The following is a 52,304-nucleotide window of genomic DNA, read 5'->3' as shown; positions in this document are numbered from 1 at the left end:
ACCGGAATCGCCACGTCAGCGGCTCACTCCCGCTCGGACAGGGTGATCTCGACGCCGCCGGCGAAGTCGGCGGCCACGTTGTAGATGAACGCGGCCACCGTCGCCAGCGCGGTCACCAGCACGATGTTGATCGCGCCGATGATCGAGGCGACCCCGAACACCCTGGCGGCGCTGATCAACGGCTCGGCGGCCGCGTCGTCGGGCTGGGTCAGCTCGCTGAAGGTGCCGTTGAGCTGCTCCCACACGCCCATGCCGTCGAGCACGCCGTAGAGCACCGCCACCGCGATCATCCAGACGAAGAACAGCGCCACGCTGAGCACCAGCGCGAGCTTCAGCACCGACCACGGGTCGACCCGCTTGACCTGCAGGCTGGCCCGGCGCGGTCCCCGGCTGGGGCGTCGCGCCGACGGGGTCGACGCGTTGCGCGCGCTGCTCCCGGACCCGGCGCCGGCCCCGGTGAACGACACCGTGGTCCGGGCCGACTGCGGCACCTTGGTGCGCACGGTCTCCTGGTCCGCGAACTGCTTCGGGATGGTCTGCGTGTCGTCGACGTCCGGCACCGGGGTGCCCGGGGTGGAATCGGTGCCTTCCGCCCCGGACGCCGACGCCGACGCGCGCTGCCACGGCGGCGGCGTTTCCGTGCCGTTCAGCTCCTCACCGCTGGCGGCCTCCGCGGCCGCCGAGCCGGATTCGGTGTCCGCCTCGGCGGTGCTGTCGACTGTCTGCGTGCTGACCGAAGCCTGGTCCGCGTCCTGCGGGCCCGAGGACTCCGGCTTCTCGGAAGATGTCACGAGCGATCCTTCGGTGATCGTCGGCGGTGTGCGGCGTGGTCTCCCACAGTGTTACTTCTGCTGCTCCGGCCCCGCAGCGTCCGGGTCGACGGCTTCGTCGGCGTTGCGCGCGATGGCCACCAACGCGGAACCCTCGTCGAGGTTCATCAGACGAACCCCCTTCGTCTGCCTGCCGGCCTTGCGCACCTCCTTGGCGGTGGTGCGGATGACCCCACCGCTCGAGGTGATCGCGTAGAGCTCGTCGTCGAGTTCGACGATGAGCGCCCCCACCAGCCTGCCACGCTTGTTGTCGTGCTGGAGAGTCAGCACACCCTTTCCGCCGCGACCCTGCACCGGGTAGTCGTCGATCTGGGTGCGCTTGGCGTAGCCCCGATCGGTGGCGACCAGCACGTACCGGTCCTCGCGCACGACGCCCATGGCCAGCAGCTCGTCACCGTCGTTGAACCGCATGCCCAGCACACCCGAGGTGGCGCGGCCCATCGGGCGCAGCGCGTCGTCGGTGGCGTGGAACCGGATCGACTGGCCTTCGGCGGACACCAGCAGCAGGTCGTCGTCGGAGGAGCACAGCACCGCGCCGACCAGCTCGTCGTCCTCCTTCAGGTTGACGCCGATGAGACCACCCGATCGGTTGGAATCGAAATCGGTCAGCCTGGACTTCTTGACGAGCCCCTTCTTGGTGGCCAGCACCAGGTACGGGGCCGCGGTGTAGTCCTTGATCTGCATGACCTGGGCGATCTGCTCGTCCGGCTGGAACGCCAGCAGGTTGGCCACGTGCTGGCCGCGGGCCGTGCGGTTGGCCTCCGGCAGCTCGTAGGCCTTCGCCCGGTAGACCCGGCCCTTGTTGGTGAAGAACAGGATCCAGTCGTGGGTCGAGCAGACGAAGAAGTGCGACACGATGTCGTCCTGCTTCAGCGCCGCGCCCTGCACTCCCTTGCCGCCGCGCTTCTGCGCCCGGTACAGGTCGGTGCGGGTCCGCTTCGCGTACCCGGTGCGGGTGATGGTGACGACCACGTCCTCTTCGGCGATGAGGTCTTCCATGGAGACCTCGCCCTCGAACGGGACGATCTTGGTGCGCCGGTCCTCGCCGTACTTGTCGACGATCTCCATCAGCTCGTCGCGGATGATCTGCCGCTGGCGCTCGGGCTTGGCGAGGATGTCCTTGAGGTCCTCGATCTCCCGCTCGATCTCGGCCAGCTGGTCGATGATCTTCTGGCGCTCCAGGGCGGCCAGGCGGCGCAGCTGCATCTCCAGGATCGCGTTGGCCTGGATCTCGTCGACGTCGAGCAGCTCGATCAGGCCGGTGCGCGCGTCGTCCACCGTGGGCGAGCGCCGGATCAGGGCGATGACCTCGTCCAGCATGTCCAGCGCCTTGACCAGACCGCGCAGGACGTGGGCGCGCTCCTCGGCCTTCTTCAGCCGGTACTTGGTGCGCCGGACGATGACCTCGACCTGGTGCTTGACGTAGTACCGGATCGTCTGGTCGAGCCGCAGCGTGCGCGGCACGCCGTCGACCAGGGCCAGCATGTTGACGCCGAAGGTCGTCTGCAGCTGGGTGTGCTTGTAGAGGTTGTTCAGCACCACCTTCGGGATCGCGTCGCGCTTGAGCGTGACGACGATCCGCATGCCGCGGCGGCTGTTGGACTCGTCGGCGATGTCCGAGATGCCGGTGATCTTGCCTTCCCGGTGCATCGAGGCGATGTTCTCGATGAGGTTGTCCGGGTTGACCTGGTAGGGCAGCTCGGTGACGACCAGCGTGGTGCGCCCCTTGCTGTCCTCCTCGATGGTGACGACGGCCCGCATCTTGATGGAGCCGCGGCCGGTGCGGTAGGCGTCCGCGATGGCGTTGGTGCCCAGGATCTGGGCGTGGGTCGGGAAGTCCGGCCCCTTGATCCGCGCCATCAGGGCCTCGAGCAGCTGCTCGTCGTCGGCCTCGGGGTTCTCCAGCGCCCAGACGACGCCGTCGGCGACCTCGCGCAGGTTGTGCGGCGGGATGTTGGTCGCCATTCCGACCGCGATCCCGCCACCGCCGTTGACCAGCAGGTTCGGGAACCGCGACGGCAGCACGTCGGGCTCCTGGGTGCGCCCGTCGTAGTTGTCGGAGAAGTCGACGGTGTCCTCTTCGATGTCGGCGAGCATGTGCATCGCCAACGGGGCCAGCCGCGACTCGGTGTACCGCATGGCCGCGGCCGGGTCGTTGCCGGGCGAACCGAAGTTGCCCTGCCCGTCGATCAGCGGGTGGCGCATCGACCACGGCTGGGCCAGGCGGACCAGGGTGTCGTAGATCGCCGAGTCGCCGTGCGGGTGGTAGTTGCCCATCACGTCGCCGACGACGCGGGAGCACTTCACGTACCCGCGGTCCGGGCGGAAGCCCGAATCGTACATCGCGTACAGCACGCGCCGGTGCACCGGCTTGAGCCCGTCGCGCACGTCCGGGAGGGCGCGCGCGACGATGACGCTCATCGCGTAGTTGATGTAGGAGTTCTGCATCTCCTGCTGGAGTTCGACCGGTTCGATCCGGCCGTGTTCCGGCGGCAGGATTTCCGTCATGCTCGTCCCTTGCTATTCGGAGAGTTCGGTGGTTGGCCTGCGCGTCGGCGTCACACGTCGAGGAAGCCGGCGTCCTTGGCGTTGCGGGTGATGAACGAGCGCCGGGCTTCGACGTCCTCGCCCATCAGCACGCTGAACAGCTCGTCCGCGGTCGCCGCGTCGTCCAGCGAGACCTGCAGCAGCAGCCGGGTCTCCGGGTTCATCGTGGTTTCCCACAGCTCGTCGGCGTTCATCTCGCCGAGACCCTTGTAGCGCTGGATGCCGTCGTCCTTCGGCAGCTTGCGGCCGGCGGCGGCACCCGCCTCGAGCAGCGCGTCGCGCTCGCGGTCGCTGTAGGCGTACTCCGGCTCCGACCGCGGCCACTTGATCTTGTAGAGCGGCGGCTGCGCCAGGAAGACGTGGCCGTTCTCGATCAGCGGGCGCATGAAGCGGAACAGCAGGGTGAGCAGCAGGGTCCGGATGTGCTGGCCGTCGACGTCGGCGTCGGCCATCAGCACGATCTTGTGGTACCGCAGCTTGGACAGGTCGAACTCGTCGTGGATGCCGGTGCCCAGCGCGGTGATGATCGCCTGGACCTCGTTGTTCTTGAGGACCTTGTCGATCCGCGACTTCTCCACGTTGATGATCTTGCCGCGAAGCGGCAGGATCGCCTGGAAGCGCGACTCGCGGCCTTCCTTGGCCGAGCCACCCGCGGAGTCGCCCTCCACGATGTAGAGCTCGCACTCCTCCGGGTTGTTGGACTGGCAGTCCTTCAGCTTGCCCGGCAGGCCGCCGATGTCCATCGCGCTCTTGCGGCGCACCAGCTCCTTGGCCTTGCGCGCGGCCATCCGCGCCTGCGCCGAGGAGACCGCCTTGTTGACGATGACCTTGGCCTCGGCCGGGTTGCGCTCGAACCAGTCGGTCAGCCACTCGAACGCGGTGGTCTGCACGAACGACTTGACCTCGGTGTTGCCCAGCTTGGTCTTGGTCTGGCCCTCGAACTGCGGCTCGCGGACCTTCACCGACACGATCGCGGCCAAGCCCTCGCGGACGTCGTCACCGGTGAGGTTGCCGTCCTTCTCCTTGATGAGCTTCTTGTCCCGCGCGTAGGCGTTGACCACGCGGGTCAGCGCGGAGCGGAAGCCCTCCTCGTGGGTGCCGCCCTCGTGCGTGTTGATGGTGTTCGCGAAGGTGTAGACCGACTGGTTGTAGCCGGAGTTCCACTGCATCGCGATCTCCAGCTCGTGCCCGTTCCCGGACGCGGTGAAGGCCACCACCTTCTTGTGGATCGGCTCCTTGGTGGCGTTGATGTGCCGGACGAAGTCCTCCAGACCGCCCGGGTAGTGGAAGGTCCGCTCCTTGGCGCGGGCGGTGGTGCCGCTGGCGTCCTCGCCTGCCGCGTCCTCCTCCTCGACCCGCTCGTCGCGCAGGATGATGGTCAGGCCCTTGTTCAGGAAGGCCATCTCCTGCAGGCGGCGCGAGATCGTCTCGGCGTTGTACCGGGTGGTCTCGAAGATGTTCGGGTCGGCCCAGAAGGTGATGCTGGTGCCGGACTTGTCGGTCTTCTCCCCGCGCTCGATCTCCGAGACGGGCTTGGAGTCCTCGTAGCGCTGCCGCCACACGGTGCCGCCGGTGTGGATCTCCGCTTCCAGCGCGGTGGACAACGCGTTGACCACCGAGACGCCGACGCCGTGCAGACCACCGGAGACCGCGTACGCGTCGCTGTCGAACTTGCCGCCCGCGTGCAGCACGGTCAGCACGACTTCCAGGGTCGGCTTCTTCTCCACCGGGTGGATGTCGACCGGGATTCCTCGGCCGTCGTCGACCACGCGCACGCCGCCGTCGGGGAGCAAGGTCACCTCGACGGTGGTCGCGTACCCGGCCATCGCCTCGTCGACCGAGTTGTCCACGACCTCCCACACCAGGTGGTGCAGACCGCGTTCACCGGTCGAACCGATGTACATGCCCGGACGCTTGCGGACGGCCTCAAGGCCCTCAAGAACGGTGATGGACGAAGCGTTGTATTCGCTCTTCTTCGGTGCCACGGGCCTCGATTTCTCCTTGAGCCGACTGTGCTGTCAGGGTGATCGGTCGATGCCGGTTCGAACGCGCCACGTCCCGCACCGCTGACCACTTCGGGGCGACTCTCGTCTGCTGGCGCCGCACCGGCCGGTCGGCCGGTTCCGCGCACCACACCGATGCGCTGTCTGGTGGACGCCTCGGCCACACCCGGTTCGATTCTACTGGTCTCCCCGGACAGAAGTGGGGCAAGGACACCCCTGACTTGCTCACAGAGCGAAGAACTCGAATCAATCCACCATCCGAGAGCCGCGAGCGGCGCCTGTGGGATCTCGGCGGCGATCGGCCGCCCGTCAGGCCGCTCCGGCGCCGGGGCCCGCTCCCCGCCCCCGGCGATCGCGCCGGAACCGGGCGTCGCCACCGCCCCAGCAGCCCGATCACCTGCACCTCCGGCGCTGACCGGATCAACCGTAGGTGTCGCGCGGGCCGCGGCCGGGGACGTGCCGCGGGCCGTGTCGCCAGCTGGGCGCGGCCGGCCCCTGCACCTTGATGCGACGGACCACGTCGCGGCCGACTCCGTCGCTGATCCGCTTGAGGATCTGCCGCTGCAGCAGCCGCAGCTGGGTGGCCCAGGCGGTGGACTGGGCTTGGACGGTGAGCTCGCCGTCCTTGAGCGCCACCGGTTTGGTGTGCTCGGCGACGTCGGCGCCGACCAGCGAGGACCACTTCGCGAACACCTGGCCCCCGGAGAGGTGCTCGGTCCAGCCGTGCTCGGAGGCGATGCGGGCCGCCAGCCGACCCAGCGGCTGCGGGTCCCGATCGTCCGGACCGGGCCCCGACCAGCCACGACGTCGACGTGGGCGGATCTTGCCGCCCTTCTTCTTGAGCGCCTTGCGGCGGGCCGCGGACTGCTCGCGGGCGGCCTGCAGCGCGGCGCGTGCCAGATCGGGGCCACTCAACCCGGGACCATCCCCGGCTCCGGCGGCCTCGCCCGGTGGCGTCGAGTTATCCACACCATCCACAGAGTTATCCCCAGGTGTGGGTAGATCCGTGGACCGAGTGGTGTCCTCGGTCACGCTGGGTGCACCGGCAGATCGCGCGCGGTCACTGGACACGTCGCACCTCGCCTTCGCGGACGTCGTATCGCACGCCGGCGAGCTCCGGCGGCACGTCCTCGGCGACCGCCGCGGTCACCAGCACCTGCTCGGCCCCGGCGACCAGCTCGGCCAGCCGGGACCGCCGGCGCCGGTCCAGCTCGGCGAAGACGTCGTCCAGGATCAGCACCGGTTCGGCGCCATCCTCGGTGAGCAGGTGGTAGGAAGCCAGCCGCAACGCCAGTACGAAGGACCACGATTCGCCGTGGCTGGCGTAGCCCTTGGCGGGCAGCTCGCCGAGCAGCAGCTCCAGGTCGTCGCGGTGCGGACCGACCAGCGACACGCCGCGCTCGATCTCCTGCGGCCGGACCCGCGCCAGCTCCTCGAGCAGCGCGGCCTCCAGCACCTCGACGTCGGCTTCCTTGCCCATCGGCTCGCCGTAGCCCTCCGGCAGCGAGGCGCCGAGGCTGCTGCGGTAGCGCAGGGAAGCGACCCGGCTCGACGGCATGGTGGCCTCGTCGGTCGCAGCGACGTTGGCGTAAGCGCTGGTCACGTGGGGTGCGATGGCAGCGACGAGGTCCAACCGACCGGCCAGCAGCTCCGCGCCGTAGCGCGCCAGGTGCCCGTCCCAGACCTCCAGCGTCCGCAGATCCGCTTTGGCCCCGCCGCGCTTCGCAGCCCCCGCGGACTTCAGCAGCGCGCTGCGCTGCTTGAGCACCCGCTCGTAGTCGGAGCGCACGCCCGCGAACCGCGGCGCGCGGGAGACCAGCAGCTCGTCGAGGAACCGGCGGCGTTCGCCCGGGTCGCCGCGGACGATCGACAGGTCTTCCGGCGCGAACAGCACGGTGCGCAGGATCCCCAGCACGTCGCGGGGCTTGGCGGCAGCGCCGCGGTTGATCCGGGCGCGGTTGGCCTTGCCCGGCGTGATCTCCAGTTCGACCAGCAGCTCGCGACCGCCGTTGACCACGGCAGCGCGCACCACCGCGCGCCCCGCACCCTCGCGGACCAGCGGCGCATCGCTGGCGACGCGGTGCGAACCGAGGGTGGCGACGTAGCCGACGGCCTCGACCAGGTTCGTCTTGCCCTGCCCGTTGGACCCGACGAGCGCGGTGATCCCCGGCTCCAGGGCCAGGTCGGCGTGCGGCCAGGACCGGAAGTCGGTCACCTGCAAATGACGGACGTACACGACGATCCAACTTAGTGGTCGGCCGATCCAGCCCGAGACCGATTCACGTTCTCCGGTTGGTTCGGTGGGGTGGAGCGAACGGCCTGTCCGCCACGCTCTACGAGGTGAACGGTCCGTTCGCAACGCAGCACCGGGCCGCGGGATGTGAGGTGAACAGTCCGTTCGCTCCGTCAAGAGGGGTGAACGGTCCGTTCGCCCGAACTCCGGTGTTGGGTCGATTTGTCGACAAAGCGACCCAACACCGGGTGTGCTCAGCTCTCCGAGTCGGACTTCTGGACGGCGTGGCCGCCGAACTGGTTGCGCAGCGCCGAGACCGCCTTCATGGCGGGCGAGTCCTCCTGGCGGGAGGCGAAGCGGGCGAACAGCGACGCGGTGATCACCGGGGTCGGGACCGCGTTGTTGATCGACTCCTCGACCGTCCAGCGCCCCTCGCCGGAGTCGTTGACGTACCCGCGCAGCTCGGTCAGCTCCGGGTCCTCGTCCAGCGCCCGGACCAGCAGGTCCAGCAGCCAGGAGCGGACCACGGTGCCGCGGCTCCACGCCTTGATCGTCTCGGGCACGTTGGTGACCACGTCCGAGGCGGACAGCAGCTCGAAGCCCTCGGCGTAGGCCTGCATCAGGCCGTACTCGATGCCGTTGTGCACCATCTTCGCGTAGTGCCCGGCACCCACCGGACCGGCGTGCGCGAAGCCCTCCTCGCGCGGACCCTCCGGGCGCAGCGCGTCGAAGATCGGCATGGCGCGCTCGATGTCCTCGGCGTCGCCACCGGCCATCAGGCCGTAGCCGTTCTTGGCGCCCCAAACACCGCCGGACACACCGACGTCGGCGTACTTGATCCCGTTCTCGGCGAGCAGCGCGGCGTTGGCCTGGTCGTCGGTGAACTTCGAGTTGCCGCCCTCGATCACCAGGTCACCGGCGGACAGCAGCCCGGCCAGCTCCTCGACGGTCTGGCGGGTCGGGTCGCCGTGCGGAACCATGATCCACACGATCCGCGGGCCGGTCAGCTTCTGCACCAGCTCCGCGACCGAGGCGACGTCGCTGACGTCGGGATTGCGGTCGTAACCGACGACGTCGTGACCAGCGGCGCGCAGCCGCTCACGCATGTTGAAACCCATTCGGCCGAGACCGACAAGTCCGAGTTGCACCGGATCTCCTCTGCGAGCTGTGTTTCCACTGGGTTGGTCGGCGCGCGAGGTGGGACCGCACCAGCTGAATCGATCTGACCGGAGCCTAACCGCCGACGGCGCAGGCCCCGGCCGGACCGGGCTTCGGATGTGATCCAGCCCCATCGGCGGGGCTGCGGGAGTGCTGAGCTCAGCCCGGGAGGCGGACTGGCATCAGCAGGTAGAGGTAGCCCTCCGCCACGTTGCCATCCTCGTCGACCGGCTTGATGAGCGCCGGGCGGTTGGAGGTCGTGAACTGCAGTTGGGCGCGCTCGGTCTTCATCGCACCGAGGCCGTCGAGCAGGTAGGCCGGGTTGAACGCGATGGTCAGCGGCTCACCGGCGAGCTCCACCGCGAGCTCTTCCTCGGCGCTGCCCTCGTCGTCGCCACCAGCGGTCAGCCGCAGCACGCGGTCGGAGAACTCCAGGCGCACCTGGGTGCCGCGCTCGGCGACCAGCGACACGCGCTTGATCGCCTCGATCAGCGGGCCGACGTGGATGTTGGCCGTCACCGCGCTCTCGGCGGGCAGCAGCTGGCGGTACTTCGGGAACTCCGCGTCCAGCAGTCGCGTGGTGTTGCGGCGCTTGGTGCCGGACAGGCCGAGCAGTCCGTCACCGGAGGCCAGCGAGATCTCGACCTTGCTCGCGCCGGCCCCGAGGGTCTTCGCCGAGTCGGCCAGCGTCTTGGCCGGGACCAGCACCGCGGTGTCCTCGATGGTGGTGCCCGGCTCCCAGGTGATCTCGCGCATCGCCAGCCGGAACCGGTCGGTGGCGACCATGGTCAGCTTGTCGGCGTTGATCTCCATCCGGATGCCGGTGAGCATCGGCAGCGTCTCGTCCTTGCCCGCCGCGACCGCGACCTGCCCGACCGCCTCGCCGAACAGGTCGGTGGGCACCGAGCCGGCGTGCTCCGGCATCGCGGGCAGCTCGGGGTAGTCCTCGACCGGCATGGTCGGCAGGCTGAACTTGGAGCTGCCGCAGGTGATGGTGACGCGCGAGCCGTCGACGGTGAGCTCCACCGGACGCGCCGGCAGCGCCTTGGTGATGTCGGCCAGCAGCCGCCCGGAGACCAGAGTCTTGCCGCTGGCGTCGATCGAGGCGTCGATGGTGACCTGTGCGGAGACCTCGTAGTCGAAGCCGGAGATGGTCAGCGCCTCTCCGGAGCTCGCATCGAGCAGCACGCCGCCCAGCACCGGAACCGGTGGCCGCGACGGAAGGCTGCGCGCGACCCAAGCGACGGCGTCGGCGAGACCGTCACGTTCCACGCGGATCTTCATGGGTGTCCTTTCGGTTTCAGCCATGCGCAGGCTGCCGAGAACTGTGTCCGAGCTCCAGAGCTCATTACGGGTCGTGGTGCTCCGGCCCCGCCGCACGGGGTGGAGCGGTCCCCGCACGGACGCCCCGGGAGGCACCGGACCGCCTGACCCTCAGCCAGGGCAACGGCGCGAAGTTCGCCGGGACTGCCTCCGCGGGAGTTCCACCGTAGAGCGTGCGCCGCGATCTCCGCATCCGGGTCCGAGCAGTTCGTCGGCCCGCCCAGGCCTGTCGAGCGGAGTTGTCCACTTATCCACCGGCCCTTACTTCTCTTTTCTTTTTTCTTTTAGAAGAACAAATGAGAGCAGTAGTAGTAAGGGCTGTGAGTTGTGGGGACAAGTGCTGTTTGGGCTGGTCGGGTGGCGTGGCCGGATGTGGATGAGCACGGGATGTAACCGGGGACTACGACGACCGGGTGGTGGACAACTTCGACCCTCCCCCAGTTAGTCCACAGCTGTCCCCAGTTGTCCACACCTCCATCCACAGTTGGACCCCCCGGTTGTACCCACCCCCTGTGGTTTTCGGCGGTTCCACCGGTCAGGTTGTGGGCAAACCTGTGAGAGGTCTGTGGTCAACCCCCGCCCGGGCTGTGGGCAGACGGCGACAACCTGTGCACAGCTTGTGGATGGTTTGGGGAAAACTCCAGGTCGCGCCTGGGGATTCAGGAGATGTGGACAGCTCGGCCCTCCGTGGACTTTTCTGTTGACCAGGTGAGGCCAAGCCCACCCCGCCTCCCAGAAAAGTCAGCGCCCGCAACGCCTTCCGCGTGCGCGGAGCGCGCTCGACCAAGCGCGGAACGTGCTCATTTCCGCCCGGGATGCCCTCCGATCCCCGTGCCGGAGTGCCGTCGGGGCCTCCGGAGCCGTCGGTGAGCGGTCGAAGTTTTCTGTCGGAGGGGGTGTTTCGGGGTCAGGTGCCCCAGCAGAAAGGTTCGCGCGCTCGTCGGCGGGCTCCCGCCGCCGCCCAGATTGGCCCGCGGACCGTCGCGGCGGCCGAGGAACGGCGCTCCGCTGCGCGTCCGATCGAAGCCTGGCCTACCCCGGGCACCCGCGCGTCGCGGCGGGATCTTTCTGCTGGAGGGGGTGTCTCGCGCGAGGGTGGCCAGGCAGAAAAGATGCGCGATGCGGGCCGAGGGTCAGCACACCGGAGGGCTGGAGATCGCCCGGCAGCGGCCGACGCGGAAATCGGCCCTGAGAAGCCGTCTGGCGCCATCAACTCCGCCTCGGCAGGGGTCGATGCGGCACGGGGAGAGCGGCGAAGAGGGCGTGCGCGGATCTGCGGAGCCGGATGATCCGGGCGGGTCCGCAGCGCGAACCAGCCGACGAGCAGCCAAGTCCTACCGGGACTGCTGCTTGATCCGGGCGGTCAGCTCCTGAACGTGCTCGTAGACGCGGCGCCGCTCGGCCATCTCCTTGCGGATCTTCTTGTCCGCGTACATCACCGTGGTGTGGTCGCGGCCGCCGAAGTACTGGCCGATCTTGGGCAGCGAGGAGTCGGTCAGCTCGCGGCACAGGTACATCGCGATCTGCCGCGCCTGGGCCAGCGCCTTCGTCTTGCCCGGACCGCACAGGTCGTCCATCGTCACGCCGAAGTAGTCGGCGGTGACCGCCATGATCGTCGGCGCGGTGATCTCCGGGGTCTGCGAGTCCGGGATGAGGTCGCGCAGCACGATCTCGGCGAGCTGCAGGTCGACCGGCTGCCGGTTCAGCGACGCGAACGCCGTGACCCGGATCAGCGCGCCTTCCAGCTCGCGGATGTTGCGCTCGATGCGGGACGCGATGAACTCCAGCACGTCGGCCGGCGCGTTCATCCGGTCCTGCGCGGCCTTCTTCCGCAGGATCGCGATGCGGGTCTCCAGCTCGGGCGGCTGGATGTCGGTGATCAGACCCCACTCGAAGCGGGTGCGCAGCCGGTCCTCCAGCGTGCGCAGCCCCTTCGGCGGCCGGTCGGAGGACACCACGATCTGCTTGTTCGAGTTGTGCAGCGTGTTGAAGGTGTGGAAGAACTCCTCCTGGGTTCCTTCCTTGCCCTCCAAGAACTGGATGTCGTCGACCAGCAGCACGTCGACGTCGCGGTACCGCCGCTGGAACGCCACCTGGCGGTCGTCGCGCAGCGAGTTGATGAAGTCGTTGGTGAATTCCTCGGTCGAGACGTAGCGAACCCGCATGCCGGGGAACAGGCGCTGGGTGTAGTGCCCGACCGCGTGCAGCAGGTGCGTCTTGCCGAGACCGGACTCGCCCCAGATGAACAGCGGGTTGTACGCGCGGGCCGGCGCTTCGGCGGCAGCCACCGCGGCGGCGTGCGCGAACCGGTTCGACGAGCCGATGACGAACGTGTCGAAGGTGTACTTCGCGTTCAGCCTGGTCTGCGAGGTCGGCGGCGCGTGCTTCGGCGCGGTGAACGGCTGGCCCGGCTGGGGCTCGGCCGTCGGTTGCCCGCCGCGGCCGAAGGTCGGCCAGTTCTCGCCGCCGGTCTCCTCCGACTCGGGTTCCTCGGGTTCCGGCTCGGGCTCTTCGGCCTCGACCTCGGACTCCAGCGGCTGCGGGATCTCGCCGCCGGGCCACTTGAACTCGGCGGTCGGGAAGTCGATCTCGGGTGCCTGCGCGGGCTCGGGAGCGGCGTGCCGACCCGGCGCGTCCCCGCTGGGGACGACCGGGATCGAGCCGGTGTGCGCGGTGTTGCCGAAGCTCTCCGGCGGCCGGAAGCTCTCGGCCGCGGTGAAGTTCTCCGGGGCGCGTCCCAAACCGGGCGTGGAGAAGTAAGGAGCCGCGGTCGCGGGCTGCTCGCCGGTGGAGCTGCGGTTGCCGGTCCACTGCTCGGTCGGAGCGGGCGCGGCGACCGGTCGGGTCGGCGCCGGGACCGCGGTGTCCACCTTCACCGCCAGCGACACGTCCCGGCCGAGGCGGCGGGACAGGGCGTCGGTGATGGGATCGCGCAGCGCGCGCTCGATGGCTTCCTTGGCGAAGTCGCTCGGCGCGGCGAGCAGCGCAGTCCCGTCCAGCAGTCCGATCGGGCGGGTCACGCGCATCCACGCGCGCTGCTGGGGAGACAGGGTGCCGGAGGACAGCTCCTGCACCACCTCGCTCCAAACTCGTACGAGATCGGCCTGGTGGTCGGACACCGCCTTGCTCCCCTCCCCTCGTTCACGCAGCCCCAGGTCGTTGTCCCGAGGGCTGTTCCCAGAGTGCTCGGGCGCGGCGATATCACGCCGACGGCGGGGCCGAACTCCGGGGATCACCTGCACGGGTTAGATCTCCACAGAGTTGTCCACAACTTGTGTATGAAGGTACGGCAGTCCGCCGCGGTGTTCCCCCCTGGGGCCGTCGTACCCCTGCGACCGAGGTCGGAACGCCTCCGAGGCCGGTCTCCCACCTGCCGGCCGCGCATCGCAGAGGGGCAACCTAACAAGCTCGTGCAGCGGTTCACAAGCAAGTCCCGGAGGTTCCACCAAGATCGGGGTGTGGCAGCCTGTTCCCGGACCGGCCGCGCCCGCACCGCCGCCTGGAGTCGCCTCGGGGAGGCGATTCGGCGGCTTAGACCCACCCCGGTAGTGCGGCCCCGGAAGTCACTGCGTACCCTCGTACAGTCCCCGCTTTCCTGAGCGGGCATGTCACTGCGCCGGGAAATCGGCGTCGTGCGCCGCTCGGTACCGCCGATCTTCGCACGAATTGGCGACCGAGGCTCGGGAACGAACCCAGGGACACCTTGACCGAACCGTGGTTCACCGTGGCCATCGGTGCCTGTAGTAACCGGGAGATCCGACCGTGAGCAAGGGCAAGCGCACCTTCCAGCCGAACAACCGCCGTCGTGCACGGAAGCACGGCTTCCGGCTGCGCATGCGCACTCGCGCCGGCCGGGCCATCGTGGCCTCGCGCCGTCGCCAGGGCCGCGCGCGTCTTTCTGCCTGATCGCGTCCGGCCGTGCTTCCCGCGGCAGCCCGGCTGACCAAGAGCCAGGAGTTCCGCCTGGTGGTCCGTCGTGGACGCCGATCCGGGCGGTCCCGGCTCGTGGTCCACGCATTGCGTCCGGACCAGTCGCTGGAGTCCGCTCGGCACCGCGGCGAGGCCTTACCGGAAGCCGAGGCGAATACGGCACCCACCCGGAATTCGACAGGATCGACCCGGGTGGGTTTTGTCGTGAGCAAGGCCGTGGGCACGGCGGTGATCCGACACCGGGTCTCGCGCCGGCTGCGGCACCTGATGCGTGACCGCCTGGCGGCGCTGCCCGCTGGCACACTGGTGGTGGTCCGAGCCCTACCAGCGGCGGCCGATGCGTCCAGCCGCGAACTCGGCGCGGACTTGGACGCGGCGATGCGCAAGCTCCGCGTCCTCGCCCCCGATGGTCCGGCGACAGGTTCCAGGTGATGGCTCAGGACCAGCAGCACGACGAACGGCTCCGCGCGCCCGCACGGCGCCCGAGCCCGTTCGCCTGGGTGCTGCTCGGTCCGGTGCACGTCTACCGCAAGGTGATCTCACCGCTGCTGCCGCCGATGTGCCGCTTCTACCCGAGCTGCAGCGCCTACGCGGTCGAGGCGTTGACCACGCACGGCCTGCTCCGCGGTGGTTGGCTCACCCTGCGCAGGCTTGTGCGCTGCGGTCCCTGGCACCCTGGAGGGATCGACCCGGTGCCGCCACCTCGTGAGCGCACCGCGCGAACCCCTGCCCGAGCACCCGAGAAACCTGCCGAGGAGTAGCCCGCGTGCTGGACTTCATCTACTACCCGGTGTCGGCCATCCTGTGGTTCTGGCACAAGGTTTTCGGTTTCGTGCTCGACCCGGCCAGCGGTTACGCCTGGGCGCTGTCGGTCATCTTCCTCGTCTTCACGCTGCGCGCGCTGCTGTTCAAGCCGTTCGTGCACCAGGTGCGGTCGATGAAGAAGATGCAGGAGTTCGCGCCGCAGATCCGCGAGCTGCAGGCCAAGCACGGCGATGACCGGCAGAAGCTCGCGGCGGAGATGCAGAAGCTCCAGGCCGAGCAGGGTTTCAACCCGCTCAGCGGCTGCCTGCCGGTCCTGGTCCAGGTGCCGGTGTTCATCGGTCTGTTCCACGTGCTCAACGGCTTCAAGCCGGGGGCGCCGTCGAACTTCATCTTCGACGCCAAGGACGTGGAGTCCTTCGTGGCCGCGGACTTCTTCGGCGCGAAGCTGTCCAACACGATCAGCCAGGCTCCGGACGTGCTCGCGGCCTTCGGCACCGACCGCGTCGAGATGATGCTGGTGGGCGTGCCGCTGATGATCGCGGCCGCGATCGCCACCCACTTCACCGCGCGCCACAACGTGCAGCGGCAGACCGCTGACGCGGCGGCCCAGCCGCAGGCGGCCATGATGAACCGGATGACGCTGTGGATCTTCCCGATGTTCGCCATCATCGGTGGTCCGTTCCTGCCGCTGGCGATCCTGATCTACTGGCTGGCCAACAACTTCTGGACGCTGGCCCAGCAGCGCGTGGTGTACAGCCGGATCGACCGCGAGGAGGCAGCGCAGGCAGGCGCGCCCGCGGTCGTCGAGTCCACGGTCGTGGACGGCAGTCCCTCGGTGGACGCCGACAGCCGCAACGAGGACACGACGAAGGACCAACCCGGTGAGATCCCCGGGGTGATCGAAGACCGTTCTCGCGACACGGACAAGCCGGGCGAGACCCGGTGAGTCTGGCGCGAACCCTGGAGAGGAGACACCCAGTGTCCGAAACCGTGCAGGAGTCGAGCCCGGCAACGTCCGAAACCGCCGGCGACGAAGCTCCGTCCAACACCGAAGCCCTGCTGGTGCAGGAGGGCGACATCGCGGGTGACTACCTGGAGCGGCTGCTCGACCTGCTGGACTACGACGGGGACATCGACCTCGACGTGGAGGCCGGCCGCGCGATCGTGAGCATCGACGGCGGCGAAGACCTGGAGAAGCTCGTCGGCGGCCGCGGCCAGGTGCTGGAGGCGCTGCAGGAGCTGACCCGCCTCGCGGTGCAGCAGGAGACCGGCGTGCGCAGCCGCCTCATGCTGGACGTCGCGGGCTGGCGCGCCGGTCGCCGCCAGGAGCTGACCGACCTCGGCCGCTCCACCGCCGAGGAAGTCCTGTCGAGCGGCAAGGAAGCTCGCATGCGTCCGATGACGCCGTTCGAGCGGAAGATCATCCACGACGCGGTCGCGGCGATCGACGGCGTCCACAGCGAGAGCGAGGGCGAGGAGCCCAACCGCAAGGTGGTCGTCTTCAAGAGCTGACCGCTCCCCTCCCGCGACCCAATGCCCCCGTCCCGCCGGACGGGGGCATTGTTGTTTTTCGGGGCCGGATGGTGTTCGGTTGCCTTCTCCGGTCGTGTTTCACGTGAAACGGCTCCGGAGACAAAACGTCACCGTGACATAAGTCGTCGGTGTGGATGGATGCGGAAATCTGGTTGGATTTGAAGCTCTCTCCCCTGCCTGCCGGAGCGGGGCTCGTAGCGGCATCACGCGGGCCGTCGCTGTCGGCGCCCCGGAGTCACCGATCGGCATCCCCGGACGCGCCAGAAGGGGTTGTTGGTGATTGCGGAGTGCTATCCGGCAGGCTTGGTCGGAGATTCCTTGGTTCCACGTGAAACATCGGGGTGAATGCTTTGACCGAGCCTGCGGCGGCGCGGGTCGTGTTCGGTGATCGGCTGGACTTGGCCGAGCGGTTCCACGAGATGCTCCAGGAGCACGGGATCCGCCGCGGACTCATCGGTCCGCGCGAATTGGACCGGCTTTGGGAAAGACATCTGTTGAACTCTGCGGTTGTTGCGGAGTTGCTCCCACCGGATTGCCGGGTGTTGGACGTAGGCTCTGGGGCAGGGTTGCCGGGCATCCCGCTGGCGATCGCCCGCCCGGATCTCAACCTGACCCTGTTGGAGCCGATGGCTCGACGGGTGGCGTGGTTGCAGGAAGTCATCACCGAGTTGGAGCTCAACGTCGAGGTGGTGCGCGGACGTGCCGAGGAGGGTCCGGTGCGCGAACGACTGGCCGATCAGGACGTCGTGACCGCGCGTGCCGTCGCTCCGATGGAACGGCTCGCGAAGTGGTGCCTCCCCCTGCTGCGGCAGGGCGGCCGGCTGCTCGCCATGAAGGGCGAGAGCGCGGCCGAGGAGCTGGAGCGGGATGCCGCGGCGATCGCCGCGGTCGGTGGCGGTCGCGGCGAAGTGGTGTCGTGCGGTGTCGGTGCGCTCGAGGTGCCGACGACCGTCGTCGTGGTGGAGCGGGTCGCGGCGACCCGAAAAGCGTCCGGTCGGCGTCGTGACGATGCACGTCGAACGAGAAAGGATCGTGGACGGTGAATCCGGAGTCTAACGGAGCGGGTCGTGTTTCACGTGAAACGAAGGGCCGTGCAGTGGGCGGCATGCGGTTCCCCGCCGCGACAACGGGTGGCGATCCCGCGATGAGCTTCGGGAAGGACGACATCGGCTGGACCCCGATCATGGAGGAAGCCCAGCGGGCGACCCGGGTGCTGCACCCGGAAACGCTGGACCTCCCCCGGCCCAGCCACCGGCGTGTCATCACCGTCGCCAACCAGAAGGGCGGCGTCGGCAAGACGACCAGCACGGTGAACCTCGCGGCCGGTCTCGCGCTGCACGGTCTCAAGGTGCTCGTGGTCGACCTAGACCCGCAGGGCAACGCCAGCACCGCGCTCGGCGTCGACCACCGCTCCGGCAGCCCGTCGGTCTACGAGGTGCTGCTGGGCGAGATCAGCCTGTCCGACGCGGCTGCGCAGAGCAACCAGTCGCCGAACCTCTGGTGCGTGCCGGCGACCATCGACCTGGCCGGTTCGGAGATCGAGCTGGTGACGATGGTGGCGCGGGAAGGCCGGCTGAAGGAGGCGCTGAACTCCGAGGCGGTCAACGAGCTCGGGTTCGACTACATCTTCATCGACTGCCCGCCGTCGCTGGGCCTGCTCACGGTGAACGCGATGGTGGCCGCGCACGAGGTGCTGATCCCGATCCAGTGCGAGTACTACGCGCTGGAGGGCCTCGGGCAGCTGCTCAACAACATCGAGCTGGTGCAGGCGCACCTGAACCCCGCGCTGTGGGTCTCGACGATCCTGCTGACCATGTACGACGGCCGCACCAAGCTGGCCGACCAGGTCGCGGCCGAGGTGCGCGACCACTTCGGGGAGCTGGCCCTGCGCACGGTGATCCCGCGCAGCGTGAAGATCTCCGAGGCGCCGGGCTTCGGCCAGACGGTGCTGACCTACGACCCGGGCTCGCGCGGCTCGATGAGCTACCTGGACGCGGCCCGGGAAATCGCGGAACGGGGCGTCGAGAGGACGACGGAATGAGCGAGCGTCGAGGTGGTCTGGGACGCGGCATCGCCGCGCTGATCCCCAGCGGTCCCCCAGCGGGACCGGCGGGGACGGACGGCGCCGCGCTGCGCGGCACCAGGGTGCGCGGTGGTTCGGCATTCACGCCGCCGGAGCCGCCCGCTCCCGAGGTTTCACGTGAAACCAGCGGTGGTGAGGTCGCCGGCGCGGTCTACCGCGAGATCGCCATCTCCTCGATCACGCCGAACCCGAAGCAGCCGCGGCAGGTTTTCGACGAGGAGGCGCTGCACGAGCTGCAGCACTCCATCCGCGAGTTCGGCCTGATGCAGCCGATCGTCGTGCGGGAGCTGGAGACCGACCAGTTCGAGCTCATCATGGGCGAGCGCCGGTGGCGCGCTTCGCAGCTGGCCGGGCTGGAGTTCATCCCGGCGATCGTCCGCAAGACGCAGGACGACGCGATGCTGCGGGACGCCCTGCTGGAGAACATCCACCGGGTGCAGCTCAACCCGCTCGAAGAGGCGGCGGCCTACCAGCAGCTGCTGGACGAGTTCGGCGTGACGCACGACGAGCTGGCGGACCGGATCGGCCGCAGCCGTCCGGTCATCACCAACACCATCCGGCTGCTGAAGCTGCCGCTCGAGGTGCAGCGGCGGGTGGCCGTCGGCGTGCTCTCGGCCGGGCACGCCCGCGCCTTGCTGAGCCTGGACGACGTCGGGCAGCAGGAGGAGCTGGCGAAGCGGATCGTCGCGGAAGGGCTCTCGGTCCGGGCGACCGAGGAGCAGGTGACGCTCCTCAAGCGGGAGGCTCCGAAGAAGAAGACCGAGGCGAAGAAGCCGATCCAGTCCCCCGGCTTCGACCGGCTCGCCAACCGGTTGGCCGACCACTTCGACACGCGGGTCAAGGTCGAGCGCGGACGCCGGAAGGGGCGGATCGTCGTGGAGTTCGGCTCCGTGGACGACCTCGAGCGGGTCGCGGAGTTGATCTTGGGTGAACAGGCCCGCGGACTCAAAGAGGAATGACACCGGGGTCTTTTGTCACGGTGACGATCACATTCCGTGACTGAAGAGCGCGACAAGAAGGGCCGGTCTCCTGCGGGAGACCGGCCCTTTGTTTCACGTGAAACAGCGACTCATCGAGCTCGCGCGATCGCCCGCTCGACGAGTCCGGCGAAGACCTCCCCCAACGACCGGCCGGCGGCCTCGACCGCCATCGGCAGCAGCGAGGTCTCGGTCAGGCCGGGCGACACGTTGACTTCCAGGAAGTGCGGCGTGCCGTCGCGGTCGATGATCGCGTCGGTCCGGGAGACGTCGCGGAGGCCGAGCAGCCGGTGCGCGGCGATCGCGAGCTCGCCCGCGGCCGCCGCCGCTTCCGGCGAGATCTCGGCGGGCGCGTGGTAGCTCGTGAGACCGGCGGTGTAGCGAGCGGTGTAGTCGTAGACGCCGTCGGCCGGCTCGATCTGAACTGCGGGCAGCGCCTCCGGTCCGTCCGGCCCGTCGATGACGGTGATCGCCACCTCGGTCCCCTCGACGAACCGCTCGACGAGCACGGTGTCGCCGTAGGACAGCGCGCCCACCATCGCCGACGGCAGCTCGGCGGCGTCGCGCACCACCTGCGCACCCAGCGCCGAACCGCCCTGGTCCGGCTTGAGCATCAGCGGCAGGCCCAGCTTGGCCACGAGAGCGTCCAGGACGGCCTGAGCGCCCAGCTCGCGGAAGGTGGAGTGCGGCAGCGACACCCAGTCCGGAGTGGCCAGACCAGCGCGGGCGAGCTCCGCCTTGGCGGTCGGCTTGTCCCACGCCCGGCGGCACGCGTGCGGGCCGGTGCCCACGTACGGGACGTCGAGCATCTCCAGCACAGCCTGCACCGCACCGTTCTCGCCTTCACCGCCGTGCAGCGCGACCACGACGGCGTCCGGCCGCTCCTGCTCGATGCGGGACAGCAGTCGGGCGTCGGCGTCCCACTCCGCCACGGTCAGGCCGACCGAGCGCAGCGCCGCCGACAGCCGGCGCCCGGAGCGCAACGACACCTCGCGCTCGTGCGAAAGCCCACCTGCGAGCACGGCGACCCAGCGATCAGACACTCAACACACCCCTGGAAAGTAGTAGTCCACTGTGCACGGCGGAAATCCCGTGCACAGTGGACTGTACGGAAAACGGGAAGTACTAGGCGGTATCGGGCGACGGCGCCTGCGGACCCGGCACGCTGCGCTGCGGCACCGAACCGAAGGTGCGGACCAGCTCCATCTCCTCGGTCAGCGTGTTGGCCAAGCGGCGCACGCCCTCCCGGATGCGCTCCGGCGTCGGGTAGCAGAACGACAGCCGCATCTGGCGGCTGCCGAACCCACCGCGGTAGAAGCCGGTACCGGACACGTAGGCGACCCGCTGGGTCACCGCCCGCGGCAGCATCGCCTTGGTGTCCACGCCTTCCGGCACGGTCAGCCAGACGAAGAAGCCGCCGTCCGGACGCGTCCACGTGCACCCCGGCGGCATGTACTGCTCCAGGGCGCTGAGCATCGCATCGCGGCGCTCCCGGTACTGCTCCTGGAAGATCTTGATCTGGCCCTGCCAGTCGTGCGTGCTCAGGTAGCGCGACACGATCATCTGGTTCAGCGTGGGCGGGCACAGCGTCGCGGACTCGGCGGTCAGCACCAGCTTCTCGCGGATCGCGTGCGGCGCGAGGACCCAGCCGACGCGCAGACCGGAGGCGAAGGTCTTGGAGAACGAGCCGAGGTAGACCACGTTGTCGGCGTCCATGCTGCGCAGCGCGGGCAGCGCCTTCCCGTCGAAGCCGAGCAGGCCGTACGGGTTGTCCTCCACCACGAGGATGCCGTGCTCGGCGCAGATCTCCAGGACCTCCGAGCGCCGCGGCACGGCCAGCGTGATGCCGCCCGGGTTGTGGAAGTTCGGGATCGTGTAGAGGAACTTGATCCGCTTGCCCTGCGCGGTCACGTCCGCGATCGCCTGGCGCAGCGCGGCCGGGTCGAGGCCGTCGTCGTCCATCGCCACGTGGACCACCTCGGCCTGGTAGGCCGCGAAGGAGCCCAGCGCGCCGACGTAGGACGGGCCCTCGGCGAGGATGACGTCACCCGGGTCGCAGAAGATCCGGGTGACCATGTCCAGGGCCATCTGGGAGCCCGCGGTGACCATCACGTCGTCCGGGTGCGCGGAGATGCCCTCCAGCGCCATCACGTCGCAGATCTGCTCGCGCAGCTCCGGCACGCCGTGGGCGGAGCCGTACTGCAGCGCCACCTGCCCGTCCTCGGCCACCAGCCGCGCCACCTCGGCGGCCAGCGAGTCCAGCGGGAGCGCCGCCAGGTTCGGCATGCCGCCGGCCAGCGAGACCACCTCGGGGCGGCTGGCGACGGCGAAGAGAGCTCGGATCTCGGAAGCGGTCATCCCTGCGGTCCGCTCGGCGTAGTGCGCCCGGTACGCGTCGAGGTTGCGTGCGGGCTTGTCCGGCGGGGTCGGCTGACTTCCGTGATCCGTCATATCGCGCTCCGATTTCGGTTGTGCGCACTGTTCGTCCTGGTCGGGCCAGAAACGATTCCGGCGATTCTATAGGGCGTATCGCTCCGACCCACCCCGGATGTAACCCAGACCTCTCACAAACTGACTCGTCGGTAACTCATCTCACCCCATCGAGTCGCTGTCCGTGCTCGGCGGAGCTTCCGGTGTCGGGGCGCGGGCGCTTATCCTGGCCACATTCCCGCCTGCGGTGCGGGTTCGTGCGGGTCTTTCCAGGAGGTCAGGTGTCGCGACGCGTCGTCGGCGTCACGCTGGACAACCTCGACCACCTGCCCAAGCGGTGTCGTCGGTGCGTCTTCTGGGAACTCGCGCCGCACATCCGGGAGCAGGCGGAGGAGTTCGGCGAGACCGAACTGGAGAAGGAGGCCTGGGTCTCCAGCGTGCTGCTGGAGTGGGGCTCCTGCGGACGGATCATCTACGTCGACGGCGTTCCGGCCGGTTATGCGATGTACGCCCCGCCGGCCGCGGTGCCGCGCGCTGCGGCGTTCCCCACCGCGCCGGTCAGCGCGGACGCCGTGCTGATGACCGCGCTGCGCGTGCTGCCGGAGTTCGAGCACAGCGGCCTCGGCCGGGTCCTGGTGCAGAACGTCGCGAAAGATCTGACCCGACGCGGGGTCAAGGCCGTCGAGGCCTTCGGCGACCTCCAGGGAGCCGCTGAGAGCTGCGTGATCCCCGCCGGGTTCCTGCAGCAGGTCGGGTTCAAGACGGTCCGCCAGCACCCCAAGTGGCCCCGGATGCGGCTGGAGCTGCGCACGGCGATCTCCTGGAAGGAAGACGTCGAAGCAGCCCTCGAGCGCCTCCTCAGCTCGGTCACCATCAAGACGGCGGAACCGGTGATCGGCGGAGCCTGACCCGTCGACAGATCACCAAGTCGACAAATCCCCACCCGAAACTTCCGTCATGCGGAAATCAGCTCTCATCGGGTGCAAATTCAATGGAAATCAGATGTCCAATTTCCATTGAATTTGCGTCGAACCAGGGGGTCAGGCGCCTTCGGCTCGGGCGAGCTCGTGGCGGAGGAGGTCGTCGAAGGTGAAGGTGCCCGTCGGCTGGTCGTCCTTGCCGAGCAGGTAGAGGCGCTTCACCGCGACCAGCAGGCCCTCCGCGATCACATCGCGGAACGCCGGGTCGAGCAGGCGGGAGCGGTCGCGGGCGTTGGTCAGGTAACCCAGCTCCATCCGCACCGCGGGCATCCGGGTCAGCCGCAGCACCTCCCAGGTCTTGGCCTGGGTGTGGCAGTCCTGCAGGCCCGTGCGGGCGACGATCTCGCGCTGCAGGAAGCCCGCCAGGGCCTCCCCCACGGTCGACGTCGTGCCGTTGCCGGTGCCGAAGTGGAAGCTCGCCACGCCCTCGGCCAGCGGCGAGGGGTTGGCGTCGATGTGCAGGGACAGGAACATGTCCGCCCCGGCCTCGTTGGCGAACAGGGCGCGATCGGCGTCCGGCGGGCAGGCGTTGGGCCCGCGGGTGATCAGCGCTTCCATGCCGGTGGCCACCATCCGGCCCTCCAGCCGGCGGGCCAGGTCCCAGGTCAGGTCGGCCTCGCACACGTCGCCGATGCAGGCGCCGCGGTCGGCACCGCCGTGGCCCGGGTCGATCACGATGCGCTTGCCGCGCAGCCGTGGCCCGGCGCGCCGGACCTTCTCCTGCTCGCGCAGGTACACCGGCCGCCCGCCGCGGACCTTCGGCGCCAGCTGCCGCAGCGCGCGCAGCGTGCCCGGGCCGCAGATGCCGTCCGGGTTCAGGCCGTACTCGCGCTGGAAGCTGCGCAGCGCCTGCTCGGTCTCGCGGCCGAAGATGCCGTCCGGGCGGCCCGCGTCGAAGCCCAGCTCCAGCAGCCGCTCCTGCAGCGCGAACACGTCGTCGCCGCTGATCGGCTTGGACACCAGGAAGGCCAGCGACCGGTCGCCGAGCCGCCAGCGGGCCTCGGTGAGCGCGCGGTAGGTCGCCGGGCCCACGATGCCGTCGGTGATCAGGCCGCGTTGTTGCTGGAAGACCCGGACCGCCTGTTCCACCGCGTCGTCGAACAGCGCCGGATCCGTCCGGCCGTTGGCCGCCAGCAGACCCAGCGCTGCAAGGGTGTTCCTGATCTCGGCAACGGCCGGACCGACGTCACCGCGGTGGAGCAGCTGCATGCACTCCTCGCTCGATTCAGGCGCCGGTCGGACCGGCGCGGAGGATGGTCGGGTGCAACCCGATTTCGGCCTTCGCGTGGCGGGCCGTTCCAGACGAACCCGTCGAGTAATTGTGCCTTGTGTGCCCGGACTCGGCGCTGCGGCCCAGCGCCACCGGGCGGACGTGCGACAACGGTCCGTGGGTGCGCGATCTCTCCTGGTGCGCAAAAACACGATCCCGCCGTCCTGAACGTCATATCGACAGGACGGCGGGACCGCGTTATTCGGTTGCGTCAGATGGAGTCCGAATTCACAGGACGTCGGACAGGTCGGACAGCAGCGCGGCCTTCGGCTTGGCGCCGACGATCTGCTTGACCGGCTGGCCGTTCTGGAACAGGATCAGCGTCGGAACGGACATCACCTGGAAGTCGCGCGCCACGCTCGGGTTCTTGTCGATGTCGAGCTTGGCGACGGTCAGCTTGTCGCTGTTCTCGGAGGCGATCTCCTCGAGGACCGGGGCGACCATCTTGCACGGGCCGCACCAGGTGGCCCAGAAGTCCACCAGGACGGGCTTGTCGCTGTCCAGGACGGTGCTCTTGAAGCTGTCGGCGTCCACGGTCACGGTGTTGTCGGCCATGTCATCTCCCTCGGGGGTCGGTCTGCTGGGTCAGTGGGCCGAGCCGTAGCCGCCGCCGACGAGCTCGGTGGCGACCTCAGCGGTCGGCGTGTCGTGTTCGGCGAGCCAGCGCTCGGCGTCGATCGCCGCGGCGCAGCCCGACCCGGCGGCGGTGATGGCCTGCCGGTAGGTGTGGTCCACCAGGTCGCCCGCGGCGAACACGCCGGGCACGCCGGTGTGCGTGGTGGGCTGCTGGACCTGCACGTAGCCCTCGTCGTCGACGGTGACCTGGTCGCGCACCAGCTGGCTGCGCGGGTCGTGGCCGATGGCGACGAACATGCCGGTCACGTCCAGGTCGGAGGTCTCACCGGTGACGGTGTCGCGCAGCTTGAGGCCGCTGACGCTGCCGTCGCCGACGACCTCGGTGACCGCCTTGTTGGTCAGCCACTTGATCTTGTCGTTGGCGCGGGCGCGCTCCAGCATGATCCGCGAGGCGCGGAACTCGTCGCGGCGGTGGATGATCGTCACCGACCGCGCGAAGCGGGTCAGGAACGTGGCCTCCTCCATCGCGGAGTCGCCACCGCCGATCACGGCGATGTCCTGGTCGCGGAAGAAGAACCCGTCGCAGGTCGCGCAGGCCGACACGCCGTGGCCGAGGAGCTTCTCCTCACCCGGGACGTTCAGGTAGCGAGCAGCGGCGCCCATGGCCAGGACGACGGCCTTCGCGCGGTACTCCACGCCGTTGGCCAGCACCGTCTTGATCTCGCCCTCGAGGTCGAGGCGCTCGACGTCCTCGGCGCGCAGCTCGGCGCCGAAGCGCTCGGCCTGGGAACGCATCTGCTCCATCAGGTCGGGACCCATGATCCCTTCCTTGAAGCCCGGGAAGTTCTCCACATCGGTGGTGGTCATCAGCGCACCACCGAACTGGGTTCCCTCGAAGACCAGTGGTTCGAGCTCCGCCCTCGCCGCGTACACCGCTGCGGTGTACCCGGCCGGGCCGGAGCCCACGATGATCACGTTGCGGACGTCGCCAGTCACCGCGCCCCTTCCGTCGTAGCGTTCCCGCCGCGCTCGGCGCGCGACCGTATCCGGCTCAACGCGATCCTATTCGGCTCTGTTCCCGATCACGGGACGCCGTGCCCCAGGGCACACGAGCACGGCGAAGAGGACCACGGTTCCAGCGGGAATCGTGGTCCTCGCGCACATGCCGATCTACGCGGTCAGCCGCCGAAGGTGCTGTCGGAGATCTTGGCCGGGTTGTCCGGACCGCAGTCCGGGGCGACCGCTAAAAGCCGGAACTTGCCCGTTTCGCCGCCTGGTAGGACCAGCAGCTGGGCGGGCTTGCCGTCGAGCGTGATCTCCCGCGCGCCGAGCGGTTTCCCGCTGCTCACGCCGTTCGCCTGCAAGCAGCCGAGCAGTTGCTGCGGGTTGTTCAGCGCGCCTTGGTACTGGCGGCTGGAGAACACCTCGGCGAACTGCTGGCCGTTGAGGTGGACCTGGTCGCCCTGCAGCGCCAGCGGCGGCTTCTCGCCGGGCGCGGAGGACGTCGGTGGTTGTGCTTGCGGCGTCCCGACCTCGGTGCTGCTCGGCATCGCCGCGAACACCACGGCAGCGGCTGCTGCAGCGACGCCGACGAGTCCGGCGCCGAGCGTGAAGCGCCGCCTGCGGCGCTGCTTGGCCGCCGCGAAGTCGATCACCTGAGCGCCCTGCTCGGCTGCCGGAGCAGCCGGCGCAGCAGCGTGCTGCTGCTGTTCGGCCCACGCCCGGACCTCGTTCTCGAGCGCGGCATCGATGCGGGCCGACACGTCGTCCGGGATCGTCAGCGGCGGCAGCTCGGCGAGGTCCTCGCTGGTGGCGTCCAACGCCGCCAGGATCTCCCTGGCCTCCGGGTCGTCCTGGACCTGGCTGCGGAGCTCATCGGCGGTCTGCTCGTCCAGCACCCCGGCGTGGAGATCGGCTAGCAAGTCCAGGGACCACGGTGGACCCTGCGGCGCCCCCGTGCGCCGGTCTTCGCCACTCATCGTCCCTCCCGTCGACGCATGGCCATCGCGTCATCTGGGACGTTCGCATCTGCACTTGGGTTCCGCAGGTGTCCCAGAAGTTTGGCGAGCTTGCCCCGCCCCCTAGCGCACCGGCTCTTCACGGTGCCTTCGGCAATGCCCAGGATCGACGCGGTCTCGGACACCGAGTAGCCCTCGACGTCCACCAGCACGATCGCCGACCGCTGGTCCTCGGGGAGCTCGGCGAGGGCGTCCTGGACGGCCATCTTGGTGTCCTGCTCGGCGATGGCGTCGCGGGGCACCGCCGGTTCGGCGGGACCGGTCTCCGGCAGCGGCACGGTCGGGCGGGCCTGCCTGCGCCTGATGCGGTCCAGGCAGGCGTTCACCACGATCCGGTGCAACCAGGTGGTCACCTGGGATTCGGCTCGGAACGACGAGGCGTTTCGGAAGGCCGAGATCATCGCGTCCTGAAGGGCGTCGGCGGCGTCTTCGTGGTCGCGCATGGTGCGCAGCGCAACAGCCCACAGCCGATCCCGATGCCGGCGGAAGAGCTCGGAGAACGCGTGCGGATCTCCGCTGGTATGCGCCGCGATGAGTTCGGCGTCCGATCTCACGGGGACAGACACGGTTCAGCACTTTACTGATCGTGAGTTCGAACGTGGGCCGCAACCCGTGTTCGAACTCACGGATCAACCCGCGCTGCCGTTGGCCTTCACCTCGTTGATCTGGGCGACGAACTGACCGCCGTTGGACGGCAGCTGGGTGATCAGCACCAGGATCTCCGACGACGGGGAGTCCGGCTGGAGCTTGATCGTCGTCTCCCCCGCCTTCAGGTTCCCGGAACCGATCACCTTGGTGTCGTTCAGGTTCTGCGTGCCGTTGACCTGCCGGACCTCGACCTTGGCGCCCGCGCTCGGCGAGTCGATGACCAGGTCCTGCAGCACCGACGGGTGGGCCAGCGTGAGCACCGCGCCGGTGCCGTCGCTGATGCCGCCCGGGCCGAGCTGCTGCCGGTAGTTCGACGTCGCCCAGTAGGTGCCCGGGTCGCCGTCGAACAGGTACGGGATGCGGCTCGGGGTGTCCGGGGTGCCGTTGGTGTTGTACGGGACCGCGTTGGTGATCTGCACCGGGGTCGCCGGCGGCGGTGGCGGCGGCTGCTCGCTGCCCGGGTGGTTGCCGGACTCGCCGATGACCTCGCCGGTGCCGCTGTTGCGGTTGGACTCGGTGAAGATGCCGATCAGCGAGGTCGCGATCCAGGCGACCACCAGCAGGGTGGCCACCGCGAGCACGCCGACGCTGATCATCAGCTTCCTGCGCTTCTCCGCGTCCGGCTTGGGGTCCTCGCGCCGCCAGACCTCGTTGTTCTCGCTGCTGCTCGAACCGTTCTGCCCGGCGGTGCTGGGAGTTTCGAAGGTGGCGTGCTGCTCCAGGACGCGCAGCACCGCGGCACCGGTGCGGACACCGCCGGTGGTGCCGGTGGAATCCGGATTGCCCAGAGCGCGCACCGCCACAGTGGACAGCTCGAGCGGCACGGTCGGGCGCAGCGTGCGCGGCGCGACCATCGTGCCGTCCGGTCCGGTCGGGGCGACCGGCAGTCCTTCCGGCGCGCCGTCGAGCGCCCACCGGCCGGTGAGCAGCAGGTACAGCGCGGCACCGAGGCCGCGCACGTCGTCGCTGGAGGTGGCCTGGGCCATCGGGCCGGGGAAGGCCATCCGGATCTCGCCGTCCGGCGTCACCCGGATCCGCTGCGGGTGGTCGGCGCCGAGCACCAGACCGGCGTGGTGCGCCGCTTCGACGGCGGCGGCCAGCGGCTGCAGCAGGCGGGCCGCGGTGCCGGGCGGCAGCGGGCCTTCGGCGACCAGGTCGAGCAGGTCGGTGCCGTGCGTCCACTCGGCGATCACGATGCCGAGGACGCCGTCCGGGTCGTTCGAGTTCTGCGTGACGACGTCGAGGACGCGGGCCACGCCCATGTGGTTGAACGTGCTGGCGTGCATCGCGCGTTCCAGGGTGCGCCGCGCGTTGGACGCCGCTTCGGCGTCCGAGCGGTCGCCGACCAGGATGGTCAGCGCGACGTCGCGACCCAGCACGCCGTCCTTGGCGCGCCACAGCTGCGCGTTGCAGCGGTTGTCGGTACCGACCTGGGAAAGGAGTCGGTACCGGCCGTGGTCCAGCACGCGACCCGGGGTCAGCTCCTGCTCGGCCGAACCCTCGTCGCCGGAATCGTCGCGGTCCGCAGCGATCTGCTCGGTGGGTTTGCTGGTCACCTTCCCTCTCCCGCTCCTCCCGGTCCGCAAGGGGGTGCGTACCACCCCTCTTCCCCGCACAGGAGGAGACTTCGACTCCGAGGGTACGTGACGCGAAAGTCAGCGACGACGCAGCAAACCGGTGAGCCGCCCGATGGCGGGCTGGAGTTCGGCCACTCGCAGCACCGACATCAGGCCGAAGATCGCCGCGAAACCGACCACTGTGCCCACCAGGAGCTGCAGCCAGCCGGTGCCGGCGCCGGCTTCCCCGGGGATCAGCGCGTCCACGCCGACCACGCTGCCCCAGCAGAGCAGTCCACCCGCGACGGAGGCGGTCAGCGTCTTCGCCAGCGTCTTGAGGAATCGGCGGCTGCCCAGCGGGCCGAGCCGGTTCCGCAGCCAGATCTCGCCGACCAGCCAACCGACGATGAAGGTGAACGAGTTCACGAAGGTAAGCCCGAACACCACCTGGTCGGGGGCCAGGAACACCGGCAGCGCGAAGGCCATCAGCACCTTGGCGGCGGTCATCACGACCATGATCAGCGTCGGCGTTCGCGCATCGCTCAGCGCGTTGAACGTGCGCATCTGCATCATCGTCAGCGCGTAGGGCAGGACGCCGAACGCGGAGACGGCCAGCGCGAGGCCGAGCGTGTTGGCCTGACCGGACATGTCGGACTTCACCGCGAACAGCGCCAGCGACAGCGGCACGCCGAGCGCGGTCATCACCGCGCTGACCGGCAGAAGGGTCACAGTGGACAGTCGGTTGCCCAGCGAGAGGTCGTCGATGACCCGCTGGTGGTCGCCGTCCGCGGCGGCGGCGCTCATCCGCGGCAGGATCGCGGTCATGATCGAGAAACCGATCACGCCGTAGGGCAGCTGCAACAACATCCACACGTAGCTGTACGTCGACCAGGCGCCCTGGGCGTTCGCGGTGGCCACCCGGCTGAGTGCGACCAGACCGATCTGGCTGATCGCGACGTAGCCGAGCATCCACAGCGCGAGGCCGCCGAACTCGGAGAGCCGTCGGTCCCAGCCCCAGCGCCAGCGCATCCGGAACCCGGTGCGGCGCAGCGCGGGCAGCTGCACCAGCGCCTGGCAGACCACGCCGAGGGTGACGCCGACGCCCAGCACGAGCACCTGCGGGTCGGTCATCGAGACCGGGTTCAGCGAGATCTCGCCCGGCATCAGCGCGAGCGCGCCGATGGTGGCGATGACCACCAGGTTGTTCACCACCGGCGCCCAGGCCGGCGGGCTGAAGATCTGCTTGGCCTGCAGGATCGCGCCGACCAGGGCGCTGATCCCGTAGAAGAAGATCTGCGGCAGCAGCAGGTAGGCGAACGCGGTGACCAGGTCCCGGTTCGACTCGTCGGAGTCGGAGACCAGCGCCACGGTCAGCAGCGGCGCGGCGATCATCGCCAGCAGCGTGCCGGCGGCCAGCACCACGGCCGCCAGCGTCATCAGCTGCTGCACGAACCGCTCGCCACCGTCGGAGTCGCCCTTGCGGGCGCGCACCAGGACCGGCACCACGACGCTGGTCAGCACGCCGCCGATGAGCAGCTCGAAGAGCATGTTCGGCAGCGTGTTGGCCACGTTGAACGAGTCGTTCTCGATGCCGAAGCCGATCACGCCGGCCAGCATCAGCTTCCACAGGAAGCCGGTGATCCGGCTGGTCAGGGTCGCGACGGCCATCGAACCGCTGGCCTTGAGCAGCGACGGCTTGCCCTTGCCCGGCGAGACCGGGCGGATCACCTGGGTCTGCTCGGTGGCCTGCTCCGCGGCCTGGTCCATGCCGGGTTCCGGCGGGACCGCCGCGATCGGCTGGGTCTCGGCGACGTGCCAGCCGCGGCGAGTGTTCTGCGGGGTCGCCATCGGCGGTGCGGGGCGCGGCTGGGCGGTGTCCGGTCGCCGGATCGGCACGGTGGGGTGCGCCCCGGGCTGCGGTGCGCGTTCGCCCGGCCGCCCGGCATCCCTGTTTCGGTTCACTGCCTCAAATCCTTCGCCCGCGCGGAGTGGCCCCGCCCGTCCTGTCGACTTCTCGGCACGCCACCCCGAAAGTGTGACGGGATGGCGCACCGACCAGGATCTCAGCTCGGGTTTCGATCACCGTCGGTGGTGGCGATCTGCGCGGTCTCGGGCGTGTCCGGGGGTGCTTCCTCCGATCGGGACTCCGCGCCGGACCGCTCCGCCGCCTGGCGCTGCTGCCTGGCCCGGAACCGCTTGAAGATCCGCCGGCCGGACATGAGCACCAGCAGCGCGGCGGCGGCACCGGTGATGATCAGGATCAGCGGTCCGTAGTTGCCCGAGCTGTACGGCAGCCGCTTCGTGCTGCCGAATTGGGTGCCGTCCTTGGTGGTCACCGTGACGTCGAGGGTGAACGTGCCGGCGCGCTGCGCCGTGGTCTGCAGCCAGAACACCCGCCGCCCGTTCGCCGGGATGGTGGCCACGTCGCCGAAGTCGTGCTGCACCTGGACGCCCGGCACCGGCGGGATGCGGAACACCACGCCGACCGTGACCGGCAGGTCGTTGACCACGGTCAGCGGGGTCGGGCTGTCCGGTGAGGCGCCGACCAGCCTGGTCTGGGACTCCTCGATGCGGACCTTGCCGAAGATCTCCCCGACGGTGCGCCCGGCCAGGTTCACCCAGTGCTCCGCGCCGTTCGCGTCGCCGCGCCACGCGCTGGACGCGCCGCGCAGCAGCCCGTTGGCCAGCGGCGTGGTGATCCGCCCCGGCTCGACGTCGATGGACGGATCGCGCTGGGAGGACCGGAACAGGTCGCCGACCTTGAAGTTCTGCGCGGCCAGCTGCTGCAGCACCGGCTGCGCCACCTCGGACGAACCGGACTCGACCGGGTAGTTGAGGTCGGCCTCGGGCAGCGTCGCCGGGTTCGGCTCGGGCAGCGCCTTGGGGTGGATCAGCCCGGCGTCGGCGAGGCCCTGCATGCCGTCGAGCAGGCTGCGGAGGTCGTCGCCGCGGACGTCCCAGCGGCGCGGCGGCACCATCACCGAGGTGGCGTCGCCGACGGAGCCCTGCGTCGCCCGGAAGGCGAGCGCGCCGAGCGCGTTCTGCGTCGATTCCCACGGCGCGTTCGGCGGCGAGAGGGCGGTGGTCTTCTTCCCGGTGTCGTGCAGCGGGTCGAGCGCGCTGGTCAGCAGCGGGTCGACCGGGACAGCGGTCATGTCGCGGCCGCGGATGCGCACCGGGTCCAGCGAGCCGGCCGGGGTGTTCAGCGCCTGCGGTTCCAGCAGCGCGGTGCGGGGCAGGTTGCCGCTCGGCGGATCGGCCAGCGCGCCCTCGACGGGCCAGAGCACGCTGCGCGGTTCGACGCCCAGCGTGTTCTTGTCCTTGAGCAGGTTGGCGCCGTCCATCGCCAGGTTGACCAGGTCCGGCAGGCCCGCGCGCCCCAGCGCCACCACGTCGGCGTCGGCGTAGGGCAGCGCGATCACGCAACGACCGGAGGTGGCCTCCTTCAGCTTGGTCAGCCACAGGTTCGCGGCGCCGGTGCCGATGCCGTCGGCGAGCGAGCCGTCCGGCTGGCGCACCTGGTAGGGCACCTGCATGGCGCGGACGGTGATCAGCAGGTCCGGGTCGATGGCGAAGCACAGCGAGCTGCCCAGCGGCGAACCCGACGGCGCGCTGTCGGTGACGGCCTGCACCAGGTCGTACAGCCGGCCGCCGGGGGCCAGCGAGGTGGACAGCGCGTCGTCGACCAGCACCGGGCGCATGCCGGGCAGCGCCTCCCGCTCGAGCCGCGGGTAGTCGACGACCGGCACCAGCATGCTGACGTCGGTGGGGTGCGGGGGCGGCGGCGCCGGCTTGCCCGGGGTGCTGAGCACCGGCAGCAGGAAGCGCGACTCGGCGATCCGCGCCCGGCCGCCCGATGCGGACACGCCGTTGACGTTGACCAGCAGCGGGTAGGTGCCGGGCTCGGTGAGCTGCAGCGAGTTCGGGCCGGTCAGCGGGATGCGCATCTCGACGTCGGCCTGCTGCCCCGGCGCCAGGCCGTCCGCGATCGGGCTGAAGGCCGGTTCGGTGACCGTCGGCGTGGCGCTGCGCATGGCGCGCTGCACGGCGGGCTCGGAGGTGGCGGCGTTGCCGCGCTGGACGCGGGCCTCGATGTCGTTGATCTGGCTGTCGCCGGTGTTGGTCAACCGGCCGGTGATGACGACCTCGCCGGGGCCGCCGTCCGAAACCACGGAGGGCGTGATCTTGGTCACGTCCAGTTGGACGGGGTTGTCGCCCTGAGCCGCGCCCTGCGGGGCCCAGACCGCCGGAAGCCCCGCTATCACCAGCACCGCGACCACCGCGGCCAGCAGATACCTCAACCCGGCTCCGTCCCGCTACCTCGCACCGGACGGGCCCTGAACCGATCGCTCGTCCCGTCCGCACCGTCGCCGCGCAAGCTCAGCGCGCGGCGCACCAGCCGACGCTCGTCGGCGTAGGCCAGCACCTCGTCCAGCTCACCAAGCGGCACCCACGCCACCTCGGTGACCTCCACGTCCTCGTCGGAAAGCTCACCGCCCACCGCATCCAGCAGGAAGTGGTGCACGGTCTTGTGTATGCGCCGGTTGCCCGCGACGAACCAGTAGTCGATGGTGCCGATCGGGGTCACGACGCGACCGATGATCCCGGTCTCCTCGGCGACCTCGCGCACCGCGGTCTGCTCCGGGGTCTCACCGGCCTCGATGTGCCCCTTCGGCAGCGACCACAGGAGTCGTCCCTTGCGGTCCAGCCTCCCGATGATCGCAGCGAGCCCCTCGGTGCCGTTCACCACCAGCCCACCGGCGGACGTCTCGTCGACGGTCCGCAGCCTGCGCCGTCGGCGCCGGTTCCGACGCCCCGGCTGAGCACCGCCGGAGCGGCCGGGCGACGGGGGCATGCAGCCGATGGTAGTGCGATCAGACTTCGGCAGTGGAGTAGGTCGCTCTGCCGATCCGCCCCCCAGCACCTGCTGCTCGTAGTCCGGCCCGGGGAGCGTTTTTGCCTGGCTGGGGGCCGTGAGTCTTTTGAGCTGCCATGGCGACTCAAAGGACTCACGGGTATTTACCAGGCAAAACGGGCCGCTGGGGGCTGTGGTGTCGGTGGCCGGGGCGTTGGGTGCGGAGGGGTGATTGGGTGGGGGGTGCGGCCGATATCCTGGTAAATCGTGTCCTCTCCTTCGCACCACGACTCCACCTCGTCCGCCGAGCTGCAGGCGCGGGAACGCCAAGCGCAGCGCAATGCCGTGGTCGAGCTGGTGCGGGTCGCGCCCGTCGCGGAGGAGCTGGCCGAGCGCTTCGCCGCCGCCGGACACCGGCTGTTCCTGGTCGGTGGCAGCGTGCGGGACGCGCTGCTCGGGCGGCTGGGCACCGATCTGGACTTCACCACCGAGGCGCGGCCGGAGCAGGTCCGCGAACTGCTGAGCGGCTGGGCCGAGACGATCTGGGACACCGGGATCGAGTTCGGCACCCTCGGCGCCTTCCGGCACGGGACGACGGTGGAGATCACCACCTTCCGCGCCGACACCTACGACCGGGTGGGCCGCAACCCCGACGTCGCCTTCGGCGACACCATCGAGGGCGACCTGGTGCGCCGCGACTTCACCGTCAACGCGATGGCCATCGAGCTGCCCGGCCGGTCGTTCGTCGACCTGCACGACGGGATGGCCGACCTGGCCGCGCGGCGGCTGGACACACCGGCCGCCCCGGAGGACTCCTTCGCCGACGACCCGCTGCGCATGCTGCGCGCCGCCCGGTTCGTCTCCCAGCTCGGGTTCACCGCCAGCGACCGGGTGGTCCAGGCGATGACCGACATGGCCACCGAGATCACCCGGATCACCCCGGAGCGGATCCAGGTCGAGCTGTCCAAGCTGCTGTGCGGCGAGCACCCGCGGCGCGGCGTCGAGCTGCTGGTGGACACCGGGCTGGCCGACCACGTGCTGCCCGAGGTGCCCGCGATGAAGCTGGAGATCGACGAGCACCACCAGCACAAGGACGTCTACCGGCACTCGCTGACCGTGCTGGACCAGGCGATCGACCTGGAGCGCGCGGAGGACCCGGACGGCGAGCCGGACCTGGTGCTGCGGTTGGCCGCGCTGCTGCACGACATCGGCAAGCCGGGCACCCGGCGCTTCGAGTCCGGCGGAGGCGTGAGCTTCCACCACCACGAGGTGGTCGGCGCGAAGATGACCCGCAAGCGGCTGCGCGCGCTGCGCTACCCCAAGGACGTGATCAACCAGGTCGCCGATCTGGTGTTCCTGCACCTGCGGTTCCACGGCTACAGCGACGGCCACTGGACCGACTCGGCGGTGCGCCGCTACGTCAACGACGCGGGCCCGCTGCTGTCCCGGCTGCACAAGCTGGTGCGCGCGGACTGCACGACCCGCAACAAGCGCAAGGCGGCGTCGCTGCAGCGCTCCTACGATGACCTGGAGGAGCGCATCGCCCGGATCGCGGCGGAGGAGGACCTGGCGAAGGTCCGGCCCGATCTGGACGGCAACGAGATCATGCGGCTGCTCGGCGTCGACCCCGGACCGGTGGTCGGCAAGGCCTGGAAGCACCTCAAGGAGCTGCGCCTCGACCGCGGACCGATGTCCCACGAGGAGGCCGTCGAGGAGCTCAAGATCTGGGCTCGTGAGCAGGGCATCGACGTTCCCTGAATCCTGGAATCGCAGGTCAGAGGGTTAGTAGTAATAGTGTGTGCTACTTCACGATGATATCCGCGATTTTTGAACAATCACCGTTATTGATCCCGCTGACCTCTGTCCGCGCCCGGGCAACCAGTGAGATCATGCGTTGGTGGGATCAGACGCGGACGTGGAACCGGGGACGCTGCTCGTCGCCGCTCCGCAGCTGGCGGACCGGAACTTCCGGCGAACCGTCGTGTACGTCATTCACCACCGCGCCGAGGGCACCCTGGGCGTCGTGCTGAACCGGCCGAGCGAGGTCACGGTGCACGAGGTGCTGCCGAAGTGGGGGCAGCACGCGACCGAGCCGCAGTCGCTGTTCGTCGGCGGACCCGTCGAGCAGCGCACCGCGATCTGCTTGGCGACCCTGCGCGCGGGCGAGGACACCGGGGCGATCACGGGCATGGTCGGCGTGCGCGGCCCGGTCGGTCTGGTCGACCTCGACGGCGATCCCGACGCCCTGGTGCCGAAGACGCGGGGCCTCCGGTTCTTCGCGGGCTACGCGGGCTGGGAGCCGGGGCAGCTGGCGGGCGAGATCGAGCGCGGCGACTGGATCGTGGTCCCGGCGCTGCCGGACGACGTGATCGCCGACCCCGGCGCCGAGCTGTGGGGCCGGGTGCTGCGCCGCCAGGGACCGCCGCTGGCCTTCCTCGCCACACATCCCGGAGACGTCCGCCTCAACTGACAACCCGCTGGTCAGCGCGTTGCGCGGGTGCCTTGTCCACCTGCTGTCCCCAAGTTATCCACAGTTGTCCACAGGGTTGTGCACAGCTTCCTGTGGACAACTCAGAGCCAGCGGTTGTGGCGGAGGGCCGCGTACAGGCCGGTGCAGGCCCCGATGATCACCAGGATCGCCAGCGGGTAGCCGAACGACCAGTGCAGTTCGGGCATGTTCTCGAAGTTCATCCCGTAGATCCCGCCCACGATGGTGGGCACCAGCGCGATGGCCGCCCAGGCCGAGATCTTGCGCATGTCCTCGTTCTGCCAGAGCCCGGCCCGGGAGAACTGGGCGTCCAGCACCGAGGTGAGCAGCTCGTCGCAGGAGCTCAGATCGCGGCCGACCCGCAGCAGGTGGTTGGCCACGTCGCGGAAGTGGTGCCGGAGCGGACCGGCCTCGCCGTTGTTCGGCTGGACCAGCCGGTGCGCCACCGGCAGCAGCGGCTCGACGGCGTCGCGGGCCTCCAGCACCTCCCGCTTCAGCGAGTACAGGTCCGGGGTCACGTCGTCCCGGCCGGGCGCGAAGACGCGCTGCTCCAGCTCGGTGAGATCGCCGCGGAGCTGGTCGGCGGCGGAGAGGTAGGCGTTGACGACCGTGTCGGTGACCAGGTAGGCCGCTGCGCGCGGGCCGCTGTCGAGCAGTTCCGGGAGGTCAGCGGCCCGGCGCCGCGCCTCGGCGGTCGGGTCCTCGGTGCCGTGCACGACGGTGATCAGCGCGTTCGGGGTCAGGAACAGGACCACGTCGCCGGTGCTGATCTGCGAGGTGGACTCGGTGTAGCTGAGGACCTTGAGGACCAGGTAGACGCAGTTCGGGTACTGCTCGATCCTGGCGCGCTGGTGGGGGTGCGCCGCGTTGTCCACGGCCAGCTGCGGGAGTTCCAGCACGCGGGCCGCGTCGTGCAGCAGGTCCAGCCGGGCCGGCGACAGCGCCAGCCACACGAAGCTGTCCTCCGGCACGCTCCGCAGGGAGTCGAGCACGTCGTCCTCGGCGATCTCCGAAGACCCGCCGGCGTGGAAGCGAGTACACCTCAGCATGCCGCCACGTTGCCACGTGCGGCCTCGGTCAGAAGGGGTATCGCGGTCGTGTCCCGATCAGTCGCGCGGGAGCGAGCTGCAGCAGCCGCCGGCGCAGCCACCGCAACCACCGGCGGGCGCCGGGGCGGGCACCGCCTCGGCCGCGCGGTTGCCGACCACGCCGCCCGCGGTCATCAGCGCGAACGCCCCGACCAGACCGAACACCGAGATCATCACCACGGAGAACGTCGAGGCCAGCACCGGCAGCGACGCACCGGCCAGCACGGCCGCCGCGCCACCGGCCAGCATCGCGGGCGCGGCCGCGCGGTTGGCGACGTCGAAGGCCTCGTCGCTGCTCATGGCGGCGGGGGTGCGGACACCGACGTAGCGGTTGCGGGGCAGCTGCCCGCGCAGCCCCCGGAAGCCGAGCAGCAGCAGAGCCGCCCCGCCGAGGACCAAGATCGCGCAGAGGATCACCTGAACAGCGAGCACCGCACCAGCGTAGGAGAACACCCGACTTGACCTGCATCACGGTGCACTTACGCCCGTTCGCAGTACACCCGTCCGGGGCTCCGGTGAATCCGCAGTTTCAATTGAAACTGCGCACGCCAGGCACGGGGAATCGCAGTTTCAATTGAAACTGTGGTCCTGGTGGGAGCGAGGGGTCACCTGATCGACACTTGGTGGACACCCTGATCGGGTGTGATTCGGGCATGGTGAGGACAACTGCGCTGAGCGGGGTGCTGGCCTCCGCGCTGCTGGTCGCGGCGGCGGCTCCGGCGGGAGCCGGGACCGACCGGGTCGAGCTGGTCGGCGAGACGACGTTGCCGCACGCGATGCAGTTCGAGGGGACCACGGTCGGCGGGTTGTCCGGGCTGGACTACGACCCCAGGACCGGGGAGTGGGTGCTGATCAGCGACGACCGCTCCGACAAGCAGCCGGCGCGGATCTACACCGGCCGCTTCGACGGGAGCGAGTTCCGGCTCACCGGCACGAAGCCGCTGCTGCGCCCGGACGGCACGACCTACCCGAAGGGCACCGTCGACCCGGAGGACGTGCGCTGGGACCCGTGGACCGGCGAGATCTGGTGGACCAGCGAGGGCGAGCGCGCCCAGCAGCTGATCGACCCGACGATCCGCCGCGCGAGCGCCGACGGCGCCTTCACCGGCGACCTGCCGATCCCGGACAACCTGCGGATGCGGCCGGAGACCGGGCCGAAGCAGAACGAGGTGCTGGAGGGCCTCACGCTGGCCGACGGCGGCACCCGGGTGGTCACCGCGATGGAAGGCCCGCTGGTCCAGGACGGCGAGTCGCCGACCACCGAGCACGGCGCCCTGTCCCGGATCAGCGTGCAGAGCCGCGGCGGTCACGTCCTCGGCCAGTACGCCTACCCGCTGGACCCGGTGTTCGCCGAGTCGCCGACCGGCGGTTTCAGCAACAACGGGGTCAGCGCGGTCCTGGCCGACCGAGGTGGCCAGTACCTGGTGATGGAGCGCTCCTTCGTCACCGGCGTCGGCAACTCGATCCGCATCTACCGCGTCGACCTGCGCGGCGCCACGGACGTCCGCGACGTCGACTCGCTGACCGGCGCGAACGTCCGCCCGCTCCGCAAGGAACTGCTGGTCGACCTGTCCGACCTGGACCTGAGCACGATCGACAACGTCGAGGGCATGACCTGGGGCCCGCGCCTGCCGGACGGCCGCCGCACCCTGACCCTCGTCAGCGACGACAACTTCTCCCCCGCCCAGACCACTCAGCTCATCACCCTCGCCGTCCGCTGAGCTGCGGTGAAAAACGCGTTTGGCGCTCTCGGTTACCCTTGGTGCATGTGCGCGAGGCTGCTCCTTGCGAGGCCGCGTTGACCGTCCGCTAGGCGACGTCAACGCGGCGACCCCTCATGCCCGGTAGGGCCTGGGGGGTTTTCCGTTTTTCGCAGGCGGCACACTAGGAGCGCACGACTCGCGCGTTCGAGGGCAAGGCAGGGAAGGACACAAACCGATGAGTGGCCAGGCAGAGACCTCGACCGAAGAGGTTCCGCAGCACCGCTACACCGCGGAGACGGCGGTCGAGATCGAGCAGCGGTGGCAGAACCGGTGGGAGGAGCGCGGCACCTTCCACGCGCCCAACCCGGCCGGGTCGCTCAAGGGTGACGTGCCCGAGGACAAGCTGTTCGTCCAGGACATGTTCCCGTACCCCTCGGGCGCGGGCCTGCACGTCGGCCACCCGCTGGGCTTCATCGGCACCGACGTCTACGCCCGCTACCACCGGATGCAGGGCCGCAACGTCCTGCACACGATGGGCTTCGACGCGTTCGGCCTGCCCGCCGAGCAGTACGCGGTGCAGACCGGGACCCACCCGCGGACCACCACCGAGCAGAACATCGAGCGGTACCTGGGGCAGATCCGCCGCCTGGGCCTGGGCCACGACGAGCGCCGCCGGATCGCCACCACCGACATCGACTTCTACCGCTGGACGCAGTGGATCTTCCTGCAGATCTTCAACGCCTGGTACGACGCCGACGCGCGCCGGGCGCGGCCGATCAGCGAGCTGGAGGACCAGTTCGCCAGCGGTGAGCGCGCCACCCCGGACGGCCGCGCGTGGAGCGAGCTGTCCCGCGTCGAGCAGCGCGAGATCATCGACTCGCACCGCCTGGCCTACGTCTCCGAGGCGCCGGTCAACTGGGCGCCGGGCCTGGGCACCGTGGTGGCCAACGAGGAGGTCACCGCCGACGGCCTGACCGAGCGCGGCAACTTCCCGGTGTTCCGCAAGAACCTGAAGCAGTGGATGATGCGGATCACCGCCTACGCCGACCGCCTGGTCGACGACCTGGACCGGCTGGACTGGCCGGAGAAGGTCAAGACCATGCAGCGGAACTGGATCGGCCGCTCGCAGGGCGCGAACGTGGTGTTCCCGCTGGACGGCTCCGCGCACCACGTCGAGGTCTTCACCACCCGCCCGGACACGCTGTTCGGCGTGACCTACATGGTGCTGGCCCCGGAGCACCCGCTGGTCGACGAGCTGACCGCGACGTCATGGCCGGAGGGCGCGGACGACCGCTGGACCGGCGGTGCGGCCACCCCGGCGGAGGCCGTCGCGCAGTACCGGCGCGCGGCGTCGATGAAGTCCGACCTGGACCGCCAGGAGAACAAGGAGAAGACCGGCGTCTTCACCGGTGCCTGGGCGACCAACCCGGTCAACGGCGAGCGGATCCCGGTGTTCATCGCCGACTACGTGCTGATGGGCTACGGCACCGGCGCGATCATGGCGGTGCCCGGCGAGGACACCCGCGACCACGAGTTCGCCGAGGTCTTCGGGCTGCCGATCGTGCGCACCGTGCAGCCGCCCGCGGACTTCGAGGGCGGTGCCTTCACCGGTTCCGGGCCGCGGATCAACTCCGCGAACCCGCAGATCGGGCTGGACCTGAACGGCCTGGAGCTGGAGGACGCCAAGAAGGCGATCATCAGCTGGCTGGAGGAGCACGGCCACGGCCGCGGCACCGTGCAGTACAAGCTGCGGGACTGGCTGTTCGCCCGGCAGCGCTACTGGGGCGAGCCGTTCCCGATCGTCTACGGCGAGGACGGCCTGCCGCAGGGCCTGCCCGAGGACCAGCTGCCGGTGGTGCTGCCCGAGGTCGAGGACTACTCGCCGCGCACCTTCGAGCCGGAGGACGCCGACAGCCGGCCGGAGCCGCCGCTGGCCAAGGCCACCGAGTGGGCCAACGTCGAGCTGGACCTGGGCGACGGGCTGCAGCACTACGAGCGCGACACCAACGTGATGCCGCAGTGGGCCGGTTCCTGCTGGTACCAGCTGCGCTACATCGACCCGGACAACGGCGAGCGGTTCGTCGACCCGGCCAACGAGCAGTACTGGATGGGCAAGCGCCCCGCGCAGCACGGTGCGAGCGACCCGGGCGGCGTGGACCTGTACGTCGGCGGCGTGGAGCACGCGGTGCTGCACCTGCTGTACTCGCGGTTCTGGCAGAAGGTCCTGTTCGACCTGGGCCACCTGTCGGCGGAGGAGCCGTACCGGCGGCTGTACAACCAGGGCTACATCCAGGCCTACGCCTACACCGACTCGCGCGGCGTCTACGTCCCGGCCGAGGAGGTGGAGGAGCGCGACGGCAAGTTCTTCTTCCAGGGCGAGGAAGTCCGCCGCGAGTACGGGAAGATGGGCAAGAGCCTGAAGAACTCCGTCTCCCCGGACGAGATGGCCGACGCCTACGGCGCGGACACGCTGCGGCTGTACGAGATGGCGATGGGTCCGCTGGACTCCTCGCGGCCGTGGGCGACCAAGGACGTCGTCGGCTCGCACCGGTTCCTGCAGCGGCTGTGGCGCAACGTCGTCGACGAGACCACCGGTGAGCTGCGGGTGACCGACGAGCAGCCGGACGTCGAGATGCTGCGCGCGCTGCACAAGACCATCGCCGGGGTCCGCGAGGACTACGCGGAGATGCGGTTCAACACCGCGGTGGCGAAGCTGATCGAGTTCAACAACCGGATCACCAAGGCCTACGCGTCCGCGGCGGGCACCCCGCGCGCGGTGGTGGAGCCGCTGGTGCTGATGGTCGCGCCGCTGACGCCGCACCTGGCCGAGGAGCTGTGGGCCCGGCTGGGCAACGCGGAGAGCCTGGCGCACGGCCCGTTCCCGGTGGCCGACGAGGAGTACCTGGTCGAGGACACCGCGGAGTACCCGATCCAGGTCAACGGCAAGGTCCGCTCCCGGGTCGTGGTGCCGGCCTCGGCGGACCAGGACGCGGTGAAGGCCGCGGCGCTGGCGGACGAGAAGATCGCCGCAGCTCTGAACGGCAAGGACCCGCGCAAGGTGATCGTCGTTCCAGGCCGCCTGGTCAACGTCGTCGCCTGACGAACCTGGGAAAAGCCGCCCCGCAACTCGCGCGGGGCGGCTTTTCGCTTTTCAGAGCGGTTTTCAGTTGCGGGAGACGGCGTCGATCACCACGCAGGAGACGTTGTCCGGTGCTCCGGCGTCGTGGACCTGCCGCACGAAGTGGTCGACCGCTTCCTTCGGGCTGGAAGCGGAATCGAGAACGTCCCGCAGGACTCGGTCGCTCAGCACGGCGTGCAGACCGTCCGAGGACAGCAGGTAGCGATCCCCGGTGTGCGCTTCGCGCAGGTGCAGATCCGGTTCCGCGCTGCCGCTGCGTTCCAGCGCGCGCAGCAGTTCAGCTCGTTTCGGGTGCGCCGCAGCTTCTTCCGGGGTCAGCCGTCCTTCGTCCACAAGGGACTGGACGAAGGTGTGGTCGTGGGTGATCTGGGCGAGCTCGCCACCGCGCAACAAGTAGGCGCGCGAATCTCCCACGTGCGCCAGGGCGAATCCGGATCCGGACCACAGCATCGCCGTCAGCGTGGTGCCGACGTTCTCCCTTTCGGTGCCGGAGAACTCGTGCACCGCCCGACGCGCGGATCCGGTCGCGTCACCGAGGTCGCGCAGCAGATCACCGCTCGATTCAGCGGAATCCAGCGTTCTGAGGGCTTCGAGCGCCGCGCCGCTGACGGCTCGTTCTTCGCCCTCCATCCCGAATCCGTCGGCCACGGCGAACAACCGCGAGCCCGCGAGCACCGAGTCCTCGTTGCTCCGCCGCACCAGCCCGCAGTCCGTGCGGGCGGCGCAGCGCAGTTCCCATTCCGAAGTGCTGGTCACGGCGAAGTCCTTCCTGGACAGGTCGGTCACGAGTGCGGTGGCCTGCTCGCGGCGGGCCGCGGTCTCGGCTTCGACCTGCCGCCAGTACGACATGACCTCCGCGGCGGCGGCCAGCGGTGGCAGGTCGACGACGACCCGGATCCGGGCCAGCGGCATGCCGAGCGAGCGCAGCCGGGCGACCAGCTGCGCCTTGCCCAGCTGCTCCAGGACGTAGGTCCGGTAGCCGGTGCGCTGGTCGACGTGCTCGGGTGGCAGGAGTCCGAGTTCGTCGTAGAGTCGCAGTGCCTTGGGCGTCAGGCCCGAGGCGCGTGCGAATTCACCGATGCTCAGTCCGTCCACGACTCACCTCCTCGTGCCGGGCTCCTCGCCCGGTGCCCCGACCCTGCGGCTTGCCCCGGGGTGAAGGTCAAACGCTCCGGAGAGCCAGGTCACGTGGCGAGGTTACTCGTCGGTAACTACGCTTGGAGCAGTCGGTACCGACGAGTGGAGGCCGCGATGGCATTCGACGCAGGCGAGCTGACGGCGTTGCTGGACGGACGCTGGGCGCACGTTCGCAACCAGGTCCGGGAGGCGCTGGACGGCGTCGACCTCGCGCCCGCTGACGACCTCGACACCGAGAGCCACCGCGCGCGGACCCTCGAGCAGCTGCAGCAGCTGGCCAAGACCGGCGTCCCCGGTCTCGGCTTCCCGTCCGCCTACGGCGGCAGCGGCGACACCGGTGGTTCGGTGGTGTCGCTGGAGATGCTGCCCGGCAACCTGTCGCTGATGGTCAAGTCCGGTGTCCAATGGGGACTGTTCGGCGGCGCGGTCGTCGCGCTGGGCACTGAACGCCACCACGAGCGCTACCTGAGCGACATCATGAGCGCGGAGCTGCCGGGCTGCTTCGCGATGACCGAGACCGGCCACGGCTCGGACGTCCAGAACCTGCGCACCACCGCCACCTACGACCCGGAGTCGCAGGAATTCGTCGTGCATACGCCGCACGAAGCGGCGCGCAAGGAGTACATCGGCAACGCCGCCCGCGACGGTCGGATGGCGGTCGTCTTCGCCCAGCTGATCACCGGCGGGGAAGGCCACGGCGTGCACGCGCTGCTGGTGCCGATCCGCGACCAGGCCGGGAATCCGCTGCCGGGCGTGGAGATCACCGACTGCGGCCGCAAGGCCGGGCTCAACGGCGTGGACAACGGCCGGATCGTCTTCGACCAGGTCCGGGTGCCGCGCGAGGCGCTGCTCAACCGCTACGGCGACGTCGCCGAGGACGGCACCTACAGCAGCCCGATCGCCAGCAAGGGCAAGCGGTTCTTCACCATGCTCGGCACGCTGATCCGCGGCCGGGTGTCGGTGGCGGGCACCGCGGGCAGCGCCGCCAAGCTCGCGCTGGAGATCGCGCTGCGCTACGGCGACGTGCGCCGCCAGTTCGGCCGGCCCGGCTCCGCCGACGAGGTCGTGGTGCTGGACTACCTGGCGCACCAGCGGAAACTGCTGCCCGCGCTGGCCAAGACCTTCGCCCTGCACTTCGCGCAGGAAGAGCTGGTGGCGAGCCTGCACGACGGGCCGACCGACGAGCGGGCGCAGCGCGAGCTGGAAGCCCGCGCGGCCGGGCTCAAGGCGATCACCACCTGGCACGCCACCCGCACCATCCAGACCTGCCGCGAGGCGTGCGGAGGCGCGGGCTACCTGGCGGAGAACCAGCTGGCGCAGCTCAAGGCCGACACCGACGTCTTCACCACTTTCGAAGGCGACAACACGGTGCTGCTGCAGCTGGTCGCCAAGGGGCTGCTGACCGACTACAAGGACCAGTTCTCCGACCTCGGCACGCTCGGCCTGGCCAAGTTCCTGGCCGACCAGTTCGTCAGCGCGATGTTCGAGCGCAGCGCCACCCGGTCCCTGGTGCAGCGGATCATGGACGGCTCGGGCAAGGACGACATCCTCGACCGCGGCTGGCAGCTCGAGATGTTCGACGAGCGCGAGCGCCACGTCCTCGACGGTCTCGGCCGCCGACTGCGGAAGGCCAATCGCGACAACGGTTTCGAGGTGTTCAACCGCGCTCAGGACCACGTGCTGCGCGCGGGCCGCGTGCACGTCGAGCGGCAGCTGCTGGAGGCGTTCGTCGGCGCGATCGAGCGCTGCCGCGACGAGGAGACTGCTGCGCTGCTGAACAAGGTGTGCGACCTCTTCGTGCTCTCCACCATCGAGGAGGACCGCGCCTGGTTCCTGGAGCACGAGCGGATCACGCCGCGCCGGTCGAAGGCGATCACCGAGGCGGTCAACGAGTTGTGCCGCCAGATCCGCCCGCACGCGGTGGATCTGGTCGAGGCCTTCGGCATCCCGCGCCAGTGGCTCACCGCGCCGATCGCGACCGGAGCGGAAGCCGACCGGCAGGAGGAGCTGCGGGCCTACGAGCGCTCGTGAGCAGAGGGCGGTTTCGCGTGGAAAATCGGTGATTCCGCGCGAAATCGCCCATCCTCCTGCTCGATCGGTGAAAAATTCGGCCGGAGCGGGAACCGAATTCGGTTCGGTGCGTCCCACCGGGGACCAACCGATGCCGACGAGCTCTTGCGAGGCCCGATGAAACCCCTGCTCCGAAAGGTCACGATCGCCGCGCTGAGCGGTGCGCTGCTGCTGGGCACCGCGGCGACGACCACGACCGCGGCGGTGGCCGGCGAGGACAAGGCCATCGCGTGCCGGTCCGCGGCCAGCGGGCAGGGGGCGTTCTACCCGGGGCCGTCCGCCTCGAAGTTCTACGACGAGGTGTTCGGCCAGGGCCCGGCCGTGCCGGGGCTGGACAAGACGACCCCGCAGGGCCTGGCCGCCTGGCCCGGCTGGGACGGCGAGGGCAAGGACCTGCTTCTGGTGACCTCCTACGGGAAGCCCGGGCAGGACGCGCTGATCATCGGCATCGACCCGCACACCGGCAAGCACGTCGGCACGGTCGCCATCGCCGAATCGCACGTCGGCGGCATCGCGATCAGCAAGGGCTGGGCGTTCGTGCAGGGCCGCAACTCCGGCAGCCAGCACACCATCCGCAAGTACAAGCTCTCCGAGCTGCGCGACGCGATGAAGAAGGGCGGCACCCCGTACCTCAAGCAGGTCGGCGAGTCCCGCAAGGTCGCCGCGGCGTCCTTCGTGGCCGCGGACGGCGGCACCGTCTACGCGGGCAAGTTCAACGACTCCGGGCGCGGCACGATGCAGTCGTACCAGGTCGGCGACGACGGTTCGCTGACCGAGCAGAAGACCTACGAGGTGCCGAAGAAGACCCAGGGCCTCATGGTCACCGGCGACAAGTTCGTGTTCACCACGTCGCACGGCCGCAGCAAGCGCAGCAACATCTACGTGGTGGACAAGGGCGCCACCGACATCGACCGCCCGTCCACCAAGTGCTACCGGGCGCCGAGCATGGCGGAGGGCATCACGGAGTTCGGCGGCGCGGCCTACGTGCTGTACGAATCGGGCTCGTACCAGTACAGCGACGCCCGCAACGTCATCAAGAACCTGCACAAGGGTGCGATCTCCTCGGTGACCACCCCCTGACGAGCGCGCCGGCCCGAGCACCCCACAGGCCGGCGTCGGCGGAAGGCCGCTGCGGCTCACCCGCAGCGGCCTTCGCGTTTTCTGGTCAGGCGAGGCCGGTTTCCGTCGTGAGCTCGTGGAGCATCGCTTCGAAGAGGCGGTCCGCGCCGGTCAGGTCGAAGGGGAAGCGGCCGAAGACCTCCAAGGCCACGTGGCCGTAGAGGCGGACCCACCAGCGGAGCAGGAAGTAGACCGCGTCCGCTCGGAGCGCGTCGGGCGGGAGTTCCACGCCCGCGGTGGAGAACGCCGCTGCCAGGGACTTCTGGTGGTCGGACAGGTCCGGCAGCTCCGGTGTCAGGTCCGCCGGGGCCACCAGGACCGCGCCCTCGGCGAGGAACGGGCCGACGAGGCCGAGGAAGACCGTCGCGAACTGGTCCGGCCGGTGCTGCTCCGCCTCGGGCTGCGGGGTGGCGAAGACCAGCGCGAACTCCTCCGGGTGGGCCAGCGCCCAGCAGCGGAACCCGCGGCACACCGCGAAGATCTTGTCCAGGAACCGCTCGCCGACCTCCTCCGACTCGCCGTGCAGCTCGGCGGCGAGGTCGGTGCAGATGTCGTCGCACAGCTGGCGGAGCAGGTCCTCGCGGGACTCGTAGTAGCGGTACAGCGCGGGGGCGGTGATGCCGAGCTCGCGCGCGATGGCTCGCAAGGTGACCGCATCGCTGCCGTGCTCGGCCAGCAGCACCCGGGCGTGCTGGCGGATCTCCAGTTCGGTGGCGGCGCGGAGCCGCTCGCGCCTGGACACCTCGGTCATGCGGCACCTCCTCCGGACGCAGCGATTGTGTCCCATCGGATGGCCGGACCGGGTGAGCTAGCGTCGATTCGGCTGGTTCGCGTTCGCACCGGGTGCGGGCGCGGGGCGAATGAACCGGGTGCCCGTCGCGTTGCAGCTCGTGGACCCGGTTCGCGATCTAGGAGGAAACATGACCGCCGGAGTGCAGGAAGTCGTCGTCTACACCCGTCCGGGATGCCCCTTCTGCACCTCGCTGCGCGCCGGGCTGCGCCGCCAGGGGCTGGAGTTCACCGAGGTGGACATCTGGGACGACGCGGAGGCGGCGGCGACCGTGCGCAGCATCGCCGACGGCAACGAGACCGTCCCGACGGTCGTGATCGGCGAGTGGCAGGCGGTCAACCCCTCGGCGGGCACCGTCCTCGACGCGGTCGGCGAACACGCGCCGCACCTCCTCCCGGAGCAGAAGCCGGGCCTGGTCGACGGAGCGCTGAAGGCCATGGGCCTCCGCAAGGAGAGCTAACTGCCTTTGACCAAGATTTTTGCCTTCGATGCGCCGTGCCCAGACGAGAACGAGTTCTAAGGCAGGTGTGACAAGGGCCGACCGCACGGGGGGCGTTGCGGTCGGCCCTTGGGGTTGTGATCGTCGGTGGCGCGATACCGGCGAGCAGCAACCTGTTCAGTCTGACGCCGGACAACGTGGAAAAGATCCGCATCCGGCCGCAAGTTAGCTCGAACGGTGGACCCCCGGAAGCTCCACAGTGGCCCGCCGGAACGGCGAACGGCCCGCTCCTCCTCCGAGGTGAACGGGCCGTTCAGGTTCGGTTCTCTCGTGTCGGCATCGGTCGTCGGTCAGCTCGCCATCCGGGCCACCGGGATGAAGGCCGGGGTCGCCAGGCTGGTGTCGACCGTCTCCCCCGCTGCGGGGGGCGCCCAGTCGGGCCACTCGCTCGTCGGCGGCGGGAGCGTGTTGGTCGTGGCGTCGGGGTTCTCCGAGCTCTCGGGGACGTCCGGGAGCTGGGCCGAGAACAGGCGGATGATCGCCGCCAGCGGCTCGGCGAACCAGTCGGTGGTCGGGGTCGGCTCGGTGATCTGCGTGCTCAGTGCCATGCCAACAGCTTGCTGTTCGCGGGGTGCCGCCAGGATCCGTACAGCTACTCACTTGTTACTCATGGGTAATCATCGTGCTGCGACATTCGGGTGACGTAGGAACCACTGAGGTCACCGCGTGTGGGGGCGCCCACGTCCGCATCGCGCCGAACGGTGGACGGATGCCTACGATCGCCGCAAAGGTCGATCTGACGCGCCGTGTCGGGCGGGATCTCCCGCTCGGAGTGAGCCGCGTCGATGAGGCTTATGCAGAAGACCTCGGAAAGGTATGGTCTAGACCATGTCGCGTTTGACTGGTGTCGGAGTCAGCTCCGGCCGCGCCTCGGGGCCGGTCGCCCGGGTCGCCGATCCACTGCCCGAACCGCCCGCCACTCCCGCGCCGACCGACCCGACCGCCGAGGCCGAGCGGATCCGCCCCGCCGCCGACGCCGTGGCCGAGCGGCTGTTCCAGCGCGCCGCGCGAGTCGAAGGCGACGCGAAGGCCGTCCTGGAAACCACCGCCGCGATGGCCATGGACCCGGCGCTGATCTCGCAAGCCGAACAGCAGGTCACCGCCCGCTCGCTGCCCGCGCCGCGCGCGATCTTCGAAGCCGCGAACGGGTTCGCCGACGCCCTCCGCGCAGCCGGCGGCTACATGGCCGAACGCGCCCGCGACGTGCAGGACGTGCGGGACCGGATCATCGCCGAGCTGCACGGCGTGACCCCGCCCGGCGTGCCCGAGCTCGAGCGGCCGAGCGTGCTGCTGGCCCGCGACCTCGCCCCCGCCGACACCGCCGACCTGGACCCGGGGCTGGTGCTCGCGCTGGTCACCGAGGAGGGCGGTCCGACCAGCCACACCGCGATCCTGGCGCGTGCGCTGGGCATTCCGGCCGTGGTCGCGGTCCGCGGCGTGCTCGAAGCGCCCGACGCGGTCGGCGCCGTCGTCGACGGCGACAGCGGCGAGGTGGAGATCAGCGGCGAAGAGGTGGCCGTGCAGGCCGCCGAACGGGCCGCGGCCGTCGAGTGGAACGGCATCGGCGCCACGGCGGACGGCGAACCGGTCAAGGTCATCGCCAACGTCGGCTCGGCCGCTGATGCGCGTGCTGCGGCGGATGCCGGGGCCCAGGGAATCGGGCTGTTCCGCACCGAGTTCTGCTACCTCGCGGCCGACGACGAGCCGTCCGTGGAAACCCAGCGCGCGGCCTACCGCGAGGTGCTCGAACCGTTTGCGGGCAAGCCGGTCGTCGTGCGCACCCTCGACGCCGGGGCGGACAAGCCGCTGGCGTTCCTGGACATGGGCGTCGAACCGAACCCGGCGCTCGGCGTCCGCGGCCTGCGCGTGGCCTTCGACCGGCCGGACCTGCTGGACCGGCAGCTGGCCGCGATCGCCGGTGCGGCCGCCGACTCCGGTGCCGAGGTCTCCGTGATGGCGCCGATGGTCGCCACCGCGGCGGAAGCCGCCTGGTTCGCCGAGCGGGTCCGCGCGGCGGGCCTGCCGCGCGCCGGGGTGATGATCGAGATCCCGGCCGCCGCGCTGAGCGCTCCGGAGATCCTGGCCGCCGTCGACTTCGTCAGCATCGGCACCAACGACCTGGCCCAGTACGTGTTCGCCGCGGACCGGATGGCCGGTGCGCTCGCCGAGCTCAACGACCCGTGGCAGCCCGCGCTGCTGCGCCTGATCGCGCAGGTCGGCGAGGCCGGGCGCGAACTGGGCAAACCGGTCGGGGTGTGCGGCGAAGCGGCGTCCGACCCGCAGCTGGCCGGCGTGCTGGCCGGACTCGGCGCGACCAGCCTCTCGATGGCCGGAGCAGCGGTCCCGGCAGTCGGCGCGGCCCTCGCCGAGCACCCCATGGCCGCCTTCCGCCAAGCCGCCGAAGCAGCCCTGGCCACGTCCACCCCGGCCGAAGCCCGCAAGGCCGCCAAGTCCGCGCTCGCCTCCTGACCCGGGGATCCGCAAATTCCATTGAAATCGCACGTCCGATTTCGATGGAATTTGCGGTCCCTCCGGCGTGTCCCCTCCCGACACGCCGACACCTGGTTCCGCAGTTTCAATTGAAACTGTGACCCCCGGCGTGTCGGAACCCCGGCGTGTCCGGACCCAGTGCGTCGGGACCCTCGGCCCCGGAGCACCGGGAGGCCCCGACGGCGGGATCAGGTGGTGAGGACTGGGCGGACGAGGTTGCGGAGGTGGTCCGAGGGGCGGATGCCCAGCTCCCGGTCCAGGAGGTTCTCGTAGCGGCGGTAGTGGCGGACCGCTTGCGCCGGGTTCGCCTGCTGCAGCAGGACCTTCACCACCGCGCAGTGCGCCGTCTCGCGGAACGGCTCCACCTGGGTCGCCGCCTGCGCGATCTCCAGGGCGCTGGCCAGGTGGCGGGACTGCACCAGCCGCTCCGCCGCGACCTCCAGCGCGTGCACCTGGAGCTGCTGCAGGCGCTCCCGCTCGGTGAGCACCCAGTCGTCGTACCAGCCGGGCAGCAGCGGGGCGTGGTTCGCCAGGTCGCGGCCGATCTCCGCGCAGTCGCCCGGCGAGTCCCCCGAGCCGTCCTCCAGCAGGTAGCGCCCGGCGGCGACCAGGCCGTCGATGTCCAGCGACACCAGCGGCGCCAGCTCGATCTCGTGCTGCGTGCTGATCACCGCGCCCCGGGCCCGCTGGCGCACCCGCCACAGCGTGGTCCGCAGGTTCGCCAGCGCGTTCTGGTCGTCGCTCTCCGGCCACAGGATGCCCGCGGCGTAGTCGCGCTGAGTGCGCCCGCGCAGCGCGAGCAGGGCCAGCAGGCGCTGTCCGCTGCTGGACATCGCCACCGCCTCGCCGCTCGCCTGCAGCTCCCAGCCACCCAGCAGCGTCAGCCGGAACGGCTGATCGGGCTGCGCTGGCGTGCGCGTCCGCCGGCGTTCCGCCGACTGCACCGTGCCACCGCTCATAGTTCCCCCCTCGACCGAGCTGAAGTGGGCTTCCCCCTCCCGATCACCGGTTCGCGTACCGGGACCGGGGTGCCCACACCCGCTCCAATCGGGTGGCTCCGGTCGGCTGTTACGGGACTACCCAACGTGACTCCTGATCCTGTTGTTGCAGGTAGATCACCTGGTGCAGCAAAGACGAGCTCCGGTCCCGCCATGCGGTGCCGGAGCTCGCCCTCCCCCCTTCTCGAACCGGACTCACGCAGCCTTGGGCGGGTGCCAGCGTCCGGAGCGCTTGCGGTGCCGGGCGTGCGGCCGGGCCTGCCGCCGAGCCCGCAGCTTGACCACGAGCCGGGTGATCCGCCGACCGGTCCGGATCGCGAACGCGGTGCCGCCGACCCACGGCACCAGCAGGATCAGCATCGACAGGATCGCCATCAGCAGGACGCCTACCTGCCCGCTGCCGCCCGCGTTCCACGCGACCTCGCCGTACTGCAGGGCCCGGCTCGTCCCGGTCGCCAGGTACAGCGGCAGCCGGATCAGCAGCATCGTCAACCCGAGGATCAGCAGCGGGACCACGATCAGCACCCAGGCCGTGACCAGGACCTGCACCCGGGGGCGCAGCGCCTGGTGCATCGCCGCCTTGTCGTCGTCCGGCTTCCCGCGCATCCGCCGCCACACCGGGCCGACGAACGCGAACAGGTTCGGCACGCCCACCAGGTCGCCGAGGATCAGGTAGCCGTCCAGCCGCAGCAGCGGCAGCAGCTGCTGCAGGATCTGCAGGTGGTTGAGCACCATGAACACCATCAGCGATGGCAGCCCGGTCGCCTGGTAGAGCCCGAACATGGCCACGATGAAGATCGCGTTGAAGTAGATCCCGCCCAGGTCCGTGCGCAGCCGACCGCGCCGGTCCAGCCGGTAGGCGTCGGTGACGTTGGTGTAGAAGGCCGGGTAGAAGATCAGGATGCCGACGCCGATCCCGCCCGGTCTCGCACCGCCGTAGTGGCAGCCCGCGGCGTGGCCGAACTCGTGGAACAGCGTCGCGCAGACCCACAGCACCATCAGCGTCAGGACCAGGATCGGGTCGCCGACCGACCGGTGGAACGCGGCGTCGACGTCTGGCTGGTGATG

At 69.9% G+C, this 52,304-nt stretch carries 42 protein-coding genes and 1 pseudogene; 17 read left to right on the top strand and 26 right to left on the bottom strand.

The genetic code is table 11. The annotated features are described in order from the left end of the window. Positions 1-23: 23 nt before the first annotated feature. The 8 genes from OU415_RS24410 to dnaA form a co-directional block, all read right to left on the bottom strand. On the bottom strand, positions 24-791 hold the full coding sequence (locus OU415_RS24410; RefSeq protein WP_270951505.1) for a DUF3566 domain-containing protein: 768 nt from the start codon (positions 789-791) through the stop codon (positions 24-26). Positions 792-842: 51 nt separating this feature from the next. Then, entirely contained in the window at positions 843-3,338 is a 2,496-nt protein-coding gene (gyrA, locus tag OU415_RS24405; protein WP_270951504.1) for a DNA gyrase subunit A, read from the bottom strand. 50 nt (positions 3,339-3,388) lie between these two features. Further along, a complete protein-coding gene (gyrB, locus tag OU415_RS24400) occupies positions 3,389-5,362 on the bottom strand; it encodes a DNA topoisomerase (ATP-hydrolyzing) subunit B (protein WP_270951503.1) in 1,974 nt (657 codons plus the stop codon). A gap of 438 nt (positions 5,363-5,800) precedes the next feature. Continuing rightward, positions 5,801-6,349 carry a DciA family protein gene (locus OU415_RS24395; RefSeq protein ID WP_270951507.1) on the bottom strand — a complete coding sequence of 183 codons (549 nt, stop codon included), beginning with the start codon at positions 6,347-6,349 and terminating at the stop codon, positions 5,801-5,803. Between the two features lie 91 nt (positions 6,350-6,440). Further along, positions 6,441-7,616 (bottom strand): DNA replication/repair protein RecF, encoded by a 1,176-nt coding sequence (recF, locus tag OU415_RS24390; RefSeq protein ID WP_270951502.1) that lies wholly within the window; start codon positions 7,614-7,616, stop codon positions 6,441-6,443. 251 nt (positions 7,617-7,867) lie between these two features. Next, positions 7,868-8,761 (bottom strand): phosphogluconate dehydrogenase (NAD(+)-dependent, decarboxylating), encoded by an 894-nt coding sequence (gnd, locus tag OU415_RS24385; protein ID WP_270951501.1) that lies wholly within the window; start codon positions 8,759-8,761, stop codon positions 7,868-7,870. Between the two features lie 169 nt (positions 8,762-8,930). Further along, entirely contained in the window at positions 8,931-10,055 is a 1,125-nt protein-coding gene (gene dnaN / locus OU415_RS24380; RefSeq protein ID WP_270951500.1) for a DNA polymerase III subunit beta, read from the bottom strand. A gap of 1,373 nt (positions 10,056-11,428) precedes the next feature. Beyond that, positions 11,429-13,213, bottom strand: coding sequence for a chromosomal replication initiator protein DnaA (gene dnaA, locus OU415_RS24375; RefSeq protein ID WP_270951499.1), 1,785 nt, complete (start codon positions 13,211-13,213; stop codon positions 11,429-11,431). Between the two features lie 643 nt (positions 13,214-13,856). Between dnaA and rpmH the strand changes: the two genes are divergently transcribed. From rpmH to OU415_RS24335, 8 genes are all read left to right on the top strand, one after another. Further along, a complete protein-coding gene (rpmH, locus tag OU415_RS24370) occupies positions 13,857-14,000 on the top strand; it encodes a 50S ribosomal protein L34 (protein WP_270951498.1) in 144 nt (47 codons plus the stop codon). A 12-nt stretch (positions 14,001-14,012) separates the two neighbouring features. Next, a complete protein-coding gene (rnpA, locus tag OU415_RS24365) occupies positions 14,013-14,456 on the top strand; it encodes a ribonuclease P protein component (protein ID WP_270951497.1) in 444 nt (147 codons plus the stop codon). Further along, complete coding sequence (yidD, locus tag OU415_RS24360) at positions 14,456-14,785, top strand: membrane protein insertion efficiency factor YidD (RefSeq protein WP_270951496.1); 330 nt, start codon at positions 14,456-14,458, stop codon at positions 14,783-14,785. Before rnpA ends, yidD begins: the two co-directional genes overlap by 1 nt. 5 nt (positions 14,786-14,790) lie before the next feature. Then, positions 14,791-15,735 carry a membrane protein insertase YidC gene (yidC, locus tag OU415_RS24355; RefSeq protein ID WP_270951495.1) on the top strand — a complete coding sequence of 315 codons (945 nt, stop codon included), beginning with the start codon at positions 14,791-14,793 and terminating at the stop codon, positions 15,733-15,735. 32 nt (positions 15,736-15,767) lie between these two features. Further along, a complete protein-coding gene (locus OU415_RS24350) occupies positions 15,768-16,301 on the top strand; it encodes a Jag family protein (RefSeq protein ID WP_270951494.1) in 534 nt (177 codons plus the stop codon). 371 nt (positions 16,302-16,672) lie between these two features. Further along, entirely contained in the window at positions 16,673-17,365 is a 693-nt protein-coding gene (gene rsmG, locus OU415_RS24345) for a 16S rRNA (guanine(527)-N(7))-methyltransferase RsmG (protein WP_408641905.1), read from the top strand. A 101-nt stretch (positions 17,366-17,466) separates the two neighbouring features. Then, positions 17,467-18,363, top strand: coding sequence for a ParA family protein (locus OU415_RS24340; protein WP_270951493.1), 897 nt, complete (start codon positions 17,467-17,469; stop codon positions 18,361-18,363). Continuing rightward, a complete protein-coding gene (locus OU415_RS24335; protein ID WP_270951492.1) occupies positions 18,360-19,364 on the top strand; it encodes a ParB/RepB/Spo0J family partition protein in 1,005 nt (334 codons plus the stop codon). Before OU415_RS24340 ends, OU415_RS24335 begins: the two co-directional genes overlap by 4 nt. 110 nt (positions 19,365-19,474) lie before the next feature. Here OU415_RS24335 and OU415_RS24330 read toward each other — a convergent pair whose 3' ends face one another. Beyond that, positions 19,475-20,425 (bottom strand): D-alanine--D-alanine ligase family protein, encoded by a 951-nt coding sequence (locus OU415_RS24330; protein ID WP_270951491.1) that lies wholly within the window; start codon positions 20,423-20,425, stop codon positions 19,475-19,477. Positions 20,426-20,507: 82 nt separating this feature from the next. Then, complete coding sequence (locus tag OU415_RS24325; RefSeq protein WP_270951490.1) at positions 20,508-21,833, bottom strand: aminotransferase-like domain-containing protein; 1,326 nt, start codon at positions 21,831-21,833, stop codon at positions 20,508-20,510. 260 nt (positions 21,834-22,093) lie between these two features. Between OU415_RS24325 and OU415_RS24320 the strand changes: the two genes are divergently transcribed. Then, positions 22,094-22,720: a GNAT family N-acetyltransferase gene (locus OU415_RS24320; RefSeq protein ID WP_270951489.1), complete on the top strand. Its 627-nt coding sequence runs from the start codon at positions 22,094-22,096 to the stop codon at positions 22,718-22,720. A gap of 132 nt (positions 22,721-22,852) precedes the next feature. Here OU415_RS24320 and OU415_RS24315 read toward each other — a convergent pair whose 3' ends face one another. The 9 genes from OU415_RS24315 to OU415_RS24275 all read right to left on the bottom strand — a co-directional run bounded on the left by OU415_RS24315 (position 22,853) and on the right by OU415_RS24275 (position 33,715). Next, positions 22,853-24,001: an N-acetylmuramoyl-L-alanine amidase gene (locus OU415_RS24315; protein WP_270951488.1), complete on the bottom strand. Its 1,149-nt coding sequence runs from the start codon at positions 23,999-24,001 to the stop codon at positions 22,853-22,855. A gap of 289 nt (positions 24,002-24,290) precedes the next feature. Then, positions 24,291-24,617 carry a thioredoxin gene (gene trxA / locus OU415_RS24310; protein ID WP_270951487.1) on the bottom strand — a complete coding sequence of 109 codons (327 nt, stop codon included), beginning with the start codon at positions 24,615-24,617 and terminating at the stop codon, positions 24,291-24,293. 30 nt (positions 24,618-24,647) lie between these two features. Next, positions 24,648-25,634 carry a thioredoxin-disulfide reductase gene (gene trxB, locus OU415_RS24305; RefSeq protein WP_270951486.1) on the bottom strand — a complete coding sequence of 329 codons (987 nt, stop codon included), beginning with the start codon at positions 25,632-25,634 and terminating at the stop codon, positions 24,648-24,650. Between the two features lie 182 nt (positions 25,635-25,816). Beyond that, positions 25,817-26,617: an anti-sigma factor gene (locus OU415_RS24300; protein WP_270951485.1), complete on the bottom strand. Its 801-nt coding sequence runs from the start codon at positions 26,615-26,617 to the stop codon at positions 25,817-25,819. Beyond that, entirely contained in the window at positions 26,614-27,222 is a 609-nt protein-coding gene (gene sigM / locus OU415_RS24295) for an RNA polymerase sigma factor SigM (protein WP_270951484.1), read from the bottom strand. The genes OU415_RS24300 and sigM overlap by 4 nt, the downstream gene beginning before the upstream one ends. A 63-nt stretch (positions 27,223-27,285) precedes the next feature. Next, the gene (locus OU415_RS24290; protein WP_270951483.1) at positions 27,286-28,860 is read right to left on the bottom strand and encodes a protein kinase family protein; all 1,575 of its coding nucleotides are present in this window, start codon (positions 28,858-28,860) and stop codon (positions 27,286-27,288) included. A gap of 99 nt (positions 28,861-28,959) precedes the next feature. Beyond that, positions 28,960-30,708, bottom strand: a complete 1,749-nt coding sequence (gene murJ, locus OU415_RS24285; protein WP_408641906.1) for a murein biosynthesis integral membrane protein MurJ — start codon at positions 30,706-30,708, stop codon at positions 28,960-28,962. A gap of 215 nt (positions 30,709-30,923) precedes the next feature. Continuing rightward, positions 30,924-33,161, bottom strand: coding sequence for a DUF6049 family protein (locus OU415_RS24280; protein ID WP_270951481.1), 2,238 nt, complete (start codon positions 33,159-33,161; stop codon positions 30,924-30,926). Continuing rightward, positions 33,158-33,715, bottom strand: coding sequence for an NUDIX hydrolase (locus OU415_RS24275; RefSeq protein ID WP_270951480.1), 558 nt, complete (start codon positions 33,713-33,715; stop codon positions 33,158-33,160). The genes OU415_RS24280 and OU415_RS24275 overlap by 4 nt, the downstream gene beginning before the upstream one ends. A gap of 267 nt (positions 33,716-33,982) precedes the next feature. Here OU415_RS24275 and OU415_RS24270 point away from each other — a divergent pair, with 267 nt between their 5' ends. Next, positions 33,983-35,473: a CCA tRNA nucleotidyltransferase gene (locus OU415_RS24270; RefSeq protein WP_270951479.1), complete on the top strand. Its 1,491-nt coding sequence runs from the start codon at positions 33,983-33,985 to the stop codon at positions 35,471-35,473. 139 nt (positions 35,474-35,612) lie between these two features. Continuing rightward, the gene (locus tag OU415_RS24265; protein WP_270951478.1) at positions 35,613-36,185 is read left to right on the top strand and encodes a YqgE/AlgH family protein; all 573 of its coding nucleotides are present in this window, start codon (positions 35,613-35,615) and stop codon (positions 36,183-36,185) included. A gap of 101 nt (positions 36,186-36,286) precedes the next feature. On the opposite strand, the gene OU415_RS24260 is transcribed toward OU415_RS24265, so the two are convergent. Both OU415_RS24260 and OU415_RS24255 read right to left on the bottom strand, forming a co-directional pair. Continuing rightward, on the bottom strand, positions 36,287-37,252 hold the full coding sequence (locus tag OU415_RS24260) for a magnesium and cobalt transport protein CorA (RefSeq protein WP_270951477.1): 966 nt from the start codon (positions 37,250-37,252) through the stop codon (positions 36,287-36,289). 57 nt (positions 37,253-37,309) lie between these two features. After that, on the bottom strand, positions 37,310-37,723 hold the full coding sequence (locus OU415_RS24255; RefSeq protein ID WP_270951476.1) for an SdpI family protein: 414 nt from the start codon (positions 37,721-37,723) through the stop codon (positions 37,310-37,312). A 221-nt stretch (positions 37,724-37,944) separates the two neighbouring features. Between OU415_RS24255 and OU415_RS24250 the strand changes: the two genes are divergently transcribed. Beyond that, positions 37,945-39,012, top strand: coding sequence for an esterase-like activity of phytase family protein (locus OU415_RS24250; RefSeq protein WP_270951475.1), 1,068 nt, complete (start codon positions 37,945-37,947; stop codon positions 39,010-39,012). A gap of 217 nt (positions 39,013-39,229) precedes the next feature. Next, the gene (gene leuS / locus OU415_RS24245) at positions 39,230-42,094 is read left to right on the top strand and encodes a leucine--tRNA ligase (RefSeq protein ID WP_270951474.1); all 2,865 of its coding nucleotides are present in this window, start codon (positions 39,230-39,232) and stop codon (positions 42,092-42,094) included. A 63-nt stretch (positions 42,095-42,157) separates the two neighbouring features. Here the strand turns inward: leuS and OU415_RS24240 are convergent, their stop codons facing one another. Continuing rightward, complete coding sequence (locus tag OU415_RS24240; RefSeq protein ID WP_270951473.1) at positions 42,158-43,228, bottom strand: MerR family transcriptional regulator; 1,071 nt, start codon at positions 43,226-43,228, stop codon at positions 42,158-42,160. A gap of 156 nt (positions 43,229-43,384) precedes the next feature. On the opposite strand from OU415_RS24240, the gene OU415_RS24235 reads away from it, so the two are divergent. Both OU415_RS24235 and OU415_RS24230 read left to right on the top strand, forming a co-directional pair. Next, positions 43,385-45,301 carry an acyl-CoA dehydrogenase family protein gene (locus tag OU415_RS24235; RefSeq protein WP_270951472.1) on the top strand — a complete coding sequence of 639 codons (1,917 nt, stop codon included), beginning with the start codon at positions 43,385-43,387 and terminating at the stop codon, positions 45,299-45,301. A gap of 156 nt (positions 45,302-45,457) precedes the next feature. After that, the gene (locus OU415_RS24230) at positions 45,458-46,420 is read left to right on the top strand and encodes a hypothetical protein (protein WP_270951471.1); all 963 of its coding nucleotides are present in this window, start codon (positions 45,458-45,460) and stop codon (positions 46,418-46,420) included. 85 nt (positions 46,421-46,505) lie between these two features. On the opposite strand, the gene OU415_RS24225 is transcribed toward OU415_RS24230, so the two are convergent. After that, positions 46,506-47,210: a TetR/AcrR family transcriptional regulator gene (locus tag OU415_RS24225; protein WP_270951470.1), complete on the bottom strand. Its 705-nt coding sequence runs from the start codon at positions 47,208-47,210 to the stop codon at positions 46,506-46,508. Positions 47,211-47,379: 169 nt separating this feature from the next. On the opposite strand from OU415_RS24225, the gene OU415_RS24220 reads away from it, so the two are divergent. Further along, a complete protein-coding gene (locus OU415_RS24220) occupies positions 47,380-47,709 on the top strand; it encodes a glutaredoxin family protein (RefSeq protein WP_270951468.1) in 330 nt (109 codons plus the stop codon). 329 nt (positions 47,710-48,038) lie between these two features. Here OU415_RS24220 and OU415_RS24215 read toward each other — a convergent pair whose 3' ends face one another. Continuing rightward, positions 48,039-48,296, bottom strand: coding sequence for a hypothetical protein (locus tag OU415_RS24215; RefSeq protein ID WP_270951466.1), 258 nt, complete (start codon positions 48,294-48,296; stop codon positions 48,039-48,041). Between the two features lie 280 nt (positions 48,297-48,576). Between OU415_RS24215 and ptsP the strand changes: the two genes are divergently transcribed. Next, positions 48,577-50,217: a phosphoenolpyruvate--protein phosphotransferase gene (gene ptsP, locus OU415_RS24210; RefSeq protein ID WP_270951465.1), complete on the top strand. Its 1,641-nt coding sequence runs from the start codon at positions 48,577-48,579 to the stop codon at positions 50,215-50,217. A gap of 209 nt (positions 50,218-50,426) precedes the next feature. Here ptsP and OU415_RS24205 read toward each other — a convergent pair whose 3' ends face one another. Together OU415_RS24205 and OU415_RS24200 are read right to left on the bottom strand one after the other, a co-directional pair. Then, positions 50,427-51,197, bottom strand: coding sequence for an AfsR/SARP family transcriptional regulator (locus OU415_RS24205; protein WP_270951464.1), 771 nt, complete (start codon positions 51,195-51,197; stop codon positions 50,427-50,429). A gap of 234 nt (positions 51,198-51,431) precedes the next feature. Further along, positions 51,432-52,304 (bottom strand): annotated as a pseudogene (locus tag OU415_RS24200) (hypothetical protein); the annotation flags it as partial.

This window comes from Saccharopolyspora oryzae (assembly GCF_027853915.1).
GTDB lineage: Bacteria > Actinomycetota > Actinomycetes > Mycobacteriales > Pseudonocardiaceae > Saccharopolyspora > Saccharopolyspora oryzae.
Note: the sequence above shows the minus strand (reverse complement) of the source record. Positions and strands in the feature narration are given on the sequence as shown.

Coding starts and splice junctions, on each gene's coding strand:
- OU415_RS24230 (WP_270951471.1), top strand. CDS start 45,458: ATGAAACCCCTGCTCCGAAAGGTCACGATCGCCGCGCTGAGCGGTGCG.
- OU415_RS24260 (WP_270951477.1), bottom strand. CDS start 37,252: ATGCTGAGGTGTACTCGCTTCCACGCCGGCGGGTCTTCGGAGATCGCC.
- yidD (WP_270951496.1), top strand. CDS start 14,456: ATGGCTCAGGACCAGCAGCACGACGAACGGCTCCGCGCGCCCGCACGG.
- ptsP (WP_270951465.1), top strand. CDS start 48,577: ATGTCGCGTTTGACTGGTGTCGGAGTCAGCTCCGGCCGCGCCTCGGGG.
- OU415_RS24205 (WP_270951464.1), bottom strand. CDS start 51,197: ATGAGCGGTGGCACGGTGCAGTCGGCGGAACGCCGGCGGACGCGCACG.
- trxA (WP_270951487.1), bottom strand. CDS start 24,617: ATGGCCGACAACACCGTGACCGTGGACGCCGACAGCTTCAAGAGCACC.
- OU415_RS24250 (WP_270951475.1), top strand. CDS start 37,945: ATGGTGAGGACAACTGCGCTGAGCGGGGTGCTGGCCTCCGCGCTGCTG.
- OU415_RS24300 (WP_270951485.1), bottom strand. CDS start 26,617: ATGAGTGGCGAAGACCGGCGCACGGGGGCGCCGCAGGGTCCACCGTGG.
- OU415_RS24275 (WP_270951480.1), bottom strand. CDS start 33,715: ATGCCCCCGTCGCCCGGCCGCTCCGGCGGTGCTCAGCCGGGGCGTCGG.
- leuS (WP_270951474.1), top strand. CDS start 39,230: ATGAGTGGCCAGGCAGAGACCTCGACCGAAGAGGTTCCGCAGCACCGC.
- OU415_RS24315 (WP_270951488.1), bottom strand. CDS start 24,001: ATGCAGCTGCTCCACCGCGGTGACGTCGGTCCGGCCGTTGCCGAGATC.
- OU415_RS24335 (WP_270951492.1), top strand. CDS start 18,360: ATGAGCGAGCGTCGAGGTGGTCTGGGACGCGGCATCGCCGCGCTGATC.
- dnaN (WP_270951500.1), bottom strand. CDS start 10,055: ATGAAGATCCGCGTGGAACGTGACGGTCTCGCCGACGCCGTCGCTTGG.
- OU415_RS24220 (WP_270951468.1), top strand. CDS start 47,380: ATGACCGCCGGAGTGCAGGAAGTCGTCGTCTACACCCGTCCGGGATGC.
- OU415_RS24340 (WP_270951493.1), top strand. CDS start 17,467: ATGAGCTTCGGGAAGGACGACATCGGCTGGACCCCGATCATGGAGGAA.
- OU415_RS24215 (WP_270951466.1), bottom strand. CDS start 48,296: ATGGCACTGAGCACGCAGATCACCGAGCCGACCCCGACCACCGACTGG.
- OU415_RS24235 (WP_270951472.1), top strand. CDS start 43,385: ATGGCATTCGACGCAGGCGAGCTGACGGCGTTGCTGGACGGACGCTGG.
- gyrA (WP_270951504.1), bottom strand. CDS start 3,338: ATGACGGAAATCCTGCCGCCGGAACACGGCCGGATCGAACCGGTCGAA.
- murJ (WP_408641906.1), bottom strand. CDS start 30,708: ATGGCGACCCCGCAGAACACTCGCCGCGGCTGGCACGTCGCCGAGACC.
- OU415_RS24325 (WP_270951490.1), bottom strand. CDS start 21,833: ATGACGGATCACGGAAGTCAGCCGACCCCGCCGGACAAGCCCGCACGC.
- OU415_RS24225 (WP_270951470.1), bottom strand. CDS start 47,210: ATGACCGAGGTGTCCAGGCGCGAGCGGCTCCGCGCCGCCACCGAACTG.